The sequence below is a fragment of the Cryobacterium sp. Hh7 genome (assembly GCF_004403155.1).
In the GTDB taxonomy this organism is placed as follows: domain Bacteria; phylum Actinomycetota; class Actinomycetes; order Actinomycetales; family Microbacteriaceae; genus Cryobacterium; species Cryobacterium levicorallinum.
On the sequence record NZ_SOHG01000015.1, the window covers coordinates 114,378 to 172,048 of the forward strand.

General features: G+C 65.8%; 50 protein-coding genes (2 of these 50 cut by a window edge). 17 read left to right on the forward strand and 33 right to left on the reverse strand.

Features of this window, described 5'->3' with window-relative positions; all coding sequences use genetic code 11:
- Both E3T43_RS18650 and E3T43_RS04490 read left to right on the forward strand, forming a co-directional pair.
- Window positions 1-162 carry the 3' portion of a hypothetical protein gene (locus tag E3T43_RS18650; RefSeq protein ID WP_166791231.1) on the forward strand. The gene continues 12 nt to the left of window position 1, outside the view, so 162 of the gene's 174 nt are visible here — the last part of the coding sequence; the start codon falls outside the window, past its left edge; its stop codon occupies window positions 160-162.
- 202 nt (window positions 163-364) lie between these two features.
- On the forward strand, window positions 365-1,594 hold the full coding sequence (locus E3T43_RS04490) for an NAD(P)/FAD-dependent oxidoreductase (protein ID WP_134471500.1): 1,230 nt from the start codon (window positions 365-367) through the stop codon (window positions 1,592-1,594).
- A gap of 116 nt (window positions 1,595-1,710) precedes the next feature.
- Here the strand turns inward: E3T43_RS04490 and E3T43_RS04495 are convergent, their stop codons facing one another.
- The 7 genes from E3T43_RS04495 to E3T43_RS04525 form a co-directional block, all read right to left on the reverse strand.
- On the reverse strand, window positions 1,711-3,096 hold the full coding sequence (locus tag E3T43_RS04495; protein WP_370449866.1) for a dicarboxylate/amino acid:cation symporter: 1,386 nt from the start codon (window positions 3,094-3,096) through the stop codon (window positions 1,711-1,713).
- 168 nt (window positions 3,097-3,264) lie between these two features.
- Window positions 3,265-3,615 (reverse strand): DUF488 domain-containing protein, encoded by a 351-nt coding sequence (locus E3T43_RS04500; protein WP_134442966.1) that lies wholly within the window; start codon window positions 3,613-3,615, stop codon window positions 3,265-3,267.
- A gap of 9 nt (window positions 3,616-3,624) precedes the next feature.
- A complete protein-coding gene (gene narI / locus E3T43_RS04505; RefSeq protein WP_134442967.1) occupies window positions 3,625-4,383 on the reverse strand; it encodes a respiratory nitrate reductase subunit gamma in 759 nt (252 codons plus the stop codon).
- A gap of 17 nt (window positions 4,384-4,400) precedes the next feature.
- Window positions 4,401-5,135, reverse strand: coding sequence for a nitrate reductase molybdenum cofactor assembly chaperone (gene narJ / locus E3T43_RS04510; protein ID WP_241978808.1), 735 nt, complete (start codon window positions 5,133-5,135; stop codon window positions 4,401-4,403).
- Window positions 5,132-6,832: a nitrate reductase subunit beta gene (gene narH, locus E3T43_RS04515; protein WP_134471502.1), complete on the reverse strand. Its 1,701-nt coding sequence runs from the start codon at window positions 6,830-6,832 to the stop codon at window positions 5,132-5,134. The genes narJ and narH overlap by 4 nt, the downstream gene beginning before the upstream one ends.
- A complete protein-coding gene (locus tag E3T43_RS04520; RefSeq protein WP_134442969.1) occupies window positions 6,832-10,596 on the reverse strand; it encodes a nitrate reductase subunit alpha in 3,765 nt (1,254 codons plus the stop codon). The genes narH and E3T43_RS04520 overlap by 1 nt, the downstream gene beginning before the upstream one ends.
- Window positions 10,597-10,702: 106 nt before the next feature.
- On the reverse strand, window positions 10,703-11,410 hold the full coding sequence (locus tag E3T43_RS04525; protein WP_134442970.1) for a metalloregulator ArsR/SmtB family transcription factor: 708 nt from the start codon (window positions 11,408-11,410) through the stop codon (window positions 10,703-10,705).
- Window positions 11,411-11,577: 167 nt separating this feature from the next.
- On the opposite strand from E3T43_RS04525, the gene pdhA reads away from it, so the two are divergent.
- Genes pdhA through E3T43_RS04540 form a run of 3 tightly spaced genes read left to right on the forward strand, consistent with a single transcriptional unit; the run spans window position 11,578 to window position 15,005 of the window.
- Entirely contained in the window at window positions 11,578-12,654 is a 1,077-nt protein-coding gene (gene pdhA, locus E3T43_RS04530) for a pyruvate dehydrogenase (acetyl-transferring) E1 component subunit alpha (RefSeq protein WP_134442971.1), read from the forward strand.
- On the forward strand, window positions 12,654-13,673 hold the full coding sequence (locus E3T43_RS04535) for an alpha-ketoacid dehydrogenase subunit beta (RefSeq protein WP_134471503.1): 1,020 nt from the start codon (window positions 12,654-12,656) through the stop codon (window positions 13,671-13,673). The genes pdhA and E3T43_RS04535 overlap by 1 nt, the downstream gene beginning before the upstream one ends.
- Before the next feature lie 9 nt (window positions 13,674-13,682).
- The gene (locus E3T43_RS04540; RefSeq protein ID WP_134471504.1) at window positions 13,683-15,005 is read left to right on the forward strand and encodes a dihydrolipoamide acetyltransferase family protein; all 1,323 of its coding nucleotides are present in this window, start codon (window positions 13,683-13,685) and stop codon (window positions 15,003-15,005) included.
- Here E3T43_RS04540 and E3T43_RS04545 read toward each other — a convergent pair.
- Genes E3T43_RS04545 through E3T43_RS04555 form a run of 3 tightly spaced genes read right to left on the reverse strand, consistent with a single transcriptional unit; the run spans window position 15,002 to window position 17,317 of the window.
- On the reverse strand, window positions 15,002-15,238 hold the full coding sequence (locus tag E3T43_RS04545; protein ID WP_134471505.1) for a ferrous iron transport protein A: 237 nt from the start codon (window positions 15,236-15,238) through the stop codon (window positions 15,002-15,004). The two genes, E3T43_RS04540 and E3T43_RS04545, sit on opposite strands and share 4 nt — an antisense overlap.
- Window positions 15,235-15,933: a TrkA family potassium uptake protein gene (locus tag E3T43_RS04550; RefSeq protein WP_241978809.1), complete on the reverse strand. Its 699-nt coding sequence runs from the start codon at window positions 15,931-15,933 to the stop codon at window positions 15,235-15,237. Before E3T43_RS04550 ends, E3T43_RS04545 begins: the two co-directional genes overlap by 4 nt.
- Window positions 15,926-17,317 (reverse strand): TrkH family potassium uptake protein, encoded by a 1,392-nt coding sequence (locus E3T43_RS04555; protein ID WP_134471506.1) that lies wholly within the window; start codon window positions 17,315-17,317, stop codon window positions 15,926-15,928. The genes E3T43_RS04550 and E3T43_RS04555 overlap by 8 nt, the downstream gene beginning before the upstream one ends.
- Window positions 17,318-17,609: 292 nt before the next feature.
- On the opposite strand from E3T43_RS04555, the gene E3T43_RS04560 reads away from it, so the two are divergent.
- Complete coding sequence (locus tag E3T43_RS04560) at window positions 17,610-18,170, forward strand: hypothetical protein (RefSeq protein ID WP_134471507.1); 561 nt, start codon at window positions 17,610-17,612, stop codon at window positions 18,168-18,170.
- Between the two features lie 4 nt (window positions 18,171-18,174).
- Here the strand turns inward: E3T43_RS04560 and E3T43_RS04565 are convergent, their stop codons facing one another.
- The 5 genes from E3T43_RS04565 to E3T43_RS04585 form a co-directional block, all read right to left on the reverse strand.
- Window positions 18,175-19,557, reverse strand: a complete 1,383-nt coding sequence (locus E3T43_RS04565; RefSeq protein WP_370449876.1) for an NAD(P)/FAD-dependent oxidoreductase — start codon at window positions 19,555-19,557, stop codon at window positions 18,175-18,177.
- A gap of 5 nt (window positions 19,558-19,562) precedes the next feature.
- On the reverse strand, window positions 19,563-20,276 hold the full coding sequence (locus E3T43_RS04570) for a phosphatase PAP2 family protein (RefSeq protein ID WP_134471508.1): 714 nt from the start codon (window positions 20,274-20,276) through the stop codon (window positions 19,563-19,565).
- A gap of 463 nt (window positions 20,277-20,739) precedes the next feature.
- Window positions 20,740-22,425 (reverse strand): HNH endonuclease signature motif containing protein, encoded by a 1,686-nt coding sequence (locus tag E3T43_RS04575; protein ID WP_134471509.1) that lies wholly within the window; start codon window positions 22,423-22,425, stop codon window positions 20,740-20,742.
- 99 nt (window positions 22,426-22,524) lie between these two features.
- On the reverse strand, window positions 22,525-23,802 hold the full coding sequence (locus E3T43_RS04580) for a multidrug effflux MFS transporter (RefSeq protein WP_241978810.1): 1,278 nt from the start codon (window positions 23,800-23,802) through the stop codon (window positions 22,525-22,527).
- Between the two features lie 22 nt (window positions 23,803-23,824).
- Window positions 23,825-25,057 (reverse strand): ROK family transcriptional regulator, encoded by a 1,233-nt coding sequence (locus E3T43_RS04585; RefSeq protein ID WP_134471569.1) that lies wholly within the window; start codon window positions 25,055-25,057, stop codon window positions 23,825-23,827.
- A gap of 138 nt (window positions 25,058-25,195) precedes the next feature.
- Between E3T43_RS04585 and E3T43_RS04590 the strand changes: the two genes are divergently transcribed.
- Together E3T43_RS04590 and E3T43_RS04595 are read left to right on the forward strand one after the other, a co-directional pair.
- Window positions 25,196-26,200 carry an aldo/keto reductase family protein gene (locus tag E3T43_RS04590; protein ID WP_134471510.1) on the forward strand — a complete coding sequence of 335 codons (1,005 nt, stop codon included), beginning with the start codon at window positions 25,196-25,198 and terminating at the stop codon, window positions 26,198-26,200.
- 36 nt (window positions 26,201-26,236) lie between these two features.
- On the forward strand, window positions 26,237-27,082 hold the full coding sequence (locus E3T43_RS04595; RefSeq protein ID WP_134471511.1) for an NAD(P)-dependent oxidoreductase: 846 nt from the start codon (window positions 26,237-26,239) through the stop codon (window positions 27,080-27,082).
- 28 nt (window positions 27,083-27,110) lie between these two features.
- Here the strand turns inward: E3T43_RS04595 and E3T43_RS04600 are convergent, their stop codons facing one another.
- The 7 genes from E3T43_RS04600 to chvE form a co-directional block, all read right to left on the reverse strand.
- Window positions 27,111-27,371 carry a Txe/YoeB family addiction module toxin gene (locus E3T43_RS04600; RefSeq protein ID WP_134444030.1) on the reverse strand — a complete coding sequence of 87 codons (261 nt, stop codon included), beginning with the start codon at window positions 27,369-27,371 and terminating at the stop codon, window positions 27,111-27,113.
- Entirely contained in the window at window positions 27,368-27,619 is a 252-nt protein-coding gene (locus tag E3T43_RS04605; protein WP_134444031.1) for a type II toxin-antitoxin system Phd/YefM family antitoxin, read from the reverse strand. The genes E3T43_RS04600 and E3T43_RS04605 overlap by 4 nt, the downstream gene beginning before the upstream one ends.
- Window positions 27,620-27,684: 65 nt before the next feature.
- Entirely contained in the window at window positions 27,685-28,947 is a 1,263-nt protein-coding gene (locus E3T43_RS04610; protein ID WP_134444033.1) for an FAD-binding protein, read from the reverse strand.
- Window positions 28,948-28,973: 26 nt separating this feature from the next.
- Entirely contained in the window at window positions 28,974-30,203 is a 1,230-nt protein-coding gene (locus E3T43_RS04615) for an ROK family transcriptional regulator (protein WP_241978811.1), read from the reverse strand.
- A gap of 59 nt (window positions 30,204-30,262) precedes the next feature.
- On the reverse strand, window positions 30,263-31,453 hold the full coding sequence (gene mmsB, locus E3T43_RS04620; RefSeq protein ID WP_134444034.1) for a multiple monosaccharide ABC transporter permease: 1,191 nt from the start codon (window positions 31,451-31,453) through the stop codon (window positions 30,263-30,265).
- Window positions 31,454-31,458: 5 nt separating this feature from the next.
- Entirely contained in the window at window positions 31,459-32,967 is a 1,509-nt protein-coding gene (gene mmsA / locus E3T43_RS04625; RefSeq protein ID WP_134471571.1) for a multiple monosaccharide ABC transporter ATP-binding protein, read from the reverse strand.
- 120 nt (window positions 32,968-33,087) lie between these two features.
- Window positions 33,088-34,209 carry a multiple monosaccharide ABC transporter substrate-binding protein gene (chvE, locus tag E3T43_RS04630; protein ID WP_134444240.1) on the reverse strand — a complete coding sequence of 374 codons (1,122 nt, stop codon included), beginning with the start codon at window positions 34,207-34,209 and terminating at the stop codon, window positions 33,088-33,090.
- A 507-nt stretch (window positions 34,210-34,716) separates the two neighbouring features.
- Between chvE and xylA the strand changes: the two genes are divergently transcribed.
- On the forward strand, window positions 34,717-35,913 hold the full coding sequence (xylA, locus tag E3T43_RS04635; RefSeq protein ID WP_134471512.1) for a xylose isomerase: 1,197 nt from the start codon (window positions 34,717-34,719) through the stop codon (window positions 35,911-35,913).
- A 214-nt stretch (window positions 35,914-36,127) separates the two neighbouring features.
- Window positions 36,128-37,591: a xylulokinase gene (locus E3T43_RS04640; RefSeq protein ID WP_134471513.1), complete on the forward strand. Its 1,464-nt coding sequence runs from the start codon at window positions 36,128-36,130 to the stop codon at window positions 37,589-37,591.
- A gap of 38 nt (window positions 37,592-37,629) precedes the next feature.
- Here E3T43_RS04640 and E3T43_RS04645 read toward each other — a convergent pair whose 3' ends face one another.
- Window positions 37,630-38,826 carry an ROK family transcriptional regulator gene (locus tag E3T43_RS04645; protein ID WP_174844319.1) on the reverse strand — a complete coding sequence of 399 codons (1,197 nt, stop codon included), beginning with the start codon at window positions 38,824-38,826 and terminating at the stop codon, window positions 37,630-37,632.
- A gap of 109 nt (window positions 38,827-38,935) precedes the next feature.
- Complete coding sequence (locus tag E3T43_RS04650; RefSeq protein WP_134471514.1) at window positions 38,936-39,928, reverse strand: IS1595 family transposase; 993 nt, start codon at window positions 39,926-39,928, stop codon at window positions 38,936-38,938.
- A gap of 249 nt (window positions 39,929-40,177) precedes the next feature.
- Here E3T43_RS04650 and E3T43_RS04655 point away from each other — a divergent pair, with 249 nt between their 5' ends.
- Both E3T43_RS04655 and E3T43_RS04660 read left to right on the forward strand, forming a co-directional pair.
- Window positions 40,178-42,340 carry a PQQ-dependent sugar dehydrogenase gene (locus E3T43_RS04655; RefSeq protein ID WP_134471515.1) on the forward strand — a complete coding sequence of 721 codons (2,163 nt, stop codon included), beginning with the start codon at window positions 40,178-40,180 and terminating at the stop codon, window positions 42,338-42,340.
- A gap of 34 nt (window positions 42,341-42,374) precedes the next feature.
- A complete protein-coding gene (locus E3T43_RS04660) occupies window positions 42,375-43,349 on the forward strand; it encodes a sugar phosphate isomerase/epimerase (RefSeq protein ID WP_134471516.1) in 975 nt (324 codons plus the stop codon).
- Between the two features lie 71 nt (window positions 43,350-43,420).
- Here the strand turns inward: E3T43_RS04660 and E3T43_RS04665 are convergent, their stop codons facing one another.
- Genes E3T43_RS04665 through E3T43_RS04695 form a run of 7 tightly spaced genes read right to left on the reverse strand, consistent with a single transcriptional unit; the run spans window position 43,421 to window position 51,735 of the window.
- Window positions 43,421-44,815, reverse strand: a complete 1,395-nt coding sequence (locus E3T43_RS04665) for an alkaline phosphatase family protein (RefSeq protein WP_134471517.1) — start codon at window positions 44,813-44,815, stop codon at window positions 43,421-43,423.
- Window positions 44,812-45,681, reverse strand: coding sequence for a TatD family hydrolase (locus tag E3T43_RS04670; protein WP_134471518.1), 870 nt, complete (start codon window positions 45,679-45,681; stop codon window positions 44,812-44,814). The genes E3T43_RS04665 and E3T43_RS04670 overlap by 4 nt, the downstream gene beginning before the upstream one ends.
- Window positions 45,651-46,451: an EboA domain-containing protein gene (locus tag E3T43_RS04675; protein ID WP_134471519.1), complete on the reverse strand. Its 801-nt coding sequence runs from the start codon at window positions 46,449-46,451 to the stop codon at window positions 45,651-45,653. Before E3T43_RS04675 ends, E3T43_RS04670 begins: the two co-directional genes overlap by 31 nt.
- Window positions 46,448-47,320: an SCO3242 family prenyltransferase gene (locus tag E3T43_RS04680; RefSeq protein WP_241978812.1), complete on the reverse strand. Its 873-nt coding sequence runs from the start codon at window positions 47,318-47,320 to the stop codon at window positions 46,448-46,450. The genes E3T43_RS04675 and E3T43_RS04680 overlap by 4 nt, the downstream gene beginning before the upstream one ends.
- Before the next feature lie 7 nt (window positions 47,321-47,327).
- Complete coding sequence (locus tag E3T43_RS04685) at window positions 47,328-49,187, reverse strand: FAD-dependent monooxygenase (protein ID WP_241978813.1); 1,860 nt, start codon at window positions 49,185-49,187, stop codon at window positions 47,328-47,330.
- The gene (locus E3T43_RS04690) at window positions 49,184-50,218 is read right to left on the reverse strand and encodes an ABC transporter permease (protein ID WP_134471520.1); all 1,035 of its coding nucleotides are present in this window, start codon (window positions 50,216-50,218) and stop codon (window positions 49,184-49,186) included. Before E3T43_RS04690 ends, E3T43_RS04685 begins: the two co-directional genes overlap by 4 nt.
- Window positions 50,215-51,735 carry a sugar ABC transporter ATP-binding protein gene (locus E3T43_RS04695; RefSeq protein ID WP_134471521.1) on the reverse strand — a complete coding sequence of 507 codons (1,521 nt, stop codon included), beginning with the start codon at window positions 51,733-51,735 and terminating at the stop codon, window positions 50,215-50,217. Before E3T43_RS04695 ends, E3T43_RS04690 begins: the two co-directional genes overlap by 4 nt.
- A 192-nt stretch (window positions 51,736-51,927) precedes the next feature.
- Here E3T43_RS04695 and E3T43_RS04700 point away from each other — a divergent pair, with 192 nt between their 5' ends.
- The 5 genes from E3T43_RS04700 to E3T43_RS04720 all read left to right on the forward strand — a co-directional run bounded on the left by E3T43_RS04700 (window position 51,928) and on the right by E3T43_RS04720 (window position 56,808).
- Window positions 51,928-52,971 (forward strand): substrate-binding domain-containing protein, encoded by a 1,044-nt coding sequence (locus E3T43_RS04700; protein ID WP_134471522.1) that lies wholly within the window; start codon window positions 51,928-51,930, stop codon window positions 52,969-52,971.
- Window positions 52,972-53,044: 73 nt separating this feature from the next.
- Window positions 53,045-54,235, forward strand: coding sequence for a Gfo/Idh/MocA family protein (locus tag E3T43_RS04705; RefSeq protein ID WP_174844320.1), 1,191 nt, complete (start codon window positions 53,045-53,047; stop codon window positions 54,233-54,235).
- Between the two features lie 8 nt (window positions 54,236-54,243).
- Complete coding sequence (locus E3T43_RS04710; RefSeq protein ID WP_134471523.1) at window positions 54,244-55,248, forward strand: sugar phosphate isomerase/epimerase; 1,005 nt, start codon at window positions 54,244-54,246, stop codon at window positions 55,246-55,248.
- 158 nt (window positions 55,249-55,406) lie between these two features.
- Complete coding sequence (locus tag E3T43_RS04715) at window positions 55,407-56,294, forward strand: thioredoxin domain-containing protein (RefSeq protein WP_198414311.1); 888 nt, start codon at window positions 55,407-55,409, stop codon at window positions 56,292-56,294.
- 1 nt (window position 56,295) lies between these two features.
- On the forward strand, window positions 56,296-56,808 hold the full coding sequence (locus E3T43_RS04720) for a CHY zinc finger protein (RefSeq protein WP_134471525.1): 513 nt from the start codon (window positions 56,296-56,298) through the stop codon (window positions 56,806-56,808).
- A gap of 374 nt (window positions 56,809-57,182) precedes the next feature.
- On the opposite strand, the gene crcB is transcribed toward E3T43_RS04720, so the two are convergent.
- Both crcB and E3T43_RS04730 read right to left on the reverse strand, forming a co-directional pair.
- Entirely contained in the window at window positions 57,183-57,563 is a 381-nt protein-coding gene (gene crcB, locus E3T43_RS04725; RefSeq protein ID WP_134471526.1) for a fluoride efflux transporter CrcB, read from the reverse strand.
- A protein-coding gene (locus tag E3T43_RS04730) for a CrcB family protein (protein ID WP_241978814.1) crosses the window boundary here: on the reverse strand, window positions 57,560-57,671 show its 3' end. 353 nt of this gene lie beyond the right edge of the window; 112 of the gene's 465 nt are visible here — the last part of the coding sequence; its start codon lies off the right edge, out of view — the gene reads right to left on this strand; it ends in the stop codon at window positions 57,560-57,562. Before E3T43_RS04730 ends, crcB begins: the two co-directional genes overlap by 4 nt.

Here is a 57,671-nt window from a genome sequence, read left to right on the forward strand (position 1 = left end):
GACGACGCTGAAACGATCGACGATGCAGCAATCGGCGGCAACCCGATCGGTGGCGACCCAGCCTGCTGGCTCGAACAGGTCTGCCCGGAGTGTGGTGCATTCGTTCCGGGCGAGCTGCCCGCCACCTGCTGGCGCTGCGACACCCTGGTCGCGCCGAGCTGAAACCTGGCATCCTCTTTTAAACGGATGCCGCCCCGCGGGCAGCCACCATTGGGCGATGGCGGTCTCGAGCGATCGCGCGGGGGATGTGCCGCTGCGCGGGAGGCGCAAGTCCCGCGTAGCGCGCGCGGCCGGCACAGCCGCACCTCGACCAAACCGCCAAACCCTCGTACAGTCAGAGCACACCCCTGAGGAAGGACCACACATGGCCGACCAGCAGAATTTTGTGATTGTGGGGGCGTCCCTCGCGGGGGCGAGCGCTGCCCGAGCCTTGCGCGAAGAAGGCTTCGACGGGGAGATTCACCTGATCGGAGCTGAGGAACACCGTCCGTACATTCGCCCGCCGCTGTCGAAGGACTACCTGGCTGGCACGGCCGAACGCGACTCCGTCTACGTGCAGAGTGCGAGCTGGTACCCCGACCATGAGGTGCAGCTGCATTCCGGCACCCGGGCGGTGAGCCTCGACCTCAGCGCGCACCTCCTCGACACCGACGACGGCGCGCAACTGAGCTACGACCGGCTGCTCCTGACCACGGGATCCCGGCCGCGACGCCTGACGGTGCCGGGTGCAAACCTCGGCGGAGTGCACTACCTGCGCACCCTCGACCACTCCGACCTGCTGCACTCCGTTCTGGCTGACGGCGGCAAGCGACTCGTAGTCGTGGGATCCGGTTGGATCGGCCTGGAGGTCGCCGCAACCGCCCGCACCCTCGGCAACGAGGTCACCATCCTGGAACGTGGCCCGGTACCGCTTGCTGCGGCGCTGGGCGACGAGCTCGGCGACCTGTTCGCGAGCCTGCACGAGCGCAACGGCGTGGTCATCCGCCGCTCCGTGACCGTCGAAAGCCTGGTCGGAACGGATGGCCGGGTCACCGGGGTGCTCCTGGCCGGCGGCGAAACCGTGCCGGCCGACCTCGTTCTGGTGGGCATCGGTGCGGTTCCGAACGTGGAACTGGCCGAAAAGGCGGGGCTCGCAGTCGACAATGGAATCCTGGTCACCGCGAGCCTGGAAACCAGCGATCCCCACGTGTTCGCGGCGGGCGACGTGGCCAACGCGGAGCATCCGCTTATTGGGCAGCGGCTGCGCAGCGAGCACTGGGCGAATGCCCTGAACGGCGGTCCGGCCGCGGCCCGAGCGATGCTCGGCCAGAGCGTTTCGTTCGATGCCATTCCCTACTTCTATACCGACCAGTTCGACCTCGGCATGGAATATTCCGGATTCGGCATCTTGACCGACGGCACCGAGCTGGTCTACCGCGGCAACCGGGATTCCCGCGAGTTCATCGTGTTCTGGCAGCAGACCGGCCGCGTCGTCGCGGGCATGAACGTCAACGTCTGGGACGTCAATGACACCGTTCAGGCTCTGATTCGTCGGGGCGAGCCGGTCGATCCCGCTCGCCTCGCCGACGAATCCATTCCCCTCGACCAGGTCTAGGCTTCGCTGGTCGAGGCCACCAGTCGGTCGAGGCGCGAGGAACGAGCGGTCGAGATCCACGCATGATCGCGATCGCTCGCTAGCTCGCTCCTCGCTCAACGAGCAGCGCGAGTGAGCTAGGCCCGCGTGTCGGCCAGCTCGCTCGGCGCCGACTCCGCGGCGGCGTCGTCCGTGAACGGCTGCGCGGTGCGCGGGGCGTTGTAGAGCGTCTCGTCCAGGATGCCCTGGCGCTTGGCCACAATCGTGGGCACGAGCGCCTGGCCAGCGACGTTGACAGCGGTGCGACCCATGTCGATGATCGGGTCGATGGCCAGCAGCAGGCCCACCCCGGCCAGCGGCAGTCCCAGAGTGGACAGGGTCAGCGTCAGCATGACGACGGCGCCCGTGGTACCGGCGGTCGCTGCGCTCCCCAGCACGGAGACGAGCACGATCAGCAGATACTGGGTGAGGTCCAGCTGAATGCCGAAGAACTGGGCCACGAAAATGGCGGCGACGGCCGGATAGATCGCCGCGCAGCCATCCATTTTGGTCGTGGCTCCGAGCGGAACGGCGAAGGATGCGTAGGCGCGGGGTACACCGAGGCTGCGCTCGGTCACGCGCTGGGTCAACGGCAGGGTGCCGATGGAGGAGCGCGACACGAACCCGAGCTGCACCGCCGGCCACACGCCGGAGAAGTACTGCCTCACGGACAGCCCGTGCGATTTGATCAGCACCGGGTAGACGACGAACAATACGAGTACCAGGCCGATGTAGATGGTGACCGCGAACTTGCCGAGCGACCCCATGGTGTCCCAGCCGTAGACCGCAACCGCGTTGCCGATCAGGCCGATCGTGCCGAGCGGTGCGATTCGAATGATCCACCAGAGCACTTTCTGAATAACCGCCAGAGCGGATGCGTTCAGGTTGAGGAAGGGTTCGGCCAGCTTGCCCACCTTCAACGCCGCGATTCCCACCACAATGGCGATGACCAAAATCTGCAATACGTTGAAGCTGATGTTGGTGGTCGCGGTGCCGTCAACGACGCTGGTGCTCGCGCCCAGACCGAGGAAGTTCTTAGGGAACAACCCGGTCAAAAAGGCCCACCAATCGCCGGTTCGGCCGGCGTACTCGCCGGCCTCGGCCATGCCGGTTCCGGCACCCGGTTTGATCAGAACGCCCAGGCCGATACCGATCACAACGGCGATCAGCGCGGTGATGGCGAACCAGAGCAGGGTGTTCCAGGCCAGCTTCGCCGCGTTGGATACCTGGCGCAGATTGGCGATGGAGCTGACCACGGCCGTAAAGATGAGTGGCACGACGGCCGCCTGCAGCAGCGAGACGTAGCTCGATCCGATGATTTTCAGCGTGGCGCCGAGACCGGTCGGGCTCTCTTCGGTGCTACCGGTGTATTTGGCGAGCAGCCCAAGGCCCAGGCCAATAATGAGTGCGGCGATGATCTGAACGCCGAAGGAGCGTACCCATTTGGGGATTCTGCTGGTGCTGACGCGATCTGCTGAAGTCACTAGTACGACACTTTCTGTTGCCATTCGTGGTACCGCGCACGCTCGACTGCCCCGTTCCCCGGGCCGGCCAGTACTCGTTGAGGCGAGTGTTCGCGTGTGGGCGGCTCTAGCTGCAAGCCCAAATGGCGGCGCACTATTCCGCTTCGGCCCATTGTGGCAATACGCCGATTACTCCGCGAGGTACTCCGCGAGCACTCGAGCGTGGTTCACGTGCGGGTCCTTGGCTCCGTAGACCAGGGTTGTGACACCCTCGGCGATGAGCGCGCGCAACGCCGCGACCGCCACCTGGGTCGCCGCCACAGAGTCGAGTTCGGCGCGATAACGCAGCGCAAACTCATCCATTCGCTCCGGGTCGTGCTTCCACCAGGTGCGCAGCTTCGGCGACGGCGCGACATCTTTGAGCCACTCGTCGAGCTTGGCGCGCTCCTTCGAGACACCGCGCGGCCAGAGTCGATCAACCAGCACCCGGCATCCGTCGTCAGTGGATGCCTCGTCGTACACCCTCTTAATACGCACCATGAAAACAGCCTACTTTCGTGTGCGTTCGAGCGGGCGTTCGCTCTTCTCCCAGCCGCGCCGCGGCGGCCGCGACCCGGCACCGCGGGGGTCATCGCGCGAACGGTAAACGACGTAAGGGCGAACGAGGTAGCCGAGCGGCGCCGAGAACACGTGCACCAGCCGGGTGAACGGCCAGAGCAGAAACAGCGTCGTCGCGGTGAGCACGTGCAGCTGAAAGAAGAACGGCACGTCGCTCATGAGCGAGGGATCGGGCTGAAAGCCATACAGCGAGCGGATCCACGGCGAAATCGACCCACGATAGTCGTAGCCGCCGCCGAAGATTTGGTACAGCACCGTCGCCGTGGTGCCACACAAGATCGTGCTGGCCAGGAACACGTACATGACCTTGTCCATGACCGTCGTGACGAGCAGCACCCGTTTGGTCAGGCGTCGCCGGTAGATCAAAATGGCGAGGCCAGCCACCGTGAGTACGGCCGCAAAGGTTCCCAGCCAGGTCGCCCCGAGGTGATAGATATGCTCGGTCACCCCGAAGAACTCGAGCCACGGCTTCGGGATGAACAGGCCGACGACGTGCCCGCCGATCACCATGAGCATGCCGTAGTGGAACATCGGCGAGCCCCAGCGCAGCAGTCGGTTCTCGTAGGTCTGGCTCGATCGCGACGTCCAGCCGAACTGGTCGTAGCGGTAGCGCAGCAGATGCCCGACCACGAACACACCGGAGGCGGCGTAGGGAAAGGCGACCCAGAGAAGGTAATCCCAGGCGGTCATACTCTCAGTACCCATTTCTATCTGGCCTCATTCGCGTGCACGGAAAACGGCTTCAAATTGCCGAGGTAGGTCATGCCGACCGTCTCGGTCGGCGGCCCCTCGTTGACGAGGTCCAGGTAGCGTTCGCGGGTTTCATCATCGATCTCGGGCAACGACAGCGACACGGCGCGCACCAGGTGCGCGTACGGGCTATCGAATTTCTCCAGCGCCGCACGCAGAACCTCGATGCCGTCGCGGTGCGCGGCGAGTAGTTCCTGAGCGATCGGCGAGTCCGACAGCGCCGAGAACTCCAGCACCATCGGCAGGTAATCCGGCAGTTCGTCGGCGTCGACCTGCCAGCCGGCCGCCCGATACGCCTCGACAAAACGCACCAGCGCCATGCCGCGGCGACGAGTATCGCCGGCCGCGTAGTAGGTGAGGTACGGGCAGCATTTGCGCTTCAGATCGAAGATCGCGGTGAAATGGGTGGCGAGCTCCTGCTCGCTCCAGCCGTCGATCGCCGTGAAGAACGCGACGAACGCCTCCCGCAGCGGTTCGGGCAGTTGAATAACGCCTGAACGCACCAGCGAAAACTGCCGCTGCCGCTGGGGCGTGGGGTAGTCCAGCAGAATCGACGCCGCCATGTGCGCGATAACGCCGTGCTCGGGCGTGAGCGGCACGGCTGCCATGAACCGCGGGGCCACCTTCGGCGCCCGAAAGCCGAAATTCACCCGCGCAGCGAGTGCCGCAGGAAGGCGGGTGGCGGCGCTCATGCCGCGCTCCCGGCATCCGCTTTGGGCGGGAACATGCCCTTCGGCACCCCGCCACCAGTCCAGTTGAGCAGGTTGACCCGGCCAGGGGTCACTGGGCGGGTCTTGATGATCGGCGAGTCGCCGACCATCTGGTTGTAGTTGTCGACGGTCGCGTTCAGCGGCATGCCGGGGGTATTGCTGTACGGGCCCGCGGGGCCGGCGTCGCCGCCGTTGTGCGGGCCGGCGTGCTCGCGCGGGCCGCCCATCCCTGGGCCGCCGTCATTGGAGAGCGAGCAGCCGAGCTCGTCGAGCTCCCGCGCGGTCTCAACGTGCGCCTTCGGAATGACGTAACGGTCTTCATACTTGGCGATCGCGAGCAGCCGGTACATGGCCGTGATGGTCTCGCCGGTCATGCCGACAGCGTTCGGGATGCGCTCGTCTGGCTCGTTGCCGAGGTTGATGCCCCGCATATAGGCGCGCATCGCGGCGAGCTTGCGCAGCGACAGCTCGACCGGAACGACGTCGCCGGCCGAGAACAGCCCGGCGAGGTATTCCACCGGGATGCGCAGTTTGTCGATCGCGGCGAACAGGGTGCGCGCGTCTTCGCCGTCGCTGCCGGAGTTGCTCACGACGTCGACGACCGGGGACAGCGGGGGGATGTACCAGACCATCGGCATGGTGCGGTATTCCGGGTGCAGCGGCAGGGCGATCTCGTACTCGGAGATGAGCCTGTAGATGGGGCTGTTCTGGGCGGCTTCGATCCAGTCGTCGGCCATGCCCTCCGCCATGGCGGCGGCGATGACCTCGGGATCGAACGGGTCGAGAAAGCAGGCACGCTGGGCGTCAAGCAGGTCGTGCTCGTTTTCGATCGAGGCCGCTTCGAGCACCGCGTCGGCGTCGTACAGCATGAGGCCAAGGTAACGCAGACGTCCGACACAGGTTTCGGAGCAGATGGTGGGCTTGCCCTGCTCGATCAGCGGGTAGCAGAGCGTGCACTTTTCGGCCTTGCCCGTTTTGTGGTTGAAGTACACCTTCTTATAAGGGCAAGCGGAGACGCACATGCGCCAGCCGCGGCATCCGTCTTCGTCCACAAGCACGATGCCGTCTTCTTCACGCTTGTACATGGCGCCGGAGGGGCAGGCGGCGACGCAGGCGGGGTTCAGGCAGTGCTCGCAGATGCGCGGCAGGTAGAACATGAAAGTTTCTTCGAACTCCATCTTCACCTTCTCGCTCATCGTGGCGAGGATCGGGTCCGAGCTCGCGGTCTCCTGCGAGCCGCCGAGGTCGTCGTCCCAGTTGCCCGACCATTTGATGTCGATGTCCTGGCCGGTCAAGAGCGATTTCGGGCGGGCGACCGGGCTTTGGGTGCCGGCCGGAGCCGTGGTGAGCATGTCGTAGTCGTAGGTCCACGGCTCGTAGTAGTCGTCGATCTGCGGCAGGTTGGGGTTGTTGAAGATCTGCGAAAGCTTCTTCAGCCGTCCGCCGGCCTTGAGCCGCAGCCGGCCGCGCTTGTTGCGTACCCAGCCGCCCTTCCACTTCTCCTGGTTTTCGTATTCGCGCGGGTAGCCGAGGCCGGGCCGCGTCTCCACGTTGTTGAACCAGGCGTACTCGACGCCGGTGCGGTTGGTCCACACCTGCTTGCAGGTGACCGAGCAGGTGTGACACCCGATGCACTTGTCGAGGTTCATGATCATCGACATCTGGGCCATGACACGCATTAGTAGTCCACTTTCTGGCTGCGACGACGAATCACGGTGACCTCGTCGCGTTGGTTCCCGGTCGGGCCGAGATAGTTGAAGGCGAAGGACAGCTGGGCGTAACCGCCGATCAGATGAGACGGTTTCAAGAGGATGCGGGTGAGCGAGTTGTTGGTCCCGCCACGTATACCGCTGGTTTCGGCCACCGGCACGTTGATCGTGCGGTCCTTCGCGTGATACATGTACACCGTGCCCTCCGGCATGCGGTGCGACACGATCGCCCGCGCCACAACGACGCCGTTGCGGTTGTACGACTCGATCCACTCGTTGTCGCGCACTCCGATCTTGTCGGCGTCCTGCGGGCTCATCCAGATGGTCGGCCCGCCGCGGGACAGCGAGAGCATGAGCAGGTTGTCCTGGTATTCGGAGTGGATCGACCACTTCGAGTGCGGGGTCAGGTAGCGCACGGCGACCTCGGCGTGTCCGGTCGGGGCCTTACTGGTCGCGCCGACGATGGAGTCGTCGAACAGGCGGTGCATATCGAGCGGCGGCCGAAAGATCGGCAGCTGCTCACCCAATTCGATCATCCAGTCGTGATCGAGGTAGAAATGCTGGCGTCCGGTGAGGGTGTGCCAGGGCTTCAGATGTTCGACGTTGATGGTGAAGGCGCTGTAGCGGCGACCACCGTGCTCTGAGCCGGACCATTCCGGGGAGGTGAGCACCGGGACCGGCGCGCCCTGGACATCCGGGTAGGAGAAGCGCCGACCCTCGTTGTCGCTGGCCAGCTGGGCCAGCTTCACACCGGTGCGTTCCTCGAGCTGCCGAAAACCCTGGGTGCCGAGACGACCATTGGTCGTTCCCGAGAGCGCGAGCACCATTTCACAAGCGTGAATGGCGGTCGACAGTCGCGGACGGCCGGCGGCCGGGCCGTCAACCACGAGACCGTTCTTCTTGCCGAGGTAGGCAACCTCAACGTCGGGGTTGAATTTCACTCCCTTGGTGACCATGCCGAGCTTTTCGGTGAGTGGCCCGAGCGCGCCAAGCTGCGCGGCGAACGCCGGGTAATCACGTTCCACCACGACGAGCTTCGGCATGGTGACACCGGGGATGAGCGGCTGGTTGTTCAGCACGGTGCCGTGCGGTGTGGCCATGCCGTCGGGGGTGTCGTGTTGCAGAGGCGCTGCGACCAGGTCTTTGCGCACGCCGAGGTGCGTGACGGACATCTCGGAGATCTTGGCGGCGAGCACGTGAAAGATGTCGAAGTCGGTCTTGGCCTGCCACGGCGGCGCGATCGCGGGGTTGAACGAGTGAATAAACGGATGCATATCCGTCGTCGAGAGATCGTTTTTCTCATACCAGGTGGCCGGCGGCAAGACCACGTCACTGTAAATGGTCGTAGAGGTCATGCGGAAATCGCTCGTGACCAACAAGTCGAGCTTGCCTTCCGGCGCACTCTCATGCCATTTCATGGTCTGCGGGCGGCGCGCCGGCATGGACTCGACGGCGCGCACGGCGGACGGCGCCCCGAGCAGGTGCTTGAGAAAATACTCATTGCCCTTACCCGAGGAGCCGAGCACGTTGGCCCGCCACACCACGAGCACCCGCGGAAAGTTCTCGGGCGCGTCCGGGTCTTCGCAGGAGAACTCGAGCGAGCCGTCCTTCAACGAATCGACGACGTACTCGGCCGGTTCCTGACCAGCGGCGATCGCGTCGTCGACCAAGTCGAGCGAGTTGCGGTTGAAAGTGGGGTAGCTGGGCATCCAGCCGCGCTTAGCCGATTCGACCATGGTGTCCGCGGTGGTGCGTCCCTTGAATATCCCGGCGCCGAGCGGGCTGGCGAGGGTGTCTGCGCTCAGGCCGTCGTACCGCCACTGGTCGGTGGCGAGGTAGAAGAAGCCGGTGCCGATCATCTGGCGCGGCGGCCGCACCCAGTCCAGTCCGAAAGCGTACTGGCCGTACCCGGTGAGCGGACGCACCTTTTCCTGGCCGACATAGTGGGCCCAGCCGCCGCCATTCACGCCCTGGCAGCCGGTCATGGTGGTGAGCGCGAGAAAGGCCCGGTAGATGGTGTCGGAGTGGAACCAGTGGTTGGTGCCGGCGCCCATCAAAATCATCGACCGGCCCTCGGAGTCCTCGGCGTTCTGCGCGAATTCCCGGCCGATGCGCGCCGCGGCCTGCCACGGCACCGAGGTGATCTCCTCTTGCCAGGCGGGGGTGCCTGGAGTGGAGGCGTCGTCGTAGCCGGTTGGCCACTCCCCCGGCAGGCCGTCGCGGCCGACGCCGTACTGAGCGAGCAGCAGGTCGAACACGGTCGTCACGAACACACCGGCGACCTCGCGCACGGGCACGCCGCGGCGCACGATGCCGGCGGCTCCGGCGTGCTGCTGGGCCTCCTGCTGCCCGGCGGGGCTGTCAACATCGGGCGTTTCGTCGAAGCGGGGCAGGTCGATCGCGACAGAGCGACCGTCGTAGTCGGGGGCATCCGCTATGGAAAGGAGTGGGTCGCGGCCCTCGAGGTCGAGGTTCCATTTGCCCTTGTCGGCCTCGCTGAACCGGTGCCCGATCGACCCGTTCGGCACGAAGGCCTCACCGTTCTCGTCGAGCATGACCGTCTTGAAGGCTGCGCTTGAAACGGATGCGTCGGTGCCAGGCAGCGCGTCGGCCGTCAGAAACTTGCCGGGAACCCAGGCATCCTGGCGCGGAACGAGCGCGATCAGGTAGGACGAGTCGCTGAACTTCTTCATATAGTCGACGAAGCGCGGGGTGCGGCGGTCGACCAGAAACTCCTTGAGCACGACGTGGCCCATGGCCAGGGCGAGGGCACCGTCGGTTCCGGGGTGCACGGCGAGCCACTCGTCGGCGAACTTGGAGTTGTCGGCGTAGTCGGGCGAGACGGTGATGACCTTCTGGCCGCGGTAGCGGGCCTCGACCATGAAATGCGCATCGGGGGTGCGGGTGACGGGAACGTTGGAGCCCCACATGATGAGGTAGCTGGAGTTCCACCAGTCGGCCGATTCGGGCACGTCGGTCTGGTCGCCGAACACCTGCGGGCTGGCGACGGGGAGGTCGGCGTACCAGTCGTAGAACGAGAGCATGGTGCCGCCGAGCAGCGAGATGAAGCGGTTGCCGACGCCCTGCGACACGATCGACATGGCCGGAATCGGGCTGAAGCCGACCACCCGGTCTGGCCCGTACTGCTTGATGGTGTGCACGTGGGCGGCGGCGACGATCTCGGCGGCTTCGTCCCAGCTGGCCCGAACCAGGCCGCCCTGGCCGCGGGCGCTTTTATACTGGCGGGCAGTTTCGGGGTTGCCGGTGATCTCAGCCCAGGCCAGCACGGGGTCACCGAGACGGGCCTTCGCTTCGCGGAAGAGGTTCAGCAGTACGCCGCGAACGTAGGGGTACCGCACCCGGGTGGGCGAGTAGGTGTACCAGCTGAACGCGGCGCCGCGGGGGCAGCCTCGGGGCTCGTATTCGGGTGAATCGGGGCCAACACTCGGATAGTCGGTCTGCTGGGTTTCCCAGGTGATAATGCCGTCCTTGACGTACACCTTCCAGGAGCAGCTGCCGGTGCAGTTCACGCCGTGGGTGCTGCGCACCTCTTTGTCGTGGGTCCAGCGGTCACGGTAGAACGCGTCGGCGGCGCGGCCGCCGGTCTTGAACACGCTGCGCAGGTCCTCGCTGGTTTCGCCGCGACGCAGAAAGCGACCGAGCTTGAGCAGCGAATCGGCGACCGGACCGTCGGTACCGGGCTTGCTGGTGGTGCTCGTTGTGCGTGTTTTCACGGCTGCCCCTTGCCTGCCGGGGAATGCCGAAGCGCTATTCCCCCTCAGAACGAGCTAAGCCGGTGCCCCCCGCGGCCGACAACCGCAAAGTGCCGGTAATAATGTTTTACCCCGGTTCGCGAGAGCGCAAAAAGTGCCCGTTTGAGGTGTCCAATCGGGCACTTTTTGCGCTCTCGCGTTCAGCGGGAAGGGGAGCCACGTCGATCACGCAGAGATGCGGGGCGTCGATGAGGTTCAGGCCGACTGCGCGAAGGGGGCCGTCGGCCTGCTCCAGCACTCCTTGAATCAACCGGTAGTGCACGCCGCAGACCTCGGGGTGATCCTTGACCATCTCCGAGTACGGGCAGTCGTGCAGGTTGACCTGTTCACCGTTGGCGGCGACGCTCGCATCGAAGCCGGCCTGATCCAGGTGGTCGTCGAGGGCATCGAGCTGACGCCGGGCTGCGGGGCCGGTGCAGCCGGCCAAGGCGGGCTGGCCTGCAGGAAGAAGCAGCAGCATACGTCTCAACTGCTCGGCACGCTCCTGCGCGGCCTCGATCTTGCGGGCGCGAATCGAACCGAGTTCGGTACTGACCCCGCCGGCGGCACTGTAGAGCATCTTCGGGCGACCCTTGCTGTCGCGCGGCTCGGGCGCACAGGTGACGAAACCGTCGTTGATCAGGCGATCGAGGTGTTCGCGGGCAGTGTTGGGGTGCAGGCCAGCGGCTTCGGCGAGGTCGTTGACCGTCATCGTTCCGCGACTTTGCAGCTGAAAGAGCAGGTTCATGCGGCTCAGACTGGCGAGCGTTTTGTAACTCGGAGGTTGGGCGGCCATGACTCCATTATGACCTCCCAGGCGTGAATCAACTGCAGGGGGCAGCAGCAGAAACTGTCACTTTCTCTCCCTCCCGCCGCAGATTCTCCGGCTGAGCGGCTGGGAAGCAAATCATTCAACGCAAAGTAATAGTCTTAACATACGAAACACGCAGGAAGTGGGACCACATGGCGGCAAAAGCCCGCACGCGACCAAAGGCAGTAGTCGAGTCCACTGGCGGTGAACCCGCAGACATCCTGCGTGACTATTACGAACGGATGTCGCTGGTGCGGGCCTTCGAGCTGCGCTCCAGCGAGATGTATGCTCGCGCCAAAATCGGCGGCTACTGCCACCTGAACCTCGGCGAAGAAGCAACAGTCGTCGGTCTGATGGCCGCCATCGAGACCCGCGACTACCTGTTCACCGGCTACCGCGACCACGGCTACGCCCTGATGCGCGGCCTCTCCCCCGAGCGCGTGATGGCCGAGCTGTTCGGCAAGGTCACCGGCGTCTCCGGCGGACGTGGCGGCTCGATGCACCTGTTCGACGCCGAGGCGCGCCTGCTCGGCGGCTACGGCATCGTCGGCGGGCAGATTCCCCCGGCCACCGGCGCCGCGCTCGCCCTGAAATATCAGGAAACGGCCGGCCCCGACGCTGCCGCCGTGATGTGCCTGCTCGGCGACGGCACCACCAACATCGGTGCGTTCCACGAATCGCTCAACCTGGCCGGCCTGTGGAAGCTTCCGATCGTCTACGTGATCGTCAACAACGGCCTCGGCATGGGAACGACGGTGGAGAAGGCATCCGCTGAACCCGATCTGTACAAGCGCGGCGCGTCGTACCGCATGCCCGGTATCCGGGTCGACGGGGATGACGTTCTCGCCGTGCGCGATGCCGCCCGCGACGCCCTGAAGCAGGCTCGCGAATCCCGCCAGCCGGTGCTGCTCGAGGTCATGTGCTACCGGTTGCGCGGCCACTCCGTCGTCGACCCGGCCCGCTACCGCTCGCCCGAAGACACCACGATCGCCCAGCAGTCCGACCCGGTACCAAGCTTTCGCACCGAGCTGATCGCCTCCGGCGTGCTCAGTGAAGCGGATGCCGCCGCCATCGACGAGGCCGCCGACGTGCGCGTTTCTGAGGCGGTCGACTTCGCCGACGAGAGCCCCGAGCCCGAGGTCGCCGACCTGTTCAAGTATGTATACGCAACCCCGGTGGCGAATGCGCCATCCGCTTTGCCCGGAGAACCCGTTATGGACGCACTGTGATGACTACCGAAGTAGCAACAACCCGCACGATCACCTACCGCCAGGCACTCAATGAGACCCTGCGCGCCGAACTCGAGCGTGACGAGAAGGTCTTTCTGGTCGGCGAAGAGATCGGGGTGTTCGAGGGGTCATACAAGATCACCGCCGGACTGCTCGAAGACTTTGGACCCGATCGGGTGCTCGACGCCCCGATCGCCGAGGAGGGGTTCGTGGGCGCGGCCCTCGGCGCCGCGATGCTCGGTATGCGTCCCGTGGTCGAGATCATGACCATCAACTTCAGCCTCATCGCGATCGACCAGATCGTGAACCACGCCGCCAAAATGCGCTCGATGTTCGCCGGTCAGGTCTCCATTCCGCTGGTCATTCGCATGCCCGGTGGTGGCGGCCAGCAGCTCGCCGCAACCCACTCGCAGAACCTCGAGGTCTGGTACGCGCACATTCCCGGGCTCAAGGTCGTCGCCCCGTCGACCCCGGCCGACGCGAAGGCGCTGCTGACCGCGGCGATTCGCGATGACGACCCGGTGATCTTTCTGGAGAACCTCTCGCTGTACAGCGCCAAGGGCGAGGTTCCCGACGGCGAACAGGTCGCCGAGATCGGCAAGGCTGCGGTCGTCAAAACCGGCACCGACCTCACCATCGTGAGCTACTCGCGCGGCACCACGACCGCCCTCGAGGTGGCCCATCAGCTCGAAGCTGAGGGCCTGTCAATCGAGGTCGTCGACCTGCGCAGCCTGCGTCCGCTGGACCGCGAGACCATCTGCGCCTCGGTTCGCAAGACCGGCCACGCCGTCGTCTTCGAAGACGACTGGCTCAGCTACGGCATCGGCGCCGAGATCTCGGCGACCATCGGCGAGGGCGTGTTCGACTTTCTCGACGCCCCCGTGCGCCGCGTCGCCGCCGCCGAGGTTCCGCTGCCCTACGCCAAGGCCCTCGAGAAGGCCGCGCTTCCCAGCGCCGCCGACCTCGCCAAGGTCGTGCGCGAAGTACTCAACATCTCAACTACCCCGAACGACAAGTAGGAGCCGGCCATGCCCGACGTCATCATGCCCCGCCTCTCCGACACCATGGAGGAGGGCGAACTCAGCCGCTGGATGAAGCAGGTCGGCGACGAGATCCACAAGGGCGACGTGCTCGCCGAGATTGAAACCGACAAAGCCACGATGGACCTTGAGGCCTTCGACAACGGCGTCCTCGAGCAGCTGCTCGTCGTCGCCGGCACCCTGGTGCCGATCGGCGAGGCAGTCGCCCGCATCGGCGACGGCAGCAATATCGTCACGGATGGCGCGACACCCGCTGCGCCGGTTGCGACGGCTGCTCCAGTTGCGACGGCTGCTCCAGTTTCGACCACTGCCCCGGCAGCGGATGCCGCAGCTCCGGCTGCACTGCCCGCCGCATCAGCCCCGGCCCCCGTCGCGGTGGCTCCGACCGCTCCCGCCGCACCGGAGGCTCCGGCCGCGACGCCGACGCCGACCGGCGAGCTCCGGACCTCGCCGCTGGCCCGCAAGATCGGCCGCGAGCATGGAATCGACCTGCACACGATCGCGGGCACCGGGCCGCAGGGCCGTATCACCCGCACCGACGTTGACACGGCGATCCTGGCTCAGGCATCCGCCGCATCCGCTCCGGTGCCGGTAGCCGCTGCGGCAGCCCCGACCGCCGTTTCGGCCGACTCGGTCTCCGTGCCGGTCAGCCGCATTCGCGCCGTTACGGCCCGCCGGCTCACCGAGAGCCAGGCCGTGCCGCACTTCTTCCTGACGAGCGTCGTCAACGTGGAACGTCTCGTCGCGTTCCGCACCGACGTCAACGCTTCGCTCGAGACGGTCGGCAACAAGGTCAGCCTGAACGACCTGTTCGTGCGCGCCTGCGCTGTCGTGCTGCGCGCGCACCCCGAGGTGAATGCATCCTGGGGCGATGGAGTCATTCTGCGCCACAACCACGTGAACGTCGGCGTGGCCGTCGCGACCGACGACGGACTGCTCGTTCCAGTGGTGGCCGACGCCGACCAGAAGTCGCTCGCCGCCATCGCCACCGAGACGCGCGCCCTGGCCGGGCTCGCCCGCACGGGCAGCCTGTCCCTGGCGCAGATGTCTGGCGGAACCTTCACCATCAGCAACCTCGGCATGTTCGGCATCGACTCGTTCACCGCCGTACTCAACCCGCCGGAGGCCGGAATTCTGGCGATCGGCGCGGCCACCGAGGTCCCCCAGGTGCGCGATGGCCAACTCGTCAGCGTGCCCATGGTCAAGATCACCCTGACCGTCGACCACCGAGTGCTCGACGGGGCCGTCGCGGCGGCGTTCCTGCGCGACCTGACCCAGCTGCTCGAGGAGCCGCTGCGCATCGTCCTCTAGCCCGGGCTACCCCGGCGCTCGCGCGGCGCTGGCGCCGGGGGAACTTCTTTGGCGGCGACGACGTCGGCCATCGCGAGAGTCACCAGTCCGCGCTGGGTTTCCACCGAAACGGATGCCGCGCTGCGGCTGCGCAAAAACCCGAGCGCGTCCGTATAGCCACCGGGGATTCGCGTGCGCACGACGACCCGGGTGCCGAGCGGGGCATCCGCTAGAAAAGCGAACGGATCGCTCATCGCATCAGGCTGTATTTTTCGACCCGCGCCGACTCCCCGGCGATCAGAATGATGTCGCCATCTTCGATCACCGTGTCGAGCGAGGTGTAGCTCCAGCCCACGCCAGGCCGATGAAACGCCGTCACGGTCACACCGTAGCGGGCGCGCACCTTCGCCTCGCCGAGCGGAACCCCGATCAGCGCGCGCGGCGGCGCCGTTTTCACGAGCGCGAAGTTCTCACCGATCTCGATGTAGTCCTGCATGGCACCGCGCACGAGGTGCGCGACCCGTTGGCCCATATCTTTTTCGGGGTAGATAACGTGATTGACGCCGAGTTGGGTAAGAATTTCCCCGTGCGGGTCACTGACAGCCTTGGCCCAGATATTCGGAATGCCGAGCTTGAGCAGCAGGGACGCGGTCAGAATGTTCGCCTGAATGTCACCGCCGATAGCCACCACCACGCTCGAGAAGTCGGGCACCGAGAGCTCGCGCAGCGTCGCCTCCTTGGTCGAGTCGGCGCGCACCACGTGCGTGAGCAGCCGGTTGTGCGCCTGCACGATTTCTTCGTCACCGTCGATGCCGAGTACCTCGGTGCCGCTCTTCATGAGTTCGAGGGCCAGGGAGCTGCCGAACCGGCCGAGGCCGATGACGACGACCGATTCGGCTTCGGCCAGGCGGGCCGGGTCACGATGCCCAAACAGCGAATATTTAGCCAATGATCGGCCTTTCCTTGGGGAGTTCATAGGTGGTGTGCCGTTCGCGCAGGGCGATAGTAGAGCCGATGGTGATCGGACCGAGACGGCCGACGAACATGAGCAGGATAAGAATGATCTGCCCCTCCCAGGGCAGCCCGGCAGTGATTCCGGTGGACAATCCCACGGTCGCGAAGGCGCTGATCGCCTCGAACAACAACGCGTCCATTGAGATATCCGTCATGAGCATGAGGGCCACGGTCGCGGCGATGATCACGCCGACCGCGAGCAGGGCGATCGTGATCGCCTCCCGGTGCACCGCCCGGGAGAGCCGCTTGCCAAAAACGTTGACGGCAACCTCGCCGCGCAGCTCCGTCCAGACGATGAAGAACAAGACGGCGAAGGTCGTGATCTTGATGCCACCGGCGGTTCCGGCCGGGCCACCACCGATCAGCATGAGCACGTCCATTCCGAGCAGGCTCGCCGAATCCATCTGGCCGATGTCGATGCTGTTGAAACCCGCGGTGCGGGTCTGCACGGACTGAAAGAAGCCGGTCAGCAACTTGCCGGGCCAGTCGAGCGGCCCGAGCGTATTCGGATTCGACCATTCAACGGCGGTGATATATACCGTTCCGAGACTGAGCAATGCGATCGTGCCGGCCACGACGACGCGGGTGTTCATGGTCCAGGTGCGAATCGACCAGGCACTCTTTGACCGAGGATGCCGCAGCTGCCGCCGCAACTGAACGATCACCGGAAACCCCAACCCACCCAGGATGACGGCGGCGCTGATCGGCAGGCAGATCCAGGCATCCGTTGAAAAACCCATCAGGTTGTCGCTGAACAGGGCAAAGCCGGCGTTATTGAAGCTCGACACGGAGTGGAACACTCCCAACCAGACGGCCCGGCCGACCGGTTCGCCGTAGCCGACCATGAAGCGCACGGCCAGCATGATCGCGACGGTCAGCTCGATGACCAGCGAGATGCGCACGACACCGAGCACGAGTCCCTTGACGTCTTCGAGACCGACACTCTTGGTTTCGGCGGCGGCCGTGATGCGCGAGCGCAGCGAGAGTTTGCGGGCGATCGCCAAACCGACCACCGAGGCGAACGACATAATACCGAAGCCGCCGATCTGGATCAGCCCCAGAATCACGATCTGGCCGAACGGCGTCCAGTAGACCGCCGTGTCGACGACGGTCAGACCGGTGACGCAGACGGCGCTCGTGGCGGTGAACAGCGCCTCCATGAAGGACGCCCCTCCCGGCCCGACCCGCGCGTTCGGCAGCATGAGTAGCGCGGTGCCAACCAGGATGGTCAGGGCAAAACCGGTGACGACGACTTGCGCCGGGTGCAGGCGATACCGCTTCGATGTGTTGCCGCGTTCGCGGACGGCCCGTGAGTGCACAGAGCCAACTCTACGCGGGGAGTCCGCGCTGGCTCGGACATGCAGGAATGTGGGGCGTCAGGCTCCCCGGGCCTGAAGCGTGGGCGGCCCCAGCTCCCCGGGCCCACCTTGTGAACCCGGGCCCAGTTTCTAAACTGGGCCCGCATTCCGGACCCGGGCCCGGCACAGGAACGTGCCGGCCTCGATTGTGCGGCAGTTATTTGTAGTCGGTTTGACGGGCTTCGTCTAGCCCCCCAACTTCGGACCGCGACTCCGACAACAAGTGCGCAATACTCAACCTGGGGGATCGACAATGACGATAAGTGATGAGGTAGAACCGGCGCAAATACGTGTGCTGCGACCGCGGGAGCGCATCGTTTCGCACGCGATCATCGCGGCGCTCGCCCTGTTCATCCCGCTCTTTCTCGTGTTGTACTGGCTGTCCATTCCTCGCCAGACCTGGCCGTTTGTGCTCGAAATCCAATGCGGGTTCACCGCCCTTGGTGTGATCTTCGGGCTCGGAGTCAGCAAAATGGCCCTGCGCGTCACCCCCGACCGACTATCGGTTCGGAGTCTGCTCGGTCGCGAAACGCACGTCGCCACCGCCGATATCGGCAGCGTGGTGCTGGTCGAGCTCTATCAGAGCGGGACGGCCGATTGCCTGCCGCACCTGTATTTGCTTGATGCTGCCGGCGATGTGCTCGTGCACCTGAGTGGCCAAATCTGGTCGCGGTCCACGATTGAGAGCGTGATCGACCAGCTCGGTGTCGCTGTGCTGCGCCCACCCGACCCGCTGACCGTGGCCGAACTCGGCCGACTGCGGCCTCAGCTGGTGCGCCGCCTGGCGCGACACGCAGCCCGGCTGAACGGCTGAACGGCTAGTGCCCGCGCCCCGACACCACATCGGCTACCCGCGCGAGCGGTGACGTCGTGCGGCGGCCGGTCAGCTCGGTGCGGTCGGCGAGCGAGTAGGCCCGATAGAGCGCCGTGACTGCGAGCCAGCGCAGCGGTTCCGGCTCCCACGGGCGCACCCGATGGTTCACCCAGGGCAGTTCGGTGAGCGAACTGCTCCGGCCGAGAATGAGGTCGGTCAGAGTACGGCCGGCCAGGTTCGTGGTCGCCACCCCGGTGCCCACATAGCCGCCGGCCCAGGCCAGTCCGGTCTGCGGGTCGAGACCGACGGTCGCGGCCCAATCCCTGGGTACACCGAGCACGCCCGACCACGCATGATCGATGCCCGCGTCCTTCGTCGCCGGGAAGAAGCGCACCAGAATCGCGCGGAGGGCGTCGATGGTGGCTTGCGGGGTCTGGCCGTCGGCATCCGTTTTCGAACCGAATCGGTAGGGAACCCCGCGCCCGCCGATGGCGATGCGGTCGTCGCTCGTGCGCTGCGCGTACATGTAGGCGTGCGCCATATCCCCCAGGGTTTCCCGGCCCGACCAACCAATCTTTTCCCAAACGGATGCGTCGAGCGGCTCGGTCGCGATCAGCGACGAATTCAGGGGAAGCCAGGTGCGATGCAGCCCCTTGAGCGTGGCCGTGAAGCCCTCGGTCGCACGCACAACGAACGCGGCGTCGACGGTACCGTGTTCGGTCACCGCCTGGTTGGCCGCGATCTCGCTCACCGGGGTGTTCTCGTAGAGCTCAACGCCGAGCGAAACGACCGTGCGGGCCAGTCCGGCCACGAGCTCCGCCGGATTGATGCGGGCGCAGTGCGGATGCCACATACCCCCGGTCATTCCCGCCACGTTGATGCGGTTTTGCGCCTGGGCCCGCGAGAGCACCTCGACGTCGGTGTGCGCCCAGGTCTGCTCGGCCCGGGCGGCAGCTTCGAGGCGGTGCTGCTGCGGGGCATCGTAGGCGACGGTGAATTCGCCGCCCTTGACGATGCCGGCGTCGATGCTCTCCGCTGCGGCCACCCGGATGACCTCGTCGACCGTGTCGTTCATCGCGGCCTGAAAGTTTTCAACCGCCGGGCGGCCGTGGTGCTTCAGGTACTGGTCGCGGCCACCGGTGATCGAGTTGGTGAGCCAGCCGCCGTTGCGTCCGGAGGCGCCGAACCCGGCGAAACGGGCTTCGAGCACCACAATGCGTAGCTGCGGCGCCGCCTTCTTGAGGTAATACGCGGTCCACAGTCCGGTATAGCCGGCGCCGACAATGACGACGTCGGCGCGGGTCGACCCGGGCAGGGTCGGCCGCGGCGCTGGCTGGCCGAGCTGGTTCCACCAGAACGAGACGTCGCCATTGCGCACCGGGGTCACTCGAGTCACGATTGCGCTGCCTTCTTTCGGTCTCGTTCAAGCCGCAGCCGGGCGGCGAGTGCGCGCTCGCCATCGAGCTTCGCGGCGACCGGAGCCCACAGCACAATTGCAACTCCGGCACCGAGCAGCAACCCGCCGATGGTGTCGGTCAGCCAGTGCACACCGAGGTAGGTACGGCTGAGCAGCATGACGATCGTGTACGCGGCACCGGCCAGGGCGACCCACAACCGCGGAAAGATGATGGCGAGGCACACCGCCATGGTCGCCGCATTGGCGACGTGGCCAGACGGAAAGGAGCCAAAATCGGATGTGACCAGCATGTCTTCTGGTCGGGCACGGCCAAAGACCTGCTTCAGGACTTGCACACCGCCGGCACTGACCACGGTCGCCACGAGATAGTAGCCGGCCGCCCACGGACGTTTGATGAACACGATGACCAAGGTGATGACGATCGGCACGATCAGCACGCCGAACAGACCGCCACCGAGGGCGTTCATGAACAGCGACGGAACCTCCCAGATCGGAGAGCGGTGTTCGATGACCTCGCCCATCCACTCGGTGTCGACCTCGAGGGCGAGTCCGTTGGCACGTACGACGACGACCAGGCCAAGCAGTGCGGCCAATGCGACGGCAGCTATCCCGCTGATCACGGGCCAGCGGCGGGAGATGCGGCGCGCTGCGGGGTCGGCGGCACGCTCCGGAGACTTCGGGTTCGTCATCCCGCCATCGTAGAACAGCCGCTCCGGATTGGGCCATCGGCGGGCCGGACCCGCGCCATCCGCTCCCCTGAATGTGTACCCCCGCACCTGCACCCCCGCACCTGCACCGGGCCCGGGCCCGGAACGTGGGCCCAGGCTAGATCATGGGCCCGCGACCGTAAGGTGGGGCCCGCCCGCGTGCTCCCGCAAATCTTGGGCGCGCTCCCCGACGGGCCGAACCCGCACCATCCGCTCCCCCCTAATGCGTACCCCCGATGCATGCCCCCGCACCTGCACCGGGCCCGGAACGTGGACCCAGGTTAGATCATGGGCCCGCGACCGTAAGGTGCGCCCGCAGAGCCTGGTCCCGGCAACCTGGTCCCGGCAACCTGGCCACGTCAGCCTGGTCCCATCAGCCTGGTCCACACCCGCTCAGACCCAACAATTCGCACCGCGGCGCGGTCCCTGATCCGCGTTGCTGGGTTCAGTTGGCTTCGGCGTCCTGCTTCCGCTTGAGTTCGAGCATGAGCGGGCTCTTACTGGCCAGCGGAATCAGCGTCTGCGTCGGGTCGATGCTCGCGGGTGGTTGCAGCCAGAACTCCCCCGGCTCGCCAATCACCCGCCAGCCTTCCTGGTGAAGTCGGCGGTGGCAGGGGCCGCAGAGCAACAGCCCCAGGTCGATGTCGGTCGCGCCGGTGTCGCGCACCCACTGGTCGGCGTGGTGCGCCTCCGTTCGGGAGGGTGGCATGTCGCAGCCCGGAAACATGCAGCCGCCGTCACGTACGCCCATGGCCACGCGCTGCGCCTCACTGAAAGTTCGCATGGTGCGGCCCAATTTCAGCGGATGCCCCGCCTCGTCTACCAACAGCCGCAGCTGGCCGGTGTTGCAGAGAAACCGTTGCACCGTTTCGAGGGAGATCGGGGCGGGGTTGCCTTCAAGGAATCCATGCCCCACCCGCCCGCGCTGCCCGGTCTGCTCGCTCAGGCCGCTCTGCCCGGCCTGCCCGGCCTGCTCGCTCTGCCCGGTCTGCCCAGCCTGCTCGCCCTGCTCGGCCTGCTCGCTCTGCCCGCTCTGCCCGGTCTGCTCGTTCAGGCCGGCCTGCTCGCTCAGGCCGCTCTGCTCGCTCTGACCGAATTGCCCGGTGATCTCGTTCCGGGCTTCAGCGACGTCGGCCGGCACGAGTCCGGCTCGCTGAAGGTCGGCCTGGGTGACGATGATCCGCACCGCCGGCTGGCGTCCGCCATACATTTTGGTGGGGTCTGCGTCGGTGCCGGTCTTGAGCAGCGCGGTGAAGGAGTCCGCGGCAATCTGGTCCACGGTACGCGGGTCGTTCCGTACCCGGTCCGCCCAGGCCTCCTGCTCCGGATCTACGAAGCGCACGCCTCCGCGCTGGCGCGGGCTGGTGAGGCAGTCGTAGGCACTGAGCCAGTACTCGCCCTGTTCGGGGGCGAACAGCCCGCTGAGCACGACCATGCCGTCCTGGCGGCGGAACAGCTTGAACTTGGTATCGTCGCGGGCCTGCTTCTCCCGAGCCCGAATGCCAGCCTCGTCGAGCTGGTCCCGCAACCGGCGAGCCCGGCGGAATACCAGCTCAACGTTGAGCCCGATCACCTCCGGCACCAGCGCCGTGAGCGCGGCGCGCAAAATATCGGCAGACACTGCCAGGTCAATCTCGCCCAAACCTCGGCGCAGCGCGTCGGCCTGGTCCACCGTGAGAGTGCCGGCGGCAACGGCATGCACGATCGGCGCCTGCCACGGCACTACCGGCCGGCCCACCAGTGCACCGGCATCGATGCCACCCGCACCGTCGTCATCGCCTTCCGCCGAAAACTTTTCGGCAGCATCCGTTTCACCGATCAAAATGCCCGAGGCGACCAGCTTCTCTGCCTCCCCACGGCTGGAGCCGTTGACGTGTTGCACCATTGCCACCGGCGTCGCGAACCCCTGCCGCGCAGCCAAACCCTCGCTTCCCAGCTCGGGCCGGGACCGGCGCGCGACCGTACCGGCCATCCACGCCGCAAACACGTCGAGCAATCGCCGGGCCTCAGCCAGTGACCGCTGCCCGGCCAGCACATCGGCCTCGCCCAAAGCATCAAACGCCGCGCTGCAATCGCCCAGAGCGGCGACCCGATCGGCCGCCCGGCGAAGCTCATCAGCGAGGTTGTGCATACCCCAATTCTCCCACCGCTCCCCCGAAACCACGAGAAAAGCTCATTATCAGTGGATGACGAATCGAACCTATCTCCTGTGGAGAAGCTCCGGAGAAAGTCAGCGCTCGAGCGCCGGAACGCTGCGCGGGCGCACGATTAGCCAGAGAGAGAGCAGCGACACCACCGCGGTGACTCCCATAACGGATGCCATCGGTATCGACGTTCCCACTCCCAGCAGTCCCACAATCGGCGAGATCAGGCCGGCCACACCGAAGTTCGCCGCGCCAAGCAGCGACGCCGCGGTTCCGGCCTCATGCCCGTGCGCGTTGAGGGCAATGACCTGAACGCTCGGCAAAGTGAAGCCGCAGGCGGCGATGAAGAACCACAGCGGAACCAGAGTGCCCCACAGTCCCATGCCGGCAACGTCCAGAAGCACGATCGCCCCAGCGGTGAGCAGCAGCACAACGGTAGAGACCGACAAAATCCACTGCGGCCCAATGTTGAATCGGTGCATCAGCCGCGAGCTCAACTGCACACCGGTGACGATACCGAGCGAGTTCACGGCAAAGAGCAGGCCGTATTCCTGCGGACTGAACCGGTAGACATCCTGAAAGAGAAACGGCGAGGCCGAGAGGTAGGAGAACAGCCCGGTGAAGGTCATCGCCCCGATGATCGCGACGCCGACGAAGGTGCGGTCGCTCAGCACCGCTTTGTAGCGCTGCGCCAGGGTGTTGTGCCCCTTCACGTTGCGCTCGCTCTCGGGCAGCGTCTCCACGATCCAGAACGCGACGGCCAGAATCACGATGACGCCGTAGGCGGCGAGCACCCAAAAGATGCCGCGCCAGTTCATCACGAGCAGAAGCTGCGAACCGATGACCGGCGCAAGCACCGGCGCGAGGCCGCTGACCAGGGCCAGCCGGGAGAGCATACGCACGAGCGGCTTGCCGCCGAACAGGTCGCGCACCATGGCCATCGCCACGACCGCACCGGCCGCAGCGCCAAAGCCCTGCAGCACGCGGAACCCCGCGAGCACAATAATGTCGTTCGACATCGCAGCACCGACGCAGGCGAGGATGTGCACGCCGGTCGCCAGCATGAGCGGCAGCCGGCGGCCCACCTTGTCGCTCCACGGACCCACGACGAGCTGCCCGAACCCGAAACCAATCATGGTTCCGGTCAGGGTGAGCTGAATGACCGACGGCAAGACACCGAATTCACTCTCGAGTGTCGGGAAGGCCGGCAGGTAGAGGTCGATCGTGAACGGGCCCAGGGCGGTGAGGGCTCCGAGAATGAGAATGTAGACGATGCGCTGTCGCCGGCTCAGCTTGTCCCCGGGGTGCACGGCAGTCGAGGAAAGTTGCGCGGCACTGATGACGGGGATGCTGGCGGTAATCACGTAGCGGATGTCCTTGGCTGGTTTAGTGAGGATGGCTGGCGGGCGACACGGCCACCCTTGCGCTAAGCGCGGGGAGCGCGAAAGTATTCCCCCGATCCAGCTGCGGGTCGAGCAGCAGCGCCTCGAAGGCCAGCTCGGCCGCCCCGATCAACAGCAGATTCGAGCCGAGCAGCGCGGGCGCGATCTGCACCCCGTCGAACGCTGTCCCGAGTGACAGAGCGGCGACCGCGCGGCCGAGCCGGTCGGGGTCGGCTGCGTGCAGCGCGGCGAGAAAGCCGCCGAGCACGATCAGCTGCGGGTTGAGCACGTTCACCGCGCCAGCCAGGGCTACGGCCAGAAAGTCGAGCTGCCGGGCGACCTCGGCGTGCACCGCCGCGGAATCGGAGGCGAGCAGCGCGCGTTCGAGGGTGTCGGCATCCGTTTCGCTCGCGCGCAGGCCCAGCACTTCGAGCAGGGCGTCGCGGGTCACCTCCGCTTCGAGGGTGCCCGCGATGCCCGCCGAGTCTTTCTGCCCGCTCGCACTGACCCGGATGTGCCCGAATTCTCCGGCGTAGCCCGCTCGACCGCCGGCCGCGATGCCCCCGACGACGAGGCCGCCACCGATTCCGCTCGATCCGCCGTTGAGGTAGATCAAGTCGGTCATACCCTGCCCGGCGCCAAAGTAGCGTTCGGCGGTGACGCCGAGGCTCGCGTCGTTGGCCGCGACGACGGGCAGGCCCGTTGCCGCCGCGAGGAGGTCGCCGAGCGGCTCATCGACCCAGCCGAGGTGTGGGGCGTGGCGCACCAGCCCGTCGAACGCACGCACCAGGCCGGGCACAGCAACGCCTATTCCGATTATGGAATATTCGCTCAGGTCGTTTCGCAGATCGTCGATGATGCCGGCGGTGATCGCGACGGCCTCGGCGGTCGTCGGCGACGACGACGTTGCGAAGCGGATGCGGCGGTGCACGACGCCGCTCAGAGCGACCACTCCCACGGTAATCGCGTCGATCTCGGGGTTCACCGCGAGGGCCACCACGCGGTCGCTCGCCGCGACGATCGGACTCGGCCGACCGGCCAGTTTGGTCGGGTCGGGCGTGCGTTCCTCAACCAACCCGCGCTCGACGAGTTCGGCAACCAGGGCGCCGATGGTCGACCGGTTCAGGCCGGTCAGTCGGGTGAGCTGGGCGCGCGATGCTGCCCCGCTCCGGTGCACCAGGCGCAGAATGATCGACAGGTTGCGGCGACGCAGATCGTCATGGTTGGTGCCCTGCATGGCGTCCACTGCTCTCGACTCTCATTTTTCGATCAGAATTCAGGTTACCGCTCCGGATGGACATCCGGGGGTGATACGTTGCCAGAGTCAACAAATCATCGACGGCGCTGACGGACACGGGTGCCAGACAGGGACGTCATGGAGTTTCGTTATCTCGGCAACAGCGGATTAAAAGTTTCAGAAATCACCTACGGCAATTGGCTGACCCACGGTTCGCAGATCGAAAACGACACCGCGACGGCCTGCGTGCGCGCGGCCCTCGACGCGGGAATCAGCTCCTTCGACACCGCAGACGTGTACGCCAACACCATGGCGGAGCAGGTGCTCGGCAACGCGCTCAAGGGCGAACGCCGCCAATCTCTCGAGATTTTCACCAAGGTTTTCGGGCCAACCGGCCCCAAGGGCCACAACGACGTCGGACTCTCCCGCAAGCACATCCTCGAGTCGATCGACGGCTCACTAACCCGGCTGCAGACCGACTACGTCGACCTCTACCAAGCGCACCGCTACGACGTGGAGACCCCGCTCGAAGAGACCATGCAGGCCTTCGCCGACGTCGTGCGCCAGGGCAAGGCCCTCTATATCGGGGTGAGTGAGTGGAACGCCGAGCAGCTGCGAGCCGGCCACAAACTCGCCGCCGACCTGAATATTCAGCTCATCTCCAACCAGCCGCAGTATTCGATGCTCTGGCGCGTGATCGAATCCGAGGTGGTTCCGGCCGCTGAGGAACTCGGCGTTTCCCAGATCGTCTGGTCCCCGGTTGCGCAGGGCGTGCTTACCGGCAAGTATCTGCCGGGGCAGGCGCTCCTTGAAGGCAGCCGGGCAACGGATGCCAAGGGTGGCGCCAATATGATCCAGCGCTGGATGAGCACCGAGGTTCTCACGGCCGTGCAGAAGCTGCGCCCGATCGCCGACGACCTCGGGCTCACCATAGCTCAGCTCGCGCTCGCCTGGGTGCTCGCGAATAAGAACGTCGCCTCCGCCATCATGGGCGCTTCCCGCCCCGAGCAGGTCGCCGACAACGTGAAGGCCGCCGGAGTGCAGCTCGACTCTGAGGTGCTTACACAAATCGACGCCGCCGTACGCGACCTGGCCGAGTTCGACCCGCGCAAGACCGTCTCACCGGAGCAGCGCGAAGCGTAAGCCAGCGGCATCCGTTATTAAAAGAAGGAGTATTTAATGAGAATCGCCGTTACCGGCGGCAGTGGCAAGCTCGGACGCAGCGTCGTCGCGCGCCTGAACAGCGAGGGCCACACCGTCACCAACCTCGATCAGTCGGGAGTGCGCAGCGCCGGATTCACCCAGATCGACCTGACCGACTACGGCCAGGTGAGTGACGTGATGTACGGCATCGACGACCGCACCGACGGGTTCGACGCGCTCGTGCACCTCGGCGCCATTCCGGCCCCGGGCATTTTGCCCGACGTGGCCACCTTCCATAACAATATGCTCGCGACCTACAACGTGTTCCAGGCCGCGCGGCGGGCGGGCATCAAGACGATCGTGTACGCCTCGAGCGAGACCACCCTGGGTCTGCCCTTCGATATCGACCCACCGTACATTCCCGTCGATGAGGAGTACCCGGCCCGCCCGGAGAGCACGTATTCGCTGGTCAAGCACCTCGAAGAGCAGATGGCCATTCAGCTCGTGCGCTGGGACCCGCTGCTCAGCATCACGGCGCTGCGCTTCTCCAATGTGATGGACCCGGAAGACTACGCGGCCTTCCCCGGTTACGACGCCGACGCGGCCCTGCGCAAGTGGAACCTCTGGGGTTACATCGACGGTCGCGACGGCGCTCAGGCCGTGCTGCGGGCGCTTGAGCAGGCCCAGCCGGGCTTCGAGACGTTCATCATCGCGGCCGCCGACACCGTGATGAGTCGGTCGAGTGCAAGCCTGGCGGCCGAGGTCTTTCCAAACGTCGACGTCGTCAAAGCGGTCACCGAACACGAAACACTGCTGTCGATCGACAAGGCGAAGCGGATGCTCGGCTTCGCGCCCGAGCACAGCTGGCGGGATCACGTGTAGCTGCTCGCTAACGCGTGCTTGCTAGAGATCAATCGTCGTAGTGGAACCGTGCCTGCAGGATCACCAAGTCATTGCCCACGATTCGATAAACGAGGCGGTGCTCTTGGTTGATCCGTCGTGACCAGACGTCGCTGGCGCGATGCTTAAGTCGTTCCGGCTGACCGCGACCGTCTGCAGGAGTACGCATCGCATCATCGATAAGGGTGTTGATTCGTTTGAGAACCCGACGGTCGTTAACCTGCCACCATTGGTAGTCGTCCCACCCGGCCAGGTCAAAGACTAGCCTCACGACCGGTCGAGGTCGTGGGGCGCGTAGTTGCCCTGCTCAGAACGTTCGATCGCGTCGGCGAGGCGTCGTGCATTCGCCGGGGTGGAAAACAGGTACAAACTCGTCTGCCAGGCTTCGTAGTCCTCTTCCGAGATGAGAACTCCGTTTCCAGCCTTGGACGTGATCGTGACGGCCGTGTGATCGTCGTTGACTTGGCCCAACAGAGGAAACAACGATTTGCGGGCATCGCTGGCGGTAATCGTGGTCATCGTTTTTCCTCCGGCTCGGGCGTCTGACTGGTACGAGAAATAGTACCATAGCGAGAGGGTAACGACTAGACCCGTGCCGTTACACAGAACACCGTGTGCTCCAGAAACGCGTTCCGAAACTTGCCGGCCGGATCGAGCCGATCGGCCAGGGCCCGAAAATGCCCGAGCCAGGGATAGGCGGTCGCGAGGGTTGCGACATCCGCTTGAAAGAGCTTGCCCCAGTGCGGCCGCACCACGAAGGGGGCGAGCGCGGCTTCGAGGGCGGGCAGCAACGCCTCGACGGCGGCCTGATCGGGCTTCCAGGTGAAGTGCAGGGCAACGCCCGCACGCTCGAAGCTCGGGCTGAGCCAGAGGTCGTCGGCGGCGATGCTGCGAATCTCGCTCACCAGCAGTAGTGGCGCGATGCGCGAAGACAGCGCCCGCATGGCCTCGATCGCGGCGACGGCGTACTCCCGCGGCACGTGGTATTCGCTCTGCAACTCGTCGCCGTCGCTCGGCGTGAACGCCAGGCGAAAGTGCGCGAGCCGCTCCGACCACGGCCCGGCTACGCCGAGTTGTTCGGTGCAGTTGATCGCAGAAATTCCGGGCAGCGGATGCCTGCCCTCGGTCGCCGCCGTCCCCCCGAAGAACTCCGGGCCGCCGGCGAAGTCAGTTCCGCGGCTCTTCACCCAGGCCTGCTGTACCGTCTCTCCCTGCCAGTCGGTGAACAGACTCACGCTGTAGGCGCTCCCCATGACGGCGTCGAAATCGTGCAGCACGTCACTCCAGGGCAGGTTTTCGTAGACGAACTGCCGCACGTCAAAGCTCGGCTGAATATCGAGCGTGACTCGGGTGACGATGCCGAGGGCGCCGAGCCCCACCACCATGCCGGCGAAGTCGGGCGTCGACCGGTCGACCCGCAGCAGCTCGCCCGAGGCCGTGACGATCTCGAGGGCCGACACCGCGGTGGCGAGGCTGCCGTTCTGGTCGCCGGAGCCGTGGGTTCCGGTCGCGATCGCACCGGCGACGCTGATGTGCGGCAGCGAGGCGAGGTTGTGCAGGGCATACCCCTGGCGTTGCAGCTCCACGGCGAGGGTGCCATAGGTCGTGCCGCCCGAGACCTCGACGCTCAGCGCGACCGGGTCGATGCGAATCGAGTCGTCGAACCCGTCAAGCGCGACGAGCGTTCCGGCCGAATCGGCGATGGCATTAAAGGAGTGACGCGAACCCAGGGCGCGTACCCTGGTGGCTGCGGCGACGATCTGTTGCATCTGCTCAACGCTGGTTGGGTGCACGATCGGTGCCACATAGCGGTAGTTGCCGGCCCAATTGCGTTCACTCTGGTTCATTCGGACCGCCTCACGATATTTGGTGTTTATAACAACATACCAAAACGGGGGCGGTCCCGCACGCAACCGGCCGGGTCATCAAGCAGTCCGGCAAAGGCGAGCTCGGCCGCCCCGACCATCATGAGCCGCGAGCGTAGCTGGGCCCGTTCGAGCAGCACCGCGTGCCCGAGGCTTCCAATCGAGCTCACGCTCACCGCTTCGGCCAGACGCTCCCGGCCGACCGACAGCAGCGATCCCAGAAAACCGCCGAGCACGACCATCTCCGGGTCGAACATGTTCACAAAGTTCGAAATGGCCACCGACAGAAAGTCAATCTGTCTGGCTACCTCGCGCAGCACTGCCGGGTCGCGCGAGACCCCGAGGGCGATGTCGAGTTCGTCCTGGTCGACCCGCTGCAGTCTGAGCACCTTAAGCAGTCGCGGCATGCTTACCTCGGTTTCGAGGCAGCCGATCCGCCCGCAATGGCAGCGCACGCCCGCCGAGTTGACCAGCGTGTGGCCGAGTTCGCCGGCATACCCGCTCGTGCCCCGCAGCGGGCTGCCGCCAATGATGAGACCACCGCCGATGCCGTTCGACGCGCCGTTGAGGTAGACCAGGTCGGTCGTGCCGCGAGCCGCCCCGAACAGACTCTCGGCGATGGCGCCGAGGCCCGCGTCGTTACCGGCGAACACGGGGTAGTGCAGGGCCTTGGCGAGGGCCGTGGTGATGGCACTATCGCGCCAGCCGAGGTGCGGAGCGATCAGCACGCGCCCGTCGACCGTATCGACCAGGCCGGGTACGGCCACGCCGACCCCGGAGATCTCGTAGTTATTCTCGATCTCGCCGCGCATCCCGTCGACGATGGCCTTGACCGCGTTCACTGTTTCGAGCACGGTCGGAACCCGGGCCGTATCAAAGCGGATGCGACGAATCACCTCACCGCCGAGCCCCACGAGCCCGACGGTGATCGCGTCAACGTCGGGACTCACCGCGATGGCGGCAATCTTCAGGCTCGGGAACACCTGCAGGCTGGGCCGGCCGACCCGGCCGGGTACGTCTTCGGGCTCGCCCTCGAACGCCAGGCCGAGCTCAACCAGCTCGGCCACGAGGGCCGAGATGGTCGAGCGGTTCAGGCCGGTGCGACGCGTCAACTCGGCGCGCGAGCATCCGCTTGAATGATGAATCATGGTGAGAATCATCGACAGGTTGAACCGGCGCAACTGGTCATTGCTCGAACCGCCGCGCGAGGTCAGTGTGGGCAGCGCCAGTTTGGTCACGATTTTCCACCTCTCGGGTTCAGTTATACCCGACAGAATACCGCAGGCTTCGAGCGGAGCTAGCGGCCGCCGGCCCGACGCTTGTTGAAGATATCGAAGGCCACGGCGAGGAGCAGCACGAGACCTTTAATGGTCATTTGCCAGGCGGCATCCACCGACAGAATCGACAGCCCCATGTTGAGCACACCCATCACGAGGGCGCCGATGACTGCGCCGATCACCGTGCCGACACCACCGGTCACCGCTGCGCCACCAATGAAGACGGCGGCGATGGCGTCGAGCTCGTAGTTCTGCCCGGCCGAAGCCACGGCGCCGCCGGCGCGGGAAGTCGAGACTATGCCCGCCAGCCCCGCGAGCACGCCCATGTTGACGAAGATAAAGAAGTCGACCCACTTGGTCTTGACGCCACTCATCTTGGCGGCGAATAGGTTGCCGCCCATGGCATAGACGTGACGGCCGAACACGGTCTGGTTCAGCAGAAAGGTGTAGCCGAGAATGAGCACGGCGAGCATGATCAGAATGATCGGGGTGCCACTATAACCCGAGAGCAGCCAGGCGAACCAGATAATGGCCACGGCGGCGATGCCGTTCTTGATCCACAAGCTCACGATCGGTTCGCGCGGCAGGTCGAGTTTGCGAAGCGTGGCGCGGGTGCGCAGCTGCTGCACGATCAGGGCGAGCGCGGTCAGTACGCCCAGTGCCATGGTGAGCAGATCCCGGCCGCCGACCTCCCCGAGCCAGGCGGGAAGCCAGCCAGCGCCGATGGCGGTGAATTCGGAGGGGAGCCCACTAATGGTGCCGCCGGTGAGCAGCACCAGGGTGAGCCCGCGAAAAATCAGCATGCCGGCGAGCGTGACGATGAACGCGGGGATACCGACGAACGCCACCCAAAAGCCCTGCCAGGCACCGACCAGCGCACCGACGAGCAGCGCGATGATCACGGCTGCCCACCACGGCAGCCCCCAACTTCCCATGCTGATCGCGGTTACGGCGCCGACCATCGCAACGACTGAACCGACCGACAGGTCGATGTGGCCGGCGATGATTACGATGACCATGCCGATGGCGAGAATCAGCACGTAGGCGTTCTGCTGAATCAGGTTGTTCACGTTGCCGGGAAGTAGCAGTCGTCCGTGCGTAAGAATCTGGAACAGCACGATAATAATCGCCAGGGCGGCGAGAATTCCGTACTGTCTGAGGTTGACCGCGAACTTAGGCTTGGATCGCTTCACGGGGGTTGTCGTGCTCATCGGGGTCAGTCCTTTCCCGCGGTCATGTAGTGCATGAGTGTTTCTTGGGAGGCATTCGCTGCGGCAACTTCACCGGTGAGCTTGCCCTCTGAAATGACGTAGATGCGGTCGGAAAGGCCGATGAGTTCTGGCAGCTCGGAGGAGATCACGACGACGGCTTTGCCCTGCGCTGCCAGCTCGTTGATGATTCCGTAGATCTCGTATTTGGCGCCGACGTCGATGCCGCGGGTCGGTTCGTCGAGAATGAGGATGTCGGGGCCGGCGAAGATCCACTTCGACAGCACGACCTTCTGCTGGTTACCGCCGGAGAGCTTGCCGGTGATCGACGAGACGCTCGGCGCCTTGATGTTCATTTTCTCGCGGTAGGAGTTGGCGACCTTGTACTCGCGGTGCCGATCAATGACGCCCCACCTCGCGAGCTTGGCGAGTGCGGCAGCCGAGACATTCACGGTGATGTCTCCGATAAGGTTGAGACCATACAGCTTGCGGTCTTCGGTGGCATAGGCGAAGCCGTGCTTGATCGCCTCGCCTACCGTGCGCAGCTGAATTTCGTCGCCGTTTTTGAAGATCCTGCCGGAAATCTTGGTGCCGTAAGAGCGGCCGAAGATACTCATGGCGAGTTCGGTGCGTCCGGCTCCCATCAGCCCGGCGAAACCGACGATCTCGCCGGCCTTGACGGTAAACGAGGCAGCGTCGACGACCTTGCGGCTGGTGTCCACCGGATGGTAAACGGTCCAGTCTTCGACGCGCAGAACCTCGGTGCCGATCTTGGGTTCGCGCGGCGGAAACAGGTTGTTGAGTTCGCGACCCACCATAGAGCGGATGATCCTGGCCTCGGTTGCGTCCGGGCCATCCATTTTGATGGTCTCAATGGTCTTACCATCACGAATGACGGTGACCGTGTCGGCAATGCGCTTAATCTCTTTCAGCTTGTGGCTGATGATGATGCAGGTAATGCCCTGGCCACGCAGGTGTTCAATCAGGCCGAGCAGGTGCGCAGAGTCCTCGTCGTTGAGGGCTGCGGTCGGCTCGTCGAGAATGAGCAGCTTGACCTGCTTGGAGAGCGCCTTGGCGATCTCGACCAGCTGCTGCTTGCCGACGCCGAGTTCGAGCACCTTGGTGGCCGGGTTTTCGGCGAGGCCGACCCGAGCGAGCAGCAGGGCGGCTTCGCGGTTGGTCTTATTCCAGTCGATGACGCCACGTCTGGAGTTCTCATTGCCGAGAAAGATGTTTTCGGCGATCGATAGGTAGGGGCTCAGCGCGAGTTCCTGGTGGATGATGACGATGCCGTCGGCCTCGCTGTCATTGATCGTCTTGTAGGCGACCGGTTTGCCCTCGAACTCGATGGTGCCCTCGAAGCTGCCGGAGGGATACACACCGCTGAGCACCTTCATCAGTGTTGATTTACCGGCGCCGTTCTCGCCGCAGACGGCGTGTACTTCACCGCGAACGACGACGATGGACACACCGTCGAGTGCCTTAACGCCGCTGAAATCCTTCACGATGTTGTGCATCCTGAGGATGGTCGTGTGCTCCAAGGGCAGCCTCCTGATCAAAATTGTGTGTTGCGTTGAAGCCCAGTGATGGGCAGAATGGTCGGCCCCGCTCACGCGGGGCCGACCGACGGAGACTCGTTAGAGTCCGACGTCCGCTGCCTTGGTGAAGCCGGAGTCGATGAGCTTGGTCTGCACATCATCTTTCACGACGACCTCGGGGTCGAGCAGGAACGACGGAACGACCTTTTCGCCGTTGTCGTAGGTCTTCGTGTCGTTGACGGTGACATCTTCGCCAGCCGCGATCTGCTGGATCATGTCGAAGACCTGCTTGCCGAGCGTGCGGGTGTCCTTCCACACGGTCATGGACTGCTCGCCGTCAAGAACGGCGAGCACGTTGGCCTTGTCGGCGTCCTGGCCGGTGATGATCGGGTAGCTCTCGCCCGGCGTGTAGCCGGCGCTCTTCAGCGAAGCGATGATGCCGATGGCGAGGCTGTCATTGGGCGAGAGCACAACGTCAACTTTTTCAGAGCCGGAATAGAACGACGACAGGCGGTTGTCCATTTCGGACTGCGCTGAGGCCGAGATCCAGCCTTGGATTCCAATGGAAGCCCAGTCGTCGTTGGAGGACGGCGACTTACCGCTCGGAACGACCAGCTGGCCGCTCTCGACGTAGGGCAGCAGAACGTCCCAGGCGCCGGAGAAGAAGAACTTGGCGTTGTTGTCGTCCGGGCTGCCGGCGAAGGGCTCGAGGTTGAACGGGCCGGCGCCGTCGGCGAGGCCGAGCTGCTCTTCGATGTACTGGCCCTGCAGGGTGCCGACCTTGTAGTTGTCGAACGTCGCGTAGTAATCGACGTTCTCGGTGCCGTTGATCAGACGGTCATAGGCGATGACCTTGGCGTCCTGGCCGGCGGCCTCGGCGAGCACAGGGGCGAGTACTTTTCCATCCACTGCTGCGACGACGAGAATCTTGGCGCCGCCGGCGACCTGGTTCTGAATCTGGCTGATCTGCAGGTCGGTCTTGTTGTCGGCGTACTGCAGGTCAGCGGTGCAACCAGCGTCTTCGAGCAGCGACTTGAGCTGCTCGCCGTCATTGATCCAGCGCTCGAGGCTGCGGGTCGGCATTGAAATTCCGACGTTGCAGTCGGCGCTGGCTGCTGCGCCATCGCCTCCGGCGGTCGTGCTCGTGTCGGCACACGCCGCGAGGGACAGGGCTACGGCTCCGGTCGCCGCTAGGGCGAGGATCCTCTTGGTTAGGGTCATCATTGGTGCTTTCCTCTCTGAATGCTGCCAGGCGCAGGGGCGGCGAACCGACGACTGCTCAAACGGTGGGCATTCCGCGAGACCGCCACGAAGGGCAGCTCGGTATGTCACCGCGGTAAGGGTGATGTGAAGCGTGGATTCACGCCGTCAAGCATGCGGAATCCTGTGCATGGGTGAAAATGTGGTGCTGAAATCGACCGGGCGAATCTGCCTAATCGGGCGAGTTGAAAATCGTCGCGGACGACTTTGTTCACGGAGAGAACATATCTAATTTCTTCGTCGTTTGCCAACTGTTTTTTTATTTTTGGGCCGAATTGCGCGCAATCGAGAGGGATTTGTTATCAAGTCACGCAGTTTCTCCCCCAAATGGGGGTACTTAAACTGCTGAATAGTTCTGGCCGGAGTCAAATGGCCAACTTCCTCAAGTTGCCGCACAAATTCGTTCATTCCTGATATATGTTTGAGTAATCAACAAATCACCAATGCAGCTGAAATGGAAGTAGTGACATGACCGTGAGCCTGACCCCCACCCGCGACGACAAGTTCTCCTTCGGCCTGTGGACCGTCGGCTACAACGGCAGCGACCCGTTCGGCGGCCCGACCCGGCCCAAGCTCGACGTGGTCGACGCCGTCACCAACCTGGCCGAGCTCGGCGCCTACGGCCTCACCTTTCACGATGATGACCTGTTCGACTTCGGTTCAACGGATGCCGCCCGCCAGTCTCAAATCGACCGCCTCAAGCAGGCCCTCGCCGACACCGGCCTGGTCGTGCCGATGGTCACCACCAACCTGTTCAGCGCTCCGGTCTTCAAGGACGGCGGCTTCACCTCGAACGACCGCGCGGTGCGCCGGTTCGCGCTCCGCAAGGTTTTGCGCAACATCGACCTCGCCGCCGAGCTCGGCGCGAAGACTTTCGTGATGTGGGGCGGGCGCGAGGGCGCCGAGTATGACGCAGCCAAGGACATCCGTTCGGCGCTGGAGCGCTATCGTGAGGCCGTCAACCTGCTCGGCGACTATGTCACCGACAAGGGCTACGACATCCGCTTTGCCATTGAGCCCAAGCCCAACGAACCCCGCGGCGATATTCTGCTGCCGACCGTCGGCCACGCGATGGCCTTCATCGAAACGCTTGAGCGGCCCGAAATGGTCGGCGTGAACCCCGAAGTCGGGCACGAGCAGATGGCCGGCCTCAACTTCGCTGCCGGCATCGCCCAGGCGCTGTACCAGGGCAAGCTGTTCCACATCGACCTCAACGGTCAACGCGGCATCAAGTACGACCAGGACCTGGTCTTCGGGCACGGCGACCTGCAGAACGCGTTCGCCCTCGTCGACCTGCTCGAAAACGGCGGCCCGAACGGTGGCCAGACCTACACCGGGCCCCGCCACTTCGACTACAAGCCTTCACGCACGGAAGACGTCGCCGGAGTGTGGACCAGCGCCGCGGCCAACATGCGCACCTACCTGCTGCTCAAGCAGCGGGCCGCCGCCTTCCGCGCCGACCCCGAGGTGCAGGCGGCCCTCGCCGCGTCGAAGGTGCCTGACCTGTCGAACAACACCCTCGCCGCCGGCGAAAGCTACGACGACCTACTCGCCGACCGCGGCTCCTACGAAGACTTCGACACCGACGCCTACTTCGGCGGCAAGGGCTTCGGCTTCGTGCACCTGCAGCAACTCGCCCTCGAACACCTGCTCGGCGCCCGCTAGCCCTGCATCACTCCGCATTACTCACCCTTGGCCCCGCGAGCGGATGCTCCGGGGCCAAGGGTCGCTATTTGCGATGCGCAGGGCACCCACGCCTCGTGGCCGCACCCGATATCGGTGCGCGCTACGCCCGTTACCGCAGCGGGTACCCACATCGGGCGCGCTCATCCGATATTTTTGTGTTAATTGTGCCGCCCCACCTACGAACGGACATGTCATGACACTGGTTGCCGGAGTCGATTCGTCGACACAGAGTTGCAAGGTCGTCATTCGTGACGCCGATACCGGAGCGCTGGTGCGGTCCGGTCGGGCCAGCCACCCCGAAGGCACCGAGGTCGACCCCGCCGCCTGGTGGGACGCCCTGCAGGAGGCCGTCGCTGACGCCGGCGGGCTCGACGACGTCGCCGCCATCTCGATCGGGGCGCAGCAGCACGGCATGGTCGTGCTCGACGTCGACGGCGAAGTCATTCGCCCGGCGCTGCTCTGGAATGACACCCGCAGCGCCCCGGCCGCCCTCGACCTGCTGCGCGAAGTAGGCGCCGCCGAGTACGCCGCCCGCACCGGAGTCGTTCCGGTCGCGTCCTTCACCGCGACCAAACTCCGCTGGCTGCAGGAAGCCGAACCGGCCAACGCGGCCCGGGTCGCCGCCGTAGCCCTGCCGCACGACTGGCTCACCTGGCGTCTACGCGGCTTCGGCCCGGCCGCGACCTCCGTCGTCGCCGATGGCCCGGCCGCCGAAAATCCCCTCGGCCCCGTGCTGACCGAGCTCACCACCGACCGTTCCGACGCGAGCGGCACAGCGTATTGGTCACCGCGCACCGGCGAGTACGACCTTGACCTGTTCGAACTCGCCCTCGGCCACGCCGCCGTGCTCCCCCGCGTGCTCGGCGCCGACGAACAGGCCGGCGTCACCGCGCGACTGGGCGGCAGCAACCACGCCTGGCTCCCCGCCGGCATCGTGGTCGCCGCGGGTGCCGGCGACAATGCGGGTGCCGCCCTCGGCCTCGGCGCGAGCGCCGGCGATGTCATCGTCTCGATCGGCACGAGCGGCACCGTGTTCGCCGTCACCGATCAGCCCACAACGGATGCCTCCGGCTCCGTCGCCGGATTCGCCTCGGCTTCCGCAGACTTCCTGCCCCTGGTCGCGACCCTCAATGCCGCCCGCGTTCTCGACTCCATCGCAGCGCTGCTCGGCGTCGACTACGACGAGTTGGGGCGCCTCGCCCTAGAAGCCGAGCCGGGAGCAGGCGGCCTCGTGCTGCAGCCGTACTTCGCCGGGGAACGCACGCCGAACCTGCCGGAGGCGACGGCATCCGTTTTCGGAATGACTCTCGCGTCGACGACCCGGCCGAACCTGGCACGCGCCGCGATCGAGGGCATGTTGTGCGGACTGGCCGACGGCCTCGACGCCGTGCAGGCGCTGGGCGTGAGCGTCGGGCGCATTCTGCTGATCGGCGGGGCGGCGCAGAACCCGGCCGTGCGCGCCATCGCCGCCCAGGTGTTCGCCGCTCCGGTCGTGGTACCGGCGCCGGGCGAGTATGTCGCCGACGGCGGGGCAGTGCAGGCGGCCTGGGCTCTGACCGGCACCTGTCCGACCTGGGCTGCGGCCATTGCGGCCGAGCCGGTGCCCGACTTTTGCCCGGTCATCCGCGCCCAGTACGCGGCGCACTCGGCCGTCTGATACCGGGCACTCTGGTCCGATCCGGCGAACAGATCGGGTCAGGCGGTGAGCCCCGCGACCATGGCCTCGATGCGGTCCGGCGACAGCGCGTAGTGGATGGCGAGCATGCTCGCGCCCAGAATGGCGGCGTTGGCCCCCGCGCTGGACTGCGTGATCTGCAGGTGCTGGGTGGCGAGGGGGTTGGAGCGCGAGTAGACGACTTCCCGCACGCCCGCGATCAGGTGTTCCCCGGCCTGGGCCATCGACCCGCCGAGAACGATGACGGATGGATTGATCAGGTTGACACACATGGTGAGCACCTCGCCCATGTCTCGCCCGGCTTGGCGCACGGCTCGGATCGCTTCGAGATTGCCCTGTTTAACCAGGTCGACAACGTGCTGGCTCGTGGTCACCGGAAGGCCCTGAGCACCCAGCAGGCGGGTGAGTGCCGCTCCGGAGGCCACGGCCTCGAGACATCCCTCGTTGCCGCAGCGGCACGGCACCCCCGCCCCGCGGGCGATCTGCACGTGCCCCAGGTCACCGGCGATACCCTGCGCGCCGCGCTGCAGGTAGCCACCGGATATGACGCCGGCACCGATGCCGGTGGCAACCTTCATGAACACGAGGTGGTCAGTTTCTGACCAGGCAAATTCCCGTTCGCCGAGCGCCATCAGGTTCACGTCGTTGTCGACGAGCACGGGAACATGAAAGTGCTGCTGAAGCCAGCCGGGCACGTCAAAGCGGTCCCAGCCCGGCATGATCGGCGGGTTGATCGGCCGGCCGCTGCTGTGCTCGACCGGCCCGGGTAGGCCGACACCGATCGCGAGCAGGTCGGCCATTGACCGCTTGCTGGCGCTGAACAACCGCGCGCCGGCCTCGATGACCCAATTCAATACGGCCTCTGGCCCGTCTGCGATTTCGCGGAACGTGGAGTCCTGTACAAGGGTTTTTCCGCCCAGGTCGCTGAGCGCGATCCGAATATGGCTCGCGCCGATGTCCACGGCCAGCACGAACTTGTTGCCGGATTGCAGGGCGAACTGCGACGAAGGCCGACCTCCGGTGGAGGTGGCGTTCCCGGCCGGACCGACGAGCCCGAGACGCGTGAGCGCGTCAACGCGCAGCGCCACGGTGGATCGGGCCAGTCCGGAGAGGTCGGCCAATTCCGTTCGGGTGCGTGGTTGCCCGTCCCGCAACACTTGAAAAAGGTCACTGGCTCCGGCCGAACCGAGGGCGTTGACGTGGCTTATGTCGACCATCAGGCAATTCAACCATACGAATCATTCGAACTTCGATACTTTCCGAGCGGATGCCGCTGCGGCGGCCCCGCAGAGCCACCAGCACCACGACGGTGCCGGTCAGCGCCGGTCAGCGCCAGGGCAGCGCCAGGGAACCCGATGGGGTTGCCTGGCTCGGCACGCCGACCGCGGGTCGGGTGCGCCCGGTCTTCAGCAGCGACTGATAGGTGACGGGCTGCCCGGCCACGGCGTAACGCAGCAGCTTATGAAAAAGCTGCCCACGACTCTCGGAGTGCCGATGATTGAACCGAAACACCCATTCGTCGACGTAGGCGGGCAGGTGTTCCGCACTGACCGCTCCCTGGCGCGGCCCCATCAGCCAATGGTTGGCCTGAAAGACCACGCGGCGCACGGCGGGCAGCACCTGGCGGGTTGGGGAACCCGGCGCAGACAGAGGCCGTGCTACGTGAGCGTACCGGTCTCGGATTCCCGCCGGATACGCGGACCAGTCGTGGGTTACGACGCGGCTGCCTGGCTCGACGGAATCCAGCATAAAAGCGGCCAGCTGCGCTGTCCCGGCGCTCGGGATCACCGCAATGCGGGTACGGCCGAGACCATCGGCATCCACTTCGACGGCTACTGCGAACAGTACTCGACTCAGAGGACCCCGGCCGGGAACCGAGCCGCCGAGGTAGGACACGTCGACCTCCACGTTGCCGCGCAGGCGATCCCGGCCCGGTTGCACCATGACCGATCGATAGCGGTGCAACATCGCCCAGGCTGTCTGCAGTGAGCCGAGCTCGGTCTCCCGATGTAACTGGGTCGCCGACAGCCCGACCTTGCTGTTTACGAGCAACCAGGCCGCACTGAACCACACGGCGAGCTCGGTGCGGGTGCCGTGAAAAATTGTTCCGGCTGTCGCGGAAATGCGTTTGCCGCAGCCCGCGCACCGCCACCGCTGGTGCGCCTCGCGCCAGCCGTGCTCGTGTGCACAGTTCGGGCAGCGGAATCCGTTCGGCCACCGTAACCAGTCGAGGTAGTCGAGGCACTTCCACTCTTCGTCAAACCATAGGCGCAGGTCGGCGTACGAGTTGGGGTAGGCGGGTCGTGCCGGCGTTGGCATGTCCCCCAGACTAGGGCACTGAACGCGAAACCCCGTGCGGTCAAAAATAAGGGGGTTTGTAGTTCGGTGCCGAAGAGTGCACCCCCGGCGCGGTATCCCTAGGCGGGCTCGGGATTTTTTTACGGCACCGAGCGGCAAATAGATGTTAGGTCTTCCGGTTATTCAGACACCGAAGTATGCACATACCGTGGCGACACCGGCCCCGCTCACCTGAGAGTTGCGCCCTGATCTCACCGAGGAGAACCAGATATGCGAACGAAGCACGGACTTCGACTGACTGCGGGGGCGGCGATGGCCACCCTCGTGGTCGCCGCCCTCACCGCGGCGCCCGCAGTAGCGGCCCCCGGCGACACAGTGCCCCCGGGCATACCCGGCGCGCCGACCCCGGCAGCCCCCGCCGATTCGAGCTTTCAGAAGGTCACCCTCGACGCCACCCCGGGCGAGCCGCTCGACCTGGCCGTATTGCCCAACAATGACGTGCTGCACACCACCCGGGCCGGCGACATCTGGCTCAACGACGCACAATCGGGGCTCAACACCCTCGCCGCGTCACTCGAGGTGTACCAGCACGACGAAGAGGGACTGCAGAGCATCGCCCTGGACCCGAAGTTCGGCACACCGGGCAACAACTGGATCTACCTGTACTACTCCGCACCGCTGAACACTCCGATCGACGACCCGGCAACCGCCGGCGTGAACGAGGGCGACGCCCCGCTCACCGGCACAGCGGCTGACTTCGCCCCGTTCAAGGGCTCCATCACCCTCTCGCGCTTCCAGTTCGACGGCGCCGTCTTCGACCTTGCAAGCGAGCAGAAGATCCTGGACGTCGACGTGGACCGCGGCATCTGCTGCCACGTGGGCGGAGACATCGTCTTCGACACGGTCGGCAACCTCTACCTCTCCACCGGCGACGACTCGAACCCGTTCTCCTCCGACGGTTTCGTACCGATCGACGAGCGCATCGAACGCAACCCGGCCTTCGACGCGCAGCGCAGCGCAGCCAACACCAACGACCTGCGCGGCAAGATCCTGCGCATCACACCCACAGCAGACGGCGGCTATACGATCCCCGAAGGCAACCTGTTCGCCCCCGGCACCGAGCTCACCCGCCCGGAAATCTACGTGATGGGCATGCGCAACCCGTTCCGCATCGAACTCAACCAGAAAACCGGCGAGCTGTACGTTGGCGACTATTCCCCCGATTCCCGGACCGCCGATCCCCTGCGCGGCCCAGCCGGCACCGGCAAGTGGACGAGTATCACCGAAGCGGCAAACTACGGCTGGCCGTACTGCGCCACCGCCGAGCTGCCCTACGTGGACTTCGACTTCGCCACCGGCCTCTCCGGCGACACCTTTGACTGCGCCGCTCCGGTGAACGATTCGCCCCGCAACACTGGCCTGCGCGAGTTGCCTCCCGTTGTGCAGCCCGACGTCTGGTACGGCTACGGGTTGTCGTCTGAGTTCCCTGAGCTTGAGACCGGCGGCATCGGCCCGATGGCCGGCCCCGCGTATGACTACGACAAGAAGGCGTCAAAGGGTAAGGCATCCGTTGCCTGGCCCGAATACTACGACGGTATGTCGATGTTCTATGAATGGACCCGCGACTACATCAAGGGCATGACGCTCACCGACGGCGAGCTGGCGAAGATCGAGGCCGTGGTGGATTCCATCATCGTCGACAACCCGATCGACATGGAGTTCGGCCCGAACGGCGCCCTCTATGTTCTCGAATACGGCGACGGATACTTCGCGCAGAACCCAGACGCGCAGCTCTCCCGCATCGACTTCGTGGGCGACCAGGGCAACCGCTCGCCCCTCCCGATGGCCTCCGGCACGCCGACCGCTGGCGCCTCACCGCTCACCGTTGAGTTCTCCAGCGAGGGAACCACCGATCCAGAGGGTGACCAGCTCAGCTACGCCTGGGACTTCGAGTCCGACGGGGTCATCGACTCTCGCGAGCCAAACCCCACCTTTACCTACGAGACGGATGGCGCCTTCACGGCTTCCCTGCAGGTGACGGATGCCGGTGGCAAGGACCGCGGACGCTACGCCTCCGCAGAGGTCGAGATCGAGGTGGGCAACCAGGCCCCGGTCGTGACCTTCCTCACCCCCGTGGTCGGCCAGGACTTCCAGTTCGGCGACACGGTGACCTACGAGGTTCTCGTGACCGACGACCAGGCGGTCGACTGCTCGCTCGTGACCGTGACCTACATCCTGGGCCACGATTCGCACGGCCACCCGATCACCACGTCGGGCGGTTGCACGGGAACCATCACCACCACGGTTCCCTCCGGCCACAACCCGGAGACCGATGACCTCTCCGGGGTCTTCAACGCCTCATACACGGATGCCGGCGGCGACTCCTCCGGACCCCTCACCGGCTCCGCCGAGGTCGTACTGCGCTCCAACTAATTTCTGCCTCGCACACCTAACGAAAGGTACTCACATGTGTTTCGGATTTGACGGAGCGAATGAACTGAACAAGTCGCTCGCAGGCAAGAAGAACCTCAACCGCCGCAACTTTCTGCGCGGCGCACTCGCGGCAGGAGCCGGAGCCGGCCTCGCCGTGGCCGGCGCGAGCTCGGCCATGGCGACACCGGGCCTGAATTCTGCCAAAGCGGGCGCGGCAGGCAAGCCGGGTAAGGGCCGCAAGGTTCCGCCGGGACTGATCAGCATCCAGCTGTACACGTTGCGGTCGATCATGAGGGGCGACGGCGTTGACGCCACCTTTGAAGCGCTCGCAGACTACGGTTACACCAAGGTGGAACTCGCCGGGCTCTACGGCCGCACCCCGGCGGCCATGCGCGCCTACCTCGACGAACTCGGCATCACGCCGAGCTCGAGCCACGACGGTATCAGCGGCTCGCCCGCGGCGCTGCAGGCCAAGATCGCCGGTGCGGTAACGCTGGGGCAGACGTACATGAATGTTCCCTATCTGGCCTCGAGCGTGGCCGACGACTGGCGCCTGTGGGCTGACCAGATGAACGCCGAGGCATCCGTTGCCCAGGCGGCGGGGATCAAGTACGGGTACCACAACCACGCCCACGAGTTCACGACCGACCTCGGTGGCGGGCTCACGCCGTGGGAAGTTTTCACGACCCGGCTCGACCCGAAGCTCGTTCACCTCGAGGTGGACCTCTATTGGGCCGTCACCGGCGGTGTGGGTGTCGGCGCCGCTGACCCGGTGCAGTTCGCTATCGACGTGATCAAGGATGCGCCGCAGAAGGTGCTCGAGTACCACGTGAAGGACCGCGACGCGGCCGGCGGATTCGCTGACCTCGGCACCGGCACGATCGACTTCGCGCGCATCTTCGATGCCCACCCGGTGAAGCTGTACGCGGTCGAGAACGACCAGCCCGACGTCACCCCGCTGCAGACCGCCGAAGTGGGTTACAACTACCTGCGGAACGTGCGCTTCTAGCACTCCCTTCTGGCATGACAACGGCGCCCCTGCGAGGGGGCGCCGTTGTTGTGCGCTGGGTACCGGAGCGGTTATACCGCGGCGGGCTGTTTCAGCCCGGCAAGCTGCAGGAGCAGATCCCGCACTTCGGTGGCGGCGATGCTGCCCCTGGCGGCCGCCGGGTCCGAGCAGAGCAGCACCGGGGCGTCTGCCGAACTGTCGGGCAGGCGCCCGTGGGAACCACGCACGCAGGAAGGGTCAAGCGGCACCACGTCCATGGCGTAACGCAGCCCCACCTTCTTCTTCGCGAGGTTGCGGGCCGCCCGCAGCTTCACGAAACGGTCGTCAGGGTCGAAGAACAGCTCGGCTGGGTCGTAGCCGGGCTTCTTGTGAATCTCCACGCCCCGGGCGAAGTCGGGCGCCAGGGCGTCGTCGAGCCAGTAATAGTAGGTGAACCAGGCCTGTTTCTCGGCCACGGCCACGAGCTCGCCGCTGCGCTCGTGGTCGAGACCGTATCGGGCCTGACCCTCGGCATCGAGCACCTCGGCCACTCCCGGCAGCGCTTCAAGCAGCGTGCTCACCCGCGGCACATCGGCGGGGTCCTGCACGTAGACGTGCGCGAGCTGGTGGTCGGCGACCGCGAAGGCCCGGGAGGTCCACGGGTCGAGCAGCTCGCCGCTCGCGTTGCTGTGCACCTCGAGCAGGCCCTCGCGACGCAGCAGCCGGTTCACATCCACCGGCTGGTCCACGTTCGTGATGCCGTATTCGCTCAGCACCACGATGGTCACGCCGAGCCGTGAGGCATCGTCGAGCAGCGGCGCGAGCACCCGGTCGAGTTCGCGAGCGGCCTCGAAGGAGCGCGGGTCGTCGGGACCGAACCGTTGTAGGTCGTAGTCGAGGTGCGGAACGTAGACGAGGGTGAGGTCGTGGTCGGGTAAAACGTGCCGAGCCGCGCCCACGATCCAGCGCGAGGAAGCCATACCCGCGGTCGGGCCCCAGTAGGTGAACAACGGAAAGTCACCGAGCTTGGCCACGAGTTCGTCGTGCAGCGCGGGCGGGCGGATGTAGGCATCCGGGCTCTTGCGTCCGTCGGCGTGATAAACGGGGCGCGGTGTGATGGTGACGTCGGTCGTGGCGCCCATGGCGTACCACCAGCACACGTTCGCCACCCGGTAACCGGGATTCGTGCGACGGGCGGTCTCCCAGACCTTCTCGCCGCCGACGAGGCGGTTGTGCTGGCGCCAGAGGTTGACCTCGCCGATGTCGCGCAGGTACCAGCCGTTGCCCACGATGCCGTGTTCGGCGGGTGTGAGCCCGGTGAGGAAGGTGGACTGCGCCGAGCAGGTCACGGCGGGTAGCACGGTACCGAGCTCGGCGGAAAAGCCGCGGGCCGCGACGGTCTGCAGGCGCGGCATCACGGCGAGCAGCCGGGGGGTGAGGCCGGCGACATCGATCACGAGAAGCGGCGTCGGCGTGGCCTCACTCATACGCGGGCACCCCGCATGATGGAGTTGCCGGCGAATTCGGCCGGCGGGGCGGCATCCGTTGTATCGCTTGGTTCGTCGAGGTCGAGGCGACCGCTCTGGCCGAAGAACTCCACCGGGTTGCGCCAGAGGATGCGGTCGACGTCATCGTCGGTGAAACCGGCGGCGAGCATGGCCTCACCGGTGCGGCGCGTGGTGAGGGGGTCACTGCGACCCCAGTCGGCGGCCGAGTTGACGAGCACGCGGTCGAGGCCGACGTCTTTCAGTACGGCGACCATGCGGGTGGGGTCCATCTTGGTGTCGGGGTAGATACTGAAGCCCATCCAGCAGCCGGAATCAACGACCTCGTGCACGGTGACCTCGTTGAGGTGGTCGACGACGACCATGCCGGGCGCGATGCCGCTCTCCCGCACCACGTCGAGGGTGCGGCGGGTGCCGGCGACCTTGTCACGGTGCGGAGTGTGCACGAGCGCGGGGAGTTCGTGGGCTACGGCGAGCGTGAGCTGGGCGGCGAAGGCGTGGTCTTCCTGCGGGGTCATTGAGTCGTAGCCGAGCTCGCCGACGGCGACGACGCCGTCTTTCTCGAGGTAGCGCGGCATAATGTCGAGCACGCCGGCCAGGCGCGGGTCGCCGGCCTCCTTGGGGTTGAGCCCGATCGTGCAGAAGTGGCGGATGCCGAATTGGCTGGCCCTGAACGGTTCCCAGCCGACGAGAGCGTCGAAGTAGTCGATGAACGAGTCCACGCTCGTGCGCGGCTGACCGAGCCAGAAGGCCGGCTCCACCACCGCGCGCACCCCGGCCGCGTACATGGCCTCGTAGTCGGTGGTGGTGCGGGAACTCATGTGAATGTGCGGGTCCATGATGCGCATGTCGAGTTCTTACTCCTTATATATAGAGGGATGGCCGGTTGCAGTGCGTTGAGCAGGTCGGCCGGGAGGTCCGCGCGGTGCAGGCACTCGGGAAACGCGGCGACCACGGCGGGAATATCGGCGGGAATATCGCGCCCGGCTGCGCTGCGTTCGTGGGCGAGGTCGACGAGCATGCGGACGAGTTCGGCGTCTTGCCGCTCGGCGAGATTCGCGATGACGTGCAGGGGAACACCCATGAAGACGCACTTGACGACGGCGTGGCGGTACGCCTCGACGCCGAGGTAGCGCGCGCCATACGGTTGCAGGGCAGCCGCGACCAGGCGCACGTCATTGGTGCGAAGGGCATCTTCGACGAGGGTCAGGAGTGTTGAACCGATGCCAGTGCCGCGAGGATCGTCGGGACCGTCAAGCCGGTGCAGTCCGCGCAACACACCGCGTTTCTCCCCGGCATCGCCGTGACGATACAGGTCATCCAGAAGATCAACGCACTCCGGACCGGCGAGTGCGCCCAGCAGAACTCCGCGCGCCGCGTCGTCGACGGTGCCGTAGCGCAGGCCCAGCAAGTCTCCGTCCCGGAGTGGGGCACGCCCACAGCGCCGGGACACGGCCGGGTAGTGCTGGGTGATCGCTGCCGAATGATGCTCAACGTCGACGCGGGCGGCTTCGAGCCAGATCGATCCGGCGTCGGTCAGGTGGTCGTGCAGGGCGGTGCCGCTCACTGGTACGCTCCCCGCGGTTTCGGTCGTGGTGACAAATGTGGTGACAATCATGTGGCGGATACCTTCCGGCTGAGGCGCAGACCGAGCGGCAGCAGTGCGGCAACGGCCAGGCCGGTTCCAACGAAGCCGGACCGCGCGATCAGCGCCGCCTGCAGTCCGATCGTGCCGATGACCGAGGCACCGACAACGCGGCGCACGTCGCCGGCGGCACGCGTGTTCCGCGCGCGGAGTTGCGCTGGCGCGACGGCGCCGAGATAGACGGTGGCGAGGGCGGCGCCGACCACCCGGGGCAGCCATCCGTTGGCCGGCCGGATGGCGGGACCGGCAGCGGCGGCGACGGAAGCACAGACGGTGCCCGCGACGGCCAGGGTGCCCACGAGGGCGCTCGTGGATCCGTGCACCTCGTCGCGACTGAGGGTGGTGGTGCCGAGGGTGTGGGTGAAGACGGTGAGTGCCGCCGAAAGCCCTGATCGCACCGATCCGGCGCCGAGCAGCACGTCGAGCAACCGGGTGGCCGCCATCGATACCGGGCCGAACGGGGTGGACTTGAACACCAGGTCATAGGCCCAGACGCTCGCGGCGAGCGGGAGCGCTACGGCGAGCGCACGCCGCCCGCCACTCAGTGCGGCGACGGCGACGCCAGCCGCGGTGAGCACGATCGCCACGGTGAGGGCCTCGGCTGGCGTCACGTCGCCGGAGGGGATCGGTCGTTCCGGGCGCTCGACCGCGTCCAGAGCCCTATCGGCGTAGTCGTTCAGGGCCATGCCCGCCCAGTAGATCAGGGTCGAGCAGAGCGGGAGCAGAACGGTGTGCGGGCCGAGGGAGCGCCCAGAGGCAGCGGCGCCGGCCAGGGTATCGCCCGGCGCGGTGAGCGCGGCGGGAAGGCGCACGAGGCGGGCAAAAGCATCCGGGGTCATCATGCGCGACTCAGGCCGACTGACCGGCAAGGACACGGCTGTCGGCGCGGCTGTCGGCGCGGCTGAGAATCGCGGTCATCGCGGCAAACACGGCCTCCTCCGGGTTCTCGGCCAGCTGGTACGACCGCCAGCCGATGTGTTTGTCGGGGCGCACAAGTACGACACCGTCTTCGGCCACCTCGCGCAGCCTGGCCCAGTCGAAGTACAGGTCGGTGACGGGCTGGCCGGGACCGATGATCACGGTTTCGAGCTTGACGCCGAGCCGCTCGCCCACCCGCGCCGCGGCATCCGCCCAGACTGAGCCGGTGATGCCGGTGATGAGTGTGAACTGCGAGAAGGGGGCGAGGTCGTGGGTCGAGAGCTTGTGGGTGCTGTCTCCCACCCAGGCGTGCGGCAGGCGCGAGCCCGGCACGGTCGAGGGTTGGTAGTACAGTTCGGGATCGCGCTGCGGTTCCGGGCGCACTGATCCGTCGCCGACGATGGCGGTCGATTCGTAGAACTGTCCGACCTCAACGCCGTGGGCGTTGAACTCATAGTTCTTGACCTCCATCGCGTTCTGGATGGCCTGCCGTTTGGCTGCGCCGGCCGGGGTGTTCGCCTTGCGTTCCTCGATCATCTCGATCATCTCCGATTCGGTGCGCGCCGTGGTCACGCCGAGCGCGTCAAATAGCTGGCCGAATTCGCTGGCCGACTTGTTCGCCCGCAGTACGATTTGCCTGGCCACCGGGGCGCGCTCCTCGGTATAGGTCTCCAGAAGCTCAGGGCCCGAGGTGCCGGCGAGCACGGCGGCGAGCTTCCAGGAGAGGTTGTATGAATCCTGAATCGATGTATTCGACCCCAGTCCGTTACTCGGCGGATGCTTGTGCACCGCGTCTCCCACGCAGAACACCCTCCCCCGCTGCAGCCGGGTGGCGTACTGGGCGTTGTTGCCCCACAGCGACGTTCCGGTGATCTCCACCTCGAGGTCGGGCAGGCCGAGCAGATTGCGAACGATCTGCGTGGCGGCGGCCTCGTCGATCACCGGGGCTGGTTGCGAGATGTCGTAGCCCCACACCACGAGCCACTGGTTCCACGGCCGGATCATGCGCACCAGGCCTGTTCCGATACCGCCGATGTTCGACCCGGGCTGCACCACCCAGTACAGCACCGAGGGGCGATGCCCGACGAAGGGCGTGATGTCGGCGGTGAAGGTGATGTTCATCGAGCCGGCGATATCCATCTCCCCCTCCATCGGCAGGTCGATGTCGGCGGCGACCTGGGAGCGCGCTCCGTCGGCGCCGATCAAGTACTTGGCACGGATGCTGAACTCGGTTCCCGTGAGCCGGTCCAGCACGCGCACACTCACCCCCTCCGCATCCTGCACGTGGGAGAGGTACTCCGTCGAGAACCTGGTCAGTGTTCCCCGCGTCGTGGCGTTCTTCACCAAAATGGGCTCGAGGTAGGTCTGCGGAATGTCGCAGGTGCTGGCCGGTGAGGCCAGTTCGTAGTCGGCACGGCGGGCCGGATGCGTACCGAAGGTGAGAATGCGTCCGAGTTCTTCGCCGGCGATCGACGTGCAGAACACCGTGTCACCCATCAGCTCGTTCGGTGTCGACTCGGCGCGCACCGCGTCTTCGATGCCGACGTCGCGAAAGATCTCCATCGTGCGCTGGTTCGTGATGTGGGCGCGCGGCGTATTGGCCGTCCATCGGTACTTGGTGATCATCATGTTGGCGACGCCGAGGGTGGAGAGGAACAGGGCTGCGGCAGATCCGGCCGGGCCCGACCCGATGATCAGCACCTCCGTCTCGACCAGGGCGCCGTGCGGCAGGGCGGTCTCGCTAATCCCGTCATCGAAGACGATCGGCGCCCTGCTGCCCGGCAGGGTCACTTGCTGCGGCTGCCGTGGGAGGCGAATCGCTGCTGCAACAACACCGCGACCACGATGATGACGCCCTTCGCCACGTTCTGCACCGAGGTCGAGAGATTGTTCTGGGTGAAGACGTTGGTGAGCGTGCTGAAAATCAGTACGCCGAGCACGGATCCCACGATGGTGCCGCGGCCGCCGATGAGCAGCGTGCCGCCCACCACGACGGCGGCGATCACGTCGAGCTCAAGGAGCGTGCCGTGCGTCGAGGTACCGACCGTGGTGCGGCCGAGGAACATCACCCCGGCGATGCCGGCGGTGAGGCCCGAGAGCATGTAGACGTACACCATGTGGCGCTTCACCTTGATACCGGCGAGGCGGCTCGCCTCGGCGTTGCCGCCGACGGCCACTGTACGTCGGCCGAAGGTGGTGCGGTTGAGCAGTACCCAGCCGGCCACCGCCACGACCAAAAAGATCCAGATCAGGATGGGCACGCCGAGCAGGTCGGCGCGAAAGAAGCTCAGAAATTCCTGGTTGTTCACGATCTGGGTCGACCGGTTCGAGATGAGTTCGGCGAGGCCGCGCGCGCCCACGAGCATGGCGAGCGTCGCCATGAACGCTACGACGCCTCCATACGCAATCACAACGCCGTTCACGAAGCCGGCCAGGGTGCCGACGAGAAGCGCGACCACGACGATCAGTAGCCAGGACGACTGCGCGGAGGCCAGCTGCACCGCGGTGAGGCTCGCCACCACGCTCGACAGGCCCACCACCGAACCCACCGACAGGTCGATGCCCCCGGCCGTGATCACGAAGGTCATTCCGACGCAGACCACGCCAACGATCGAGGCGAAGCGAATGATGGTGACGAAGTTGTCGAAACTGGCGAACCGGTCGCCCGCGGTGAGGACTCCCACCAGGATCAGCAACCCGAAGGCGATGACCAGCCCGAGGTTGCGGCCCACCGATCCGCCCAGCATCCGCTTCACGATGCCGGGCGGTGTGTCGTGCGCAATGGGGGTCGGCGGGGCCGCCTGGGTGATTTGCTCGCTCATGCGGCACTTCCTCTCATGACCAGATCGAGCACACCGGGCTCGTCGATTTCGTTGGAATTAGTAGTGGTGAGAACCTCGCCGTCGCTGATGACCAGCACGCGGTCGGCCAGGCCGAGCACCTCGTCGATCTCGCTGGAGACGACGATGATGGCGGTACCCGCCTCGGCGAGGCGGCGGATGAGGGCGTAGATCTCCGCGCGTGCGCCGACGTCCACCCCCCGGGTCGGTTCGTCGAGCAAAAGCACCGTGGTGCCGTGCACGAGCCACCGTGCAAGCAAAATCTTCTGCTGGTTTCCGCCGGAGAGGCTGCGGGTCGCCAGATCGGGAACGGCCGGCCGCAGCTCGAGGGCCTGAATCTGTTTTCGGGCGGCTTCGCGTTCTGCGCCCTCGCGCAGAAACCCGCCGCGGGCGAACCGTGCGAAGGATGACAAGGTGACGTTCTTGAAAATGGGTTCGTCGAGGATGAGTCCCTGGCTCTTGCGCTCCTCCGGGGATAAGCCGATGCCGGCGCTGACCGCGGCGTCGACGGAGCCGGGGCGCAGCACCTTGCCGTTCACTGTGACCGTGCCGCTCGTGCTGCGCCGGGCCCCGTAGATGGCCTCAAGAATTTCGGAGCGGCCGGAGCCCACCAGTCCGGCGAGGCCCACGATCTCGCCCGCGCGCACCTCGAGCGAGACGTTGCGGAACAACCCGCGCACGCCGAGCGCGTCGCAGCTCAGCACGATGGGCGCATCCGCTGGCAGCGGGGTGGCCGCAGGGAAGACGTTGGCGACTTCGCGGCCGGTCATCAAGCGGATGAGGTCTGGCGTGGGGGTATCGGCCACGCTCAGGCCCGACGCCGTGGTTTTGCCATCTTTGATCACCGTGATGCGGTCGCCAATGCGCCGAATCTCCGCGAGCCGATGGGAGATGTAGACCACAGCGATGCCCTGCGCGGTGAGCTCAGCGACGACGCGGAACAGGTTCTCCACTTCCTGGGAATCGAGCACGGCGCTGGGTTCATCCATGATGATCAGCTTGGTGTCGCGGCTCAGTGCCCGAGCCATGCTCACGATCTGCTTGTTCGCAGCCGAGAGTTGGCCCACTTCGGTGCGCGGCGAGATCTCCCTATGACCGAGCCGCGCGAGGATCTCCTGCGTCCGGGCGTTGGCCGAGGCGACGTGCAGCACACCGCCGGTGGCCTGCTCATGCCCCAGAAAGACGTTCTCAGCGATGGTGAGGCCGTCGACCACGTCGAGTTCCTGATACATCGTGGCGATGCCGAGTTCGAGCGCGGCCACCGGGCCACCGATGGTGACCGGTTCGCCCTGCCAGAAGATCTCGCCGGAGTCAGGCTGATAAGCGCCGGAGAGGGTCTTGATGAGGGTGGATTTTCCGGCACCGTTCTGGCCGAGCACACAGTGCACCTCGCCGGGTCGCACAACAAGGTCAACGCCCTGAAGCGCCTTCACACCGGCGAAACTCTTTCGTAGCCCGCGAACTTCGAGTAATGCTGCGGAATGGTCAACAGTGATCATGCAAAAAACCTAACACAAAAGCGACACTTACGTCGATGAACATCAATAAGTTGCACGCAAACCGTCACCATCTGCTATCGTTCAACTCGTCAGCGTCGACGCCTCCTCAATTGTTCGACAATTGAGTCGCACTCTCGCCGGCAGCACGACACCCCTGCACCTGCAGCCATCCACCGAGCCAGAGGGAATCACATGCTTGCACCCCGCACTGTCCGTCGCAGAATTCTTTTCGCCGCCGGCACCTCGCTGGCCGTCGTCGGCCTCATCACCGGCTGCACGGCCGGTACCGCCACGAACACCCAGCCCACGAACGCCAGCGTTGAGGGCAACGAAGCCCAGGGCGACAGCATCACCATCGGCTATTCGGGCCCCGCGGCCGACCACGGCTGGCTCGGCGCCATCAACAACGCCGCCATCGCCGAGGCCGCCAAGTACCCCGACATCGACCTCAAGATCGCCGAGGGCACCAACGATGCCAACCTGCAGATCAGCCAGGTCGAAGGCTTCATCAACGATGGCGTCGATGCCATCGTGCTGCTGCCCACCGACGGCGCCGCGCTTACCCAGGTGGCCATCCGCGCCATGGAGGCCGGCATCCCTGTGATCAACGTGGACCGCGAGTTCTCGAGCACCTTCGCCGCCCGCGCCACCATCCTCGGTGACAATTACGGAATGGGCGTCAGCGCCGGCACCTACATCTGCGAGGAACTCAGCGACAACCCCGACGCCGTGGTCGCCGAAATCGCCGGCATCGACTCACTCCCCCTGACCCAGGAGCGCAGCGCCGGCTTCAAGCAGGCCCTCAGCGACTGCGGACTGTCGGTCACCAACCGCGTCTCCGCCGACTTCACCGTGGCGGGCGGCGAGGCCACCACCTCACAGCTGCTCGCCGCGGCCCCGCAGATCGACGCGCTCTGGAACCACGACGATGACCAGGGAATCGGCGTGCTCGCTGCCATCGACGCCGCTGGACGCGACGAGTTCTTCATGGTCGGCGGCGCCGGATCCGCTAACGCTATGCGCCTGATCCAGGCCGGCGACAGCGTGATGAAGGCCACCGTGGTTTACCCCTCCACCCAGGCTGCCGACGGCATCCGCTTGGCGCGCCTGCTCGTGCAGGACAAGGCCATGAGCGACCTCGTGGAGGTGGAGATCCCCAACCGGATCGTGCTCAACGCCCCCGTGGTGACCAGTGAGAACGTGGAGCAATACCTGCCGACCGCCTTCGAGTCCTAAGCACCACCGGCGCGTCGCACGGGGAGCAAGCCAGCCTTTGCTCCCCGTGACCATCAACAGAAAGAGTTCTCACATGAGCGCACCGCTACGCGTCGCATTGATCGGCCACGGATTCATGGGCGCCGCGCACTCCCAAGGCTGGCGCGTCGCCCCCCGCTTCTTCGACCTGGCGGCGCAGCCCAAGATGAGCGTTCTCGTGGGGCGCGACGCCGCGCAGGCGGCGGAGGCCGCCACACGCTGGGGCTGGGCCGAGTCGTCCTCCGACTGGCGGGCGGTGATCGACCGGCCGGATATCGACGTGATCGACATCGTCACCCCTGGCACGTCGCACGCCGAGATCGCGATCGCCGCGCTCAACGCGGGCAAACATGTCCTGTGCGAGAAACCACTAGCCAACACGGTCGCCGAGGCCGAGGCGATGACGGATGCCGCCGCTCGCGCCTTCGACCGGGGCGTCTACGCCATGGTCGGGTTCACGTATCGGAGAATTCCGGCCGCAACACTCGCCCGCGATTTTGTCGCCGCCGGCAAGATCGGCGACATTCGCCAGGTGCGCGTGAACTACCTGCAGGACTGGCTCGTCGACCCGCAAACCCCGCTCACGTGGCGTCTACAGAAGGAACTTGCCGGCTCCGGGGCACTCGGCGACATCGGTGCCCACGCCATTGACCTCGCCCAGTTCATCACCGGAGACCGGCTCGCGAGCGTTTCAGGCATCATCGAGACGATCGTGAAGGAACGCCCGCTTCTTGGTGCCCGGCAGGGGCTCTCCGGCACCGGAACCACCGAGCGCGGCCCTGTGACCGTCGACGATCTGGCCCTGTTCACCGGTCGGTTCGCGGGCGGTGCCCTCGGAAGCTTTGAGGCCACACGCTTCAGCACCGGGCGCAAGAATTCCTTCCGCATCGAGGTTGCCGGCTCCGACGGCGCGATTTCTTTCGACCTGGAAGATCTCAACGTGCTGAGCTTCTTCGACGGACACGCCGCGAGTGGGCAGCAAGGCTTTACCAAAATTCTGGTAACCGAGCCGCAGCATCCGTATCTGGCCGCCTGGTGGCCGCCAGGGCACACGCTCGGCTACGAGCACGGATTCACCCATCAGGCCAGGGATTTCGTCGAGGCCATCTCGGCGGGAGTGCAGCCGACTCCCTCGTTCGCTGACGGCCTGCAGGTGCAGCGGGTGCTCGCCGCAGTCGAAGCCAGCTCCGATAATGGAAGCGCCTGGACCCCCACCTCCACCCCCGTACTCGCAGCACAGAAATAGGAGAACTCATGGCCCGCCCCATCACACTGTTCACCGGCCAGTGGGCCGATCTGCCCTTCGAAGAAGTGGCGCGCCTCGCCTCCGAGTGGGGCTACGACGGCCTCGAGATCGCTTGCTGGGGCGACCACCTCGACCCCAATCGCTGGAACGACGCCGAGTATGTCGCCGACAAGCTCGGCGTGCTCGAGAAGTACAACCTGAAGGTGTGGGCAATCTCCAACCACCTCAAAGGCCAGGCTGTCTGTGACGATCCGATCGACCAACGGCACCGCGACATTCTTCCCGACTCGATCTGGGGCGACGGCGACCCGGAGGGCGTGCGCCAGCGTGCCGCCGAGGAGATGAAGAACACCGCCCGGCTCGCCGCGAAACTCGGCGTGAAGACCGTCATCGGGTTCACCGGCTCGTCGATCTGGAAGTATGTCGCGATGTTTCCGCCCGTCTCGCAGGACCTCATCGACGCCGGCTACCAGGATTTCGCCGACCGCTGGAACCCGATTCTCGACGTGTTCGACGAGGTCGGCGTGCGATTCGCCCACGAGGTACACCCGAGCGAGATCGCCTTCGACTACTGGACGACCGTTCGCACCCTCGAGGCCATCGGGCACCGGCCCGCGTTCGGGCTGAACTGGGATCCGAGTCACTTCGTGTGGCAAGACCTCGACCCGGTGAGCTTTCTCTGGGACTTCAAGGACCGCATCTACCACGTTGACTGCAAAGACACCAAGAAGCGCATGAAGAATGGTCGCAACGGCCGCCTCGGCTCACTTCTGGCCTGGGCCGACCCCCGCCGCGGCTGGGACTTCATCTCCACCGGCCACGGCGATGTGCCATGGGAAGACAGCTTCCGCATGCTCAACACCATCGGTTACTCCGGGCCCATTTCGGTGGAGTGGGAGGACGCCGGAATGGATCGCCTGATCGGCGCGCCCGAGGCGCTCGCCTTCGTACGCTCGCTGATCTTTGACGCTCCAACGGCAGCGTTCGACGCGGCGTTCAGCTCCCGAACGTAGGCTTTGGCCCATTCGCGCGGGCAAAAGCGCGTGGCACCCTGGCCTCGCCAGGGCGCTCGGCTCTCACAGTCGCCTCACAGGCTCCCGGAACCAGACCGTTAGGCAGGGCCGCTAACGTCGTAGGCAACAGCAGCGACAAACGAATGGTGAACTTCCGCATGAGCACTTCCGGCCAGGCCCGCCCGCCCAAGAAGGACCGACGCGAAGACGCCCGCGAAACCGCCCGCCTCATGCGCGCCGAGCAGGTCAATCGGGACAAACGCCGTCGACTCTTTCTGCGCGGAGGCATCGGTATCGGCCTGCTCGCCGTGGTCGCCATCGTCGCCGTGGTCATCGTGAACAACGTCACCGCCCCGGCAGCGGCGAGCCCGGCCAACATGGCCAGCGACGGCATCCTGCTCGGTAGCGACGGCACGACGGTTTCCGCCGCCGCGACAGCAGCTCTCGAAGCGGATGCCGACCCGATCGCCACCGACCAGAGCGCGCTTGTCGACACGGCCAACATCGTGATGTACATCGACTATCTGTGCCCGATCTGCGGCGATTTCGAGGCCACCAACGGCGAGCAGATCACCGAGTGGGTCACCGCCGGAAATGCCACGGTCGAGGTTCACCCGATCTCGATTCTCGACCGGTTGTCGTCGGGCACCGAGTACGCCACCCGCGCCGCAAACGCGGCTGCCTGCGTGGCCAACTATGCCCCCGACAACTTTCTCGACTTCAACGCGGCTATGTTCGCCGATCAGCCCGCCGAGAACACGACCGGCCTGACCGATGCCGAGCTGACCAGCCTGGTTGAGGGGTCCGGGGTGACCTCCAGCGAGGTCGCCCGCTGCATCGCCGATCAGACCTACTCCGACTGGGTCGACGCCTCGACGCAACGTGCGCTCGAGGGACCGATTCCCAACTCCGACACTGATGCAATCGAGGGAACCCCGACGGTGCTGGTGAATGGCGTGAAGTACTCGGGCTCCAACAGCGATGCCGCCACTTTCGAAGCCTTCGTCACTGAGCAGGCGTCCGCTGATGCCGAGTCGGGCGAATAGCATGTACGGCCCGATTCATCGACCGGGCCCGGGCCCGGAAAGCGGGCCCACGATCGATCATGGGCCCGGCTCCGCAACCTGGGCCCGACGTTCTCAGCCCAGCGCCAGCCCCGCCAACAGGGCGAGCGCAGTTCCACCGCCGGATGCCGGCGCAGCATCCGCGAAAACGGATGCCGCGCCGCCCGTGTTCGGGGCGGTTCTCGATTCGGCGACCCGCTGCATCCACTTTCACTCTGAACTGGACATCGTCGCGATCAGGTTCGCCTGCTGCCGGCGCTACTACCCGTGCTACCAGTGCCACGACGAGGCTGTGCGGGGCGAACCCGTTCCGCATGCGGCCGGTCGGTGGCCACAGTCCGAGTGGTCGGAGCTCGCGATTCTGTGCGGGGCCTGCCACCGCGAGCTCAGCATCACCGAGTATCGCCAGGTCGAGCGCTGCCCGCACTGCGCGGCCGAATTCAACCCCGGCTGCCGCCTGCACGCCCACCTCTACTTCGAGGAGTCCGACGGCTGATCCGGCCGCGGGCCGATACCTTCAGCCCCCTGAACGCTGGCCACCTCTGGTGAGGTGCCAACTTTGGCCCCATGAACCCCGCCACGCCACGCGAGGTACCAACTTCCGCCCCGTGAACGCTGGTCATCTCTGGTGAGGTGCCAACTTTGGCCCCATGAGCTCCGGCCAAGGGGGCAAAGTTGGCACCTCAAGAAATCCAAGGGGCCAAAGATGGCACCTCGCGGCGGCGCACGCACCCCATTCCTCGGGCTCCCATTTCAGGCCCAATCTTTTCCGGGCCCGGGCCCGGAAAGCGGGCCCATGATCGATCATGGGCCCCCGTTCGCAACATGGGCCCGGCCTCGCGGGCGCCAGAGACAGAGCCAGAGGCAGAGTCAGCCGAGCGCCAGCCCCGCCCACAGACCGAGTGCTGCGCCGCCCACGGATGCCGCGAGCATGCCGATCCCGTTGGCCAGCGCCGCGAGATACCGCCGTTGCTGGGCCAGTCGCACGGTCTCGAAACTCGCCGTACTGAACGTCGTGTAGCCGCCGAGCAGACCGACGCCGATCACGAGGCTCCACTCCGGCGCGAGCAGGTGGTTCAGGGCGAGGCCGGTGACGAGGCCAAGCAGCAGCGAGCCGCTCACGTTGATGATGGTCGTGCCGAACGGAAACGCCCCGCCGAGGCGGGATCGCACGAGGCCGTCGAGGTAGAACCGGGCGGCCGCGCCCACACCGCCGGCGCAGGCGATCCCCAGGAACAGGAGCGGGGTCATCCGTTCGCCCCCGGATGCCGGTGCAGAGCGACGCCGAGCACGATGCCGAGCCCGGTGGCCACGCCGCCGAGCAGCACGGTACCGAGAGCATAGGTGAGCGCGAGGCCG

Coding starts and splice junctions, on each gene's coding strand:
- E3T43_RS04490 (WP_134471500.1), top strand. CDS start 365: ATGGCCGACCAGCAGAATTTTGTGATTGTGGGGGCGTCCCTCGCGGGG.
- E3T43_RS04500 (WP_134442966.1), bottom strand. CDS start 3,615: ATGGTGCGTATTAAGAGGGTGTACGACGAGGCATCCACTGACGACGGA.
- narI (WP_134442967.1), bottom strand. CDS start 4,383: ATGACCGCCTGGGATTACCTTCTCTGGGTCGCCTTTCCCTACGCCGCC.
- narJ (WP_241978808.1), bottom strand. CDS start 5,135: ATGAGCGCCGCCACCCGCCTTCCTGCGGCACTCGCTGCGCGGGTGAAT.
- narH (WP_134471502.1), bottom strand. CDS start 6,832: ATGCGTGTCATGGCCCAGATGTCGATGATCATGAACCTCGACAAGTGC.
- E3T43_RS04525 (WP_134442970.1), bottom strand. CDS start 11,410: ATGGCCGCCCAACCTCCGAGTTACAAAACGCTCGCCAGTCTGAGCCGC.
- pdhA (WP_134442971.1), top strand. CDS start 11,578: ATGGCGGCAAAAGCCCGCACGCGACCAAAGGCAGTAGTCGAGTCCACT.
- E3T43_RS04535 (WP_134471503.1), top strand. CDS start 12,654: ATGACTACCGAAGTAGCAACAACCCGCACGATCACCTACCGCCAGGCA.
- E3T43_RS04540 (WP_134471504.1), top strand. CDS start 13,683: ATGCCCGACGTCATCATGCCCCGCCTCTCCGACACCATGGAGGAGGGC.
- E3T43_RS04545 (WP_134471505.1), bottom strand. CDS start 15,238: ATGAGCGATCCGTTCGCTTTTCTAGCGGATGCCCCGCTCGGCACCCGG.
- E3T43_RS04560 (WP_134471507.1), top strand. CDS start 17,610: ATGACGATAAGTGATGAGGTAGAACCGGCGCAAATACGTGTGCTGCGA.
- E3T43_RS04570 (WP_134471508.1), bottom strand. CDS start 20,276: ATGACGAACCCGAAGTCTCCGGAGCGTGCCGCCGACCCCGCAGCGCGC.
- E3T43_RS04575 (WP_134471509.1), bottom strand. CDS start 22,425: ATGCACAACCTCGCTGATGAGCTTCGCCGGGCGGCCGATCGGGTCGCC.
- E3T43_RS04585 (WP_134471569.1), bottom strand. CDS start 25,057: ATGCAGGGCACCAACCATGACGATCTGCGTCGCCGCAACCTGTCGATC.
- E3T43_RS04590 (WP_134471510.1), top strand. CDS start 25,196: ATGGAGTTTCGTTATCTCGGCAACAGCGGATTAAAAGTTTCAGAAATC.
- E3T43_RS04595 (WP_134471511.1), top strand. CDS start 26,237: ATGAGAATCGCCGTTACCGGCGGCAGTGGCAAGCTCGGACGCAGCGTC.
- E3T43_RS04605 (WP_134444031.1), bottom strand. CDS start 27,619: ATGACCACGATTACCGCCAGCGATGCCCGCAAATCGTTGTTTCCTCTG.
- E3T43_RS04610 (WP_134444033.1), bottom strand. CDS start 28,947: ATGAACCAGAGTGAACGCAATTGGGCCGGCAACTACCGCTATGTGGCA.
- mmsB (WP_134444034.1), bottom strand. CDS start 31,453: ATGAGCACGACAACCCCCGTGAAGCGATCCAAGCCTAAGTTCGCGGTC.
- mmsA (WP_134471571.1), bottom strand. CDS start 32,967: ATGCACAACATCGTGAAGGATTTCAGCGGCGTTAAGGCACTCGACGGT.
- chvE (WP_134444240.1), bottom strand. CDS start 34,209: ATGACCCTAACCAAGAGGATCCTCGCCCTAGCGGCGACCGGAGCCGTA.
- xylA (WP_134471512.1), top strand. CDS start 34,717: ATGACCGTGAGCCTGACCCCCACCCGCGACGACAAGTTCTCCTTCGGC.
- E3T43_RS04640 (WP_134471513.1), top strand. CDS start 36,128: ATGACACTGGTTGCCGGAGTCGATTCGTCGACACAGAGTTGCAAGGTC.
- E3T43_RS04645 (WP_174844319.1), bottom strand. CDS start 38,826: ATGGTCGACATAAGCCACGTCAACGCCCTCGGTTCGGCCGGAGCCAGT.
- E3T43_RS04650 (WP_134471514.1), bottom strand. CDS start 39,928: ATGCCAACGCCGGCACGACCCGCCTACCCCAACTCGTACGCCGACCTG.
- E3T43_RS04655 (WP_134471515.1), top strand. CDS start 40,178: ATGCGAACGAAGCACGGACTTCGACTGACTGCGGGGGCGGCGATGGCC.
- E3T43_RS04660 (WP_134471516.1), top strand. CDS start 42,375: ATGTGTTTCGGATTTGACGGAGCGAATGAACTGAACAAGTCGCTCGCA.
- E3T43_RS04665 (WP_134471517.1), bottom strand. CDS start 44,815: ATGAGTGAGGCCACGCCGACGCCGCTTCTCGTGATCGATGTCGCCGGC.
- E3T43_RS04670 (WP_134471518.1), bottom strand. CDS start 45,681: ATGCGCATCATGGACCCGCACATTCACATGAGTTCCCGCACCACCACC.
- E3T43_RS04675 (WP_134471519.1), bottom strand. CDS start 46,451: ATGATTGTCACCACATTTGTCACCACGACCGAAACCGCGGGGAGCGTA.
- E3T43_RS04680 (WP_241978812.1), bottom strand. CDS start 47,320: ATGATGACCCCGGATGCTTTTGCCCGCCTCGTGCGCCTTCCCGCCGCG.
- E3T43_RS04690 (WP_134471520.1), bottom strand. CDS start 50,218: ATGAGCGAGCAAATCACCCAGGCGGCCCCGCCGACCCCCATTGCGCAC.
- E3T43_RS04695 (WP_134471521.1), bottom strand. CDS start 51,735: ATGATCACTGTTGACCATTCCGCAGCATTACTCGAAGTTCGCGGGCTA.
- E3T43_RS04700 (WP_134471522.1), top strand. CDS start 51,928: ATGCTTGCACCCCGCACTGTCCGTCGCAGAATTCTTTTCGCCGCCGGC.
- E3T43_RS04705 (WP_174844320.1), top strand. CDS start 53,045: ATGAGCGCACCGCTACGCGTCGCATTGATCGGCCACGGATTCATGGGC.
- E3T43_RS04710 (WP_134471523.1), top strand. CDS start 54,244: ATGGCCCGCCCCATCACACTGTTCACCGGCCAGTGGGCCGATCTGCCC.
- E3T43_RS04715 (WP_198414311.1), top strand. CDS start 55,407: ATGAGCACTTCCGGCCAGGCCCGCCCGCCCAAGAAGGACCGACGCGAA.
- E3T43_RS04720 (WP_134471525.1), top strand. CDS start 56,296: ATGTACGGCCCGATTCATCGACCGGGCCCGGGCCCGGAAAGCGGGCCC.
- crcB (WP_134471526.1), bottom strand. CDS start 57,563: ATGACCCCGCTCCTGTTCCTGGGGATCGCCTGCGCCGGCGGTGTGGGC.